A 56415-nucleotide genomic window follows, 5' to 3' on the forward strand; every position below is an offset into this window, starting at 1 on the left:
CATGCCGATCGACGCCGCGTTGTCGATGTCCGACAGCGGCTGTGAGTTGGACGGCTACGGTCCCATCCCGGCTGCGGTGGCGCGGGAGATCATGACCAACCGCGACAGCACCTGGCGCAAAGTCCTCTGCGACCCGGCTACCGGTCAGCCCATGGATCTCGGCCGAACCCGCCGACGGCCCAACGCGGCCATCCGCGAACTCGTCCGCGTGCGCGACCGGGAATGCGTCGTGCCCTGGTGCCGACGACCCGCTCGGCACTGCGACCTCAACGCGCCCGGGTGGATCACCCGCTACGACCCACACCACGGAAGCTCGTCCGTCACCACACCCAGCGGAACCACCTACACCGGCAGACGCCGACCGATACTCACCCCGACACAACCGCTCCCCGACGACCCACCGTTCTGACTTCCGACACCGTCGCCGAATACCGCCACAGGTGCACGTCGGCATGCCAGCGAACGACGTCGCACAGTCTCGCGGAGGTGACGACCGGTCAGCGGCGCACCACCGCCTCGAGGGCGTCCAGACCGGTGTCCAACTCGTCCTCGGTGATCACCAACGGCGGCGCGATGCGCAGCGTCGAACCGTGCGTCTCCTTGCACAGCACACCACGGTCGCGCAACGCCTCGGACGCCTCGCGACCCGATGGCCCATCCGGCGCGATGTCCACACCCGCCCACAGGCCGCGGCCCCGAACCTCGGTCACGCCGTGACCGACGAGGCCGGCCAAGCGGTCGTGAAGGCGCGCGCCGAGCGTCGTCGCGCGCTCGGCGAACTCGCCCGTCGCCACCAGACGCACGACCGCGCGGCCCACAGCGCAGGCCAACGGATTGCCCCCGAACGTCGAACCGTGCTCGCCCGGCTGCAACACGCCCAGCACATCACGCCTGCCGACCACCGCCGACACCGGCACGATGCCACCACCCAGAGCCTTGCCCAACGTGTACAGATCCGCCCGCACACCCTCGTGCTCCAACGCGAACACCGTCCCCGTGCGGCACAACCCCGACTGGATCTCGTCGGCGATCAACAGCGCCCCCGCCTCGTCGCACAACCTGCGAACCTCGGCCAAATACCCGGCAGGCGGCACCACGACCCCGGCCTCACCTTGTACCGGCTCCACCAGCACCGCGGCCGTGCGGTCCGTGATCGCCGCGGCCAACGCCTCCGCGTCGCCGTAGGGCACGACGTCGAACCCCGGCGTGAACGGGCCGAAATCGGCACGCGCCGACTCATCCGTCGAGAACGACACGATCGTCGTCGTCCGCCCGTGGAAATTCGACGCCGCCACGACGATGCGTGCCTCACCGTCCGGCACGCCCTTCACCCGGTGCGCCCACTTGCGCGCCACCTTGATCGCCGACTCGACGGCCTCGGCCCCCGAGTTCATCGGCAACACCATCTCCGTGCCGGTCAGATCCGCCAACTCGCGGCAGAACAACCCGAACTGGTCGTGGTGAAACGCCCGCGAGGTCAACGTGACCCGGTCCAGCTGCTCCTTCGCGGCCGCCACCAGCGCCGGATGGCGATGCCCGAAGTTCAACGCCGAATACCCCGACAGGAAGTCCAGATACCGCCTGCCCTCCACATCGGTCACCGTGGCTCCCTCGCCGCTCGCGATCACGACCGGCAGCGGGTGGTAGTTGTGCGTGCTCCACCGCTCGTCGAGGGCGATGTAGTCGGCCGTGCTCGCATCGGCTGCGCTTGAGGAGCCCGAGGAGCCCGAGGAGCCCGAGGAGTCGACAGCGTGCGTGCGGTCCGCGAAGGTCGTCATGCGTTCAGATTAGGCCGAACCGGGCGTCGAGATCAGCCGTCGGACATTGCTCAGTAGCGTCGATCGTTGCGTCGAACCGCGGGTGGGGTGGCGAAACGTTGCACATCGTCGCGTCCGCGTTGGGACGTGTCCGGTCCCGGCGGTACCGGTGACCGCGGGCGAGCAGGTCTGCCAGAGTGTGATCCCGTGACGGACGATCTTTCCTTCCTGCGCGCGCAGGCGCGGACGCAACGATTTACCCTCGGCACCCCACGCCAGTTCCAGCCGACGCCCGATGGCTCGCGGGTGCTGTTCCTCCGCTCCGAGACCGGAACCGACCGGCGCAACAGCCTGTGGCAGCTGGACGTCGTCTCGGGTGAGGAGTCGAAGCTCGTCGACGCCGCCGAACTCCTGCCCGGCGAGGAAGACCTGCCCGCCGAGGAGCGTGCCCGCCGGGAGCGCGCCCGCGAGACCTCCGGCGGCGTCGTCGGCTACGCGACCGACGCCGACTGCACGGTCGCCGCGTTCTCCCTGTCCGGCAAGCTCTACACCGCGGACCTGACCACCGGTGCGACGCGCATGCTCGTCGACGCCGCGGTCGTCGACCCGCGGCCCAACCCGCAGGGCACGCACGTCGCCTACGTCGCCGACCGGCGCCTCCGCGTCGTCGACCTCGCCACCGGTGACGACCGTGCCGTGGTGCCCGAGACCGAGGCCGAACGCGACAACCCCGACATCAGCTGGGGCCTCGCGGAGTTCATCGCCGCCGAGGAGATGCGACGGGTGCGCGGCTACTGGTGGTCGCCGGACGGGCGCAGCCTGCTGGTCGAGCGCGCCGACCGCAGCGCCGTCCCGCGCTGGAACATCGCCGACCCCGCCAACCCGGCCGCGCCCGTCAACACCGTCGCCTACCCGGCGGCGGGCACCACCAACGTCGCCGTGTCGCTCGCCCTCGTCTCGCTCGACGGTGCGCGCGTGGACGTTCCGCTCGACGGCTGGGAGTACCTCGCCGCAGTGCACTGGTCGTCCGGTGGTGCGCCACTGCTGACCCTCCAGTCGCGCGACCAGACACAGCTCGAGGTGCGCTCCCTCGACGTCACCGATGGCTCCACCGCTCGCGTGCACGCCGAGACCGATCCGCACTGGGTCGAACTCGTGCCCGGCGTGCCCGCGTGGACCACGGACGGGCGCCTCGTACGGGTCGGCGTCGCCGACGATGCCTACCGGCTGTACGTCGACGGCGCCGCCGTCACCGGACCGGAGCTGCAGGTGCGATCGGTCATCCACGTCGGCGACGAGGTGCTGTTCAGCGCCTCCGCCGACGACCCCACCCAGATCCACGTCTACCGCACCGAGGGAACCGACGTCCGCAGGCTGTCCGAGGCCGACGGTGTCCACAACGGAGCGGGAACCGCGGAGACCACCGTGCTGTCGTCGTGGAGTCCCGACTACTCCGGGATCCGCGTGTCGGTGCTGTCGGCGGGCCGCCGCGTGGCCGAGATCCGGTCGGTCGCGGTCGACCCCGGCGTGGAACCCCACGTCCACTGGCTCGAACTGGGCGAACGCCGGCTCCGCGCCGCACTGGTGCTGCCCACGGGACACCGGCCCGGCAGCGGCAGGCTGCCGGTGCTGCTCGACCCCTACGGCGGGCCGCACGCGCAGCGGGTGCTGCGCAGCCGCAACGCGATGCTGACCCCGCAATGGCTCGCCGATCAGGGATTCGCCGTCCTCGTCGCCGACGGGCGCGGATCGCCGGGCCGCGGGCCCGCGTGGGAACGGGCCATGGCCGGAGACCTCGGCGACGTCGCCCTCACCGATCAGGTCGACGCCCTCCACGCCGCCGCCGAACGGTTCCCCGACCTCGACCTGGGCCGCGTCGCCATCCGCGGCTGGTCGTTCGGCGGTTACCTCGCCGCCGCGGCCGTGCTGCGCCGCCCCGACGTGTTCGGCGCGGCGGTCGCAGGCGCACCCGTGACCGACTGGAGCCTCTACGACACGCACTACACCGAGCGCTACCTCGGCCACCCCGACGACCGGCCCGAGGTCTACGAGCGCAACTCGCTGATCACCGACGCGCCGGCGCTCGAGCGTGCACTGCTGATCGTGCACGGACTCGCCGACGACAACGTCTTCGTCGCCCACGCGCTGCGGCTGTCCTCCGAGCTGCTGGCCGCGGGCCGGGCGCACACGTTCCTGCCGCTGGCGGGTGCGACGCACATGACCCCGCAGGCCGAGGAGGTCGCCGAGAACCTGATGCGGACGCAGGTGCGGTGGATCAAACAACAACTGGGGGTGGAGACCGCATGACGCAGGCGACACGCTGGGGGCTGACGGTACCGCTGTCCGAGCTCTCCTTGCCCGACCACCGTGAGCTCGTCCGCAGGCTGCCGGATCTGGGCTACACCGACCTCTGGTCGGCCGAAGCCAACGGCGCCGACGCGTTCACACCGTTGACGCTGGCCTCGCAGTGGGCACCCGAGCTGCGCCTGGGCACGGCGATCGCGCCGGTCTACACCCGCGGGCCCGGCCTGCTCGCGATGAGCGCGGCCGCGCTCGCCGAGTGCGCGCCGGACCGCTTCGTCCTCGGCGTGGGCACCTCGTCGCAGACGATCGTGGAGGACTGGAACGCCACCCCGTTCACCGAGCCGTACGCGCGCACGCGCGACACGGTGCGGTTCCTGCGCGCCGCGCTGGCGGGGGAGAAGGTCACCGAGCGGTATCCGACGTTCGCGGTGCGGGGGTTCCGCCTGGGACGTCCGCCCCGCACGGCGCCGCCACTGATGGTCGCGGCGCTGCGGCCCGGCATGCTGCGCCTGGCCGGACGGGAAGCCGACGGTGCCATCACCAACTGGCTCGCCGCCTCCGACGTGCCTGCCGTCCGCGGCGAACTCGGGTCCGAGGCCGAACTCGTCGCCCGCATCTTCGTGTGTCCCACACCCGATGCCGACACCGCGCGCGCACTGGCCCGCAGGCACATCGCCGGCTACCTCACCGTGCCGGTCTACCGCGCGTTCCACGAATGGCTCGGCCGCGGTGAACGACTCGCGCCGATGCAGGAGGCGTGGGCGGCAGGCGACCGGAAGCGGGCCCTGGAACTGATCCCGGACGACGTCGTCGACGAACTCGTCGTGCACGGTGAGCCCGCGGCGTGCCGCGAGCACATCCGGGCCTACGTCGAGGCCGGGGTGAGCACGCCGGTGCTCATGCCGCTCACCACGGGTGGCGACCCCGCCGCGCTCGTGGACGCACTCGCCCCCGAATAGGCCGGGGTGACGCCGGGAGGGGCAGCCGCGCCGGTCACCCCCACAGCGCGGTACCGGTGAGCAGACCGGCGATCGCGGCGGCGAACCCGGCCACGATCGTCACCACGACGTTCGCCACCGCGTGGCCGTGCCTGCGCTGTTCCAGCAGTCGCACCGTGTCGTAACCGAACGTCGAGAACGTGGTCAGCGAGCCGCAGAGCCCCACCCCGGCCAGCGCGAACACGGCCCCACCCGCCCCGCCGCGTGCCAGCACCCACGCCGTGACGAGACCGAGCAACGCGGAACCGAGCACGTTCACCGTGAACGTGCCCCACGGGAACGCCGAGGTGCGTCCACGGTGGACTCGCAGGTCGATGAGATAGCGCAGCACGGCGCCGCCCGCGCCGCCCAGCATGACCATCGCCGTCGTCAACATCACGCCGCCCCCTGCCTTCGGCCCGCGGCAAACCGCACCGCGGCGATGCCCGCCACGACGGCCAGCAGCGACGCCAGAACCGACCCGGCGGCGTAGGCGAAGCCCGCGACGAGCCTGCCGTCGGAGACGGTCGACAGCGCGTCGAGCACGTAGGTCGAGAAGGTGGTGAACCCGCCGAGTACGCCGACGCCCAGGAACGGGCGCAGGAGCCGGGGCGGATCGGGCCTGCGGGTCAGCACGGCCATGAGTGCGCCGAGGGCGAGGCATCCGGCGACGTTGCCGATCAGCGTGGCCACACCGGCGGGGGAGGGCAGCAGCGTGCCGAGTCCGTACCGCGCCAGACTGCCGAGTGCCCCGCCCGCCGCGACGGCGGCAAGGACGTCCCAGCGGTGCGTGTCGGTCACGTGCTCATCATCGCCGATCGCCTGCGACGTACCCGGACAGCCCCGATGCGGACCGCAGCCGGTGACGACTGAGCGGCGTCAGGCGGACCGTGCCTGGGCCGCGCGTGCCGTCGCGGGCGGGCCCTGGGGCGCCGGGCTCGCCTCACCCGTGGACTGCGGGGGCTGGGGCGGCCTGCCCCCGCTTCCGGTGATCTGCCGGGGCGTCGCGGTGGCGGTGGTCCTGGCGTTGCCGTGACCGTTGGCCGTCGCCTGACCGGTCGCTGCCTGCTCGGACGCCGGACGGCCGGGGGAGATCTGGTCGGACACCGAGGGGACAGACGGGGTCGAGGGGACCGAGGCGGTGGAGGCACCCGAAGGACCCGGGGGAGCCGAGGAGGCAGGGGAGACGGAGGAAGCGGGGGAGGCGGAGCCGTTGCGCTGCGCCGGTCGCTGCCGCGTGCCGGTTCGTGGCGCTGACGTCCGGGCGAGCTCCCGGTCAGCTGCGGTCCGGTCGGCTGCGGTGTGGTTGGCTGCGGTGTGGTCGGCGGACTCGCCCGCGGCGGGCTCGGGGGCGGGTGCGGCGTGGATGCTGCGGGTCTCGGCGTCGGGAACGGCGGCTTCGTGGAGCTCGGTCTCGCCGGACGTGGCGAGGCTGTTGCTGACGGTGCGCTGGAACTGGCGGTGCACGTTGGCCAGCTCGTGGCGCAGGGCGTGCACGCTCTGGGTGACGGGGTCCTGGTCGGACAGCGTGCCGGTCTCGGTCGAACGCATCAGGACGTCGATGTGGCCGTGGAGTCGCTGGTGCACGTAGCCGAACGCGATGAGCTGGTGCTGCACCTCGAGGCTCGGGGACGTACGGGAGAGCGCCTTGATCATCGTGTCCTGCCAGCGCTGACAGGACTGGCGGTAGTGCCGGTACGCGGACTGGCGGTAGTGCGGTGCCACCTGGGTGTCGAGCGCGACGCGGACGAGCTCGGTGCTGGTGTCGACCAGTTCGCGGGCGGCCATGGTGAGGGCGTAGGCCCACTCCCACTGTTCGGCCTGGGCGCTGGCTCGGTTCTCCTGTTGGGCCTGTTCGAGCTGCGTGCTGGCGAGTTTGACCTGTTCCCACGCCCAGCGGGCCTGGTCGCGGGCGCTCTCGTCCGATTCGGCCGCCTGTCCCGCGTGGTTCTGCGTCGCCGCGGACAGGTCGCGGACCGTGGCCGCGAGTCTGCGCATCTGCTGTGCCTGCCGCCTGGCCACCACGAGTTGCCAGGCGGCGAGGGACACGGCGACGAGCGCCACTGCTGCCAGGCCCACCGCGACCCAGATGGCCACCTCAGCTGTCCGCATGGGTGCTGAGGTTCTCACATTCCGTTTTGGTGAACATGAGAGGTGAGGTATGCCTCACCGGTTAGGATGCGCCGTCTCACGGAGAGTGTGTCCCTGGTGTCGGTTCGCGCCCGCGAATCGGACGAATCCCGCGCGAGCCCGACGTCTCCTCCCGTTCGCGCTCGCCCCGCCGGCCGGGTCGCGGTGGCCGGTGTGACCCGTTCGGCTGTGGCTCACCGCACCCTGCACGCGTGGCGAGCGTGCACGCGCGTCGAGATCGCGAATGATGGAAGCCGACAGGCGCCGAGAGGCCTCGGGCGGCATGCAGCGGAGGAGCAGCGGGATGACCGCGGACACGGACACGCTGGACGACCTGTTCGACGCACACGATCTGCCGGGGCTGGAACGGTGGGTCGCCGACCATCCGCCGCACGAGGTCGCCGACGAGCTCGCGCGCGCCGACGGGGTCAGGGCGGTGCTGCTGTTCCGGCTGCTCGACAAGGACCGCGCGTTGACGGTGTTCGAGGAGCTCGACCCGCCCGACCAGCACAAGGTGCTCTCCGAGCTGCGCGGGGAGGCGTTCCAGGACGTCGTCGAGGAGATGGACCCCGACGACCGCGCCCGGCTCCTCGGTGAGGCGCCCGCGAAGTTCGCGCGTCAGGTCCTCGCGGGGCTCAGCCCGCGGAAGCGCTCCATGACGGCCGCTCTGCTCGGCTATCCGGACGGCTCCGTCGGGCGGTACATGAGCCCGGAGACCGTGGCGCTGCGGCAGCGGCGCACGGCGGGTGAGGCGCTCGAGGTGGTCCGCGAACGGGGCGCCGACGCCGAGACCGTCTACACCCTGCCGGTCACCGACGACCAGCGGCGGTTCGTGGGCGTCGTGTCGTTGCGCGACGTCGTGCTGAGCGATCCCCAGCGGCCCGTCACCGAACTGCTCAAAGAGGACTACCCGGTGGTCGAGGCCACCGACCAGGCCGAGGACGCGGCCCGCCTCATGCAGGAGGCGAACGTGCTGGCGCTGCCGGTGGTCGACAGCGAGAACCGGGTGCTCGGCCTGCTCACCATCGACGACGCGCTCGAGGTGATCGAGGCGGCCGACACCGAGGACATCGCCAGGCAGGCCGCCGCCGCGCCGTGGAGTGGTCACTACATGTCGGCCAGCGTCGTGCAGTTGGCCCGGTCCCGCGTGGTGTGGTTGCTGTTGCTCATCGTGGCGGCGACGTTCACGGTCAACGTGCTGCAGTTCTTCGAGGACTCGCTCACGGCGGTCACGGCGCTGGCACTGTTCATCCCGTTGCTGACCGGCGCGGGCGGCAACGCCGGGTCGCAGGCGGCCACGGCGACCGTGCGCGCGCTCGCCGTGGGCGAGGTGCGCACGCGCGACCTGTTCCGCGTGGCGTGGCGGGAAAGCCGCGTCGGCCTGTTGCTCGGGGCGGCGCTCGGCGCGGTCGGCCTGCTGATCGGCAGCCTGCTGGTCGACGTACCGGTGGCCACGACCGTCGCGCTGTCACTGATCGTCATCTGCAGCTGGGCCGCCACGGTCGGCGCGACCATGCCGTTGCTGGCCAAGCGGCTCGGCATCGACCCGGCCGTGATCTCCGCTCCGCTCGTGACGACCCTGGTCGACGCCACCGGGCTGCTCATCTACTTCCTCATCGCCCACGCGGTGCTCGGCGTCTGAGTGCGCTGACGGCTCGGGCAGTGGGTCGTCGCCGCGGTGCCGTCTGTGTCGGCCGGCCGCCGCGACCACCCACCGGGCGCACACCGCGGCCCAGAGCGCCGCGGCCACGAGGTAACCCCAGTGGCCCTGGATGAGGTAGAGCCCGAGCATGCCGAGCGTGGCCACGCCGCTGAGCGCCGCGGTCGTCGCGGCCCGTTGAGACACGTGCATGCGGCCGAGGCTCGCACGGGCGTGTGGTCATCAGGTGGTGGGCGTGGTGGGGCCTCCGCGGCGCACGTTGCGGCGCAGCTGCATGATCCGCACCGTGCCGGGAACGGCGATGAGAACGGCGCCCGCCGCGACGCCCAGCAGGATCGCCACGGCCAGCGGCATGTGACCGTCGAAACCGAGCAGGTTGATCTGCACGCGTTGCAGGTTCTGGAGGATGAACACCAGCAGCAGCACCAGGACGATCGCCGCGACGATCAGCCCGACCCAGAGGCCGCCCGAGCGGGTGCGGTTGACCGAGGTGGTCGTGTCGCCGGAGTGGTCACCTGCCGACGATCGTGAGTGTGTCATCGTCTCCTCCCGTCTGGCCGAGGCGTTCCGTCTGGCCGAGGCGTTGTGCGAACGCGTCACCACCGTCTTCCCCGGAATGCCGTTCGTTACTCGGGCGTTCCGGCTCGCTAGGGTCCATTCGTGCGAAACGGTGACCTCGCGATCGTCGTGGACGATCTCAGCGGCCCGGCCGTCGTGGCGTTCCTCGACGACCACGTGCGGCAGATGCGGGCGATCTCCCCGGAGGGCAGCTCCCACGCACTGGACCTCGACGGGCTGCGTCCGCCGGACGTGACCGTCTGGTCGGTCCTGGACGGCGACGACGTCGTCGGCTGCGGTGCGCTGAAGGTCCTCGGTGGCGGCGAGGGGGAACTGAAGTCGATGAGGACCGCGCCGGAGCGGGCACGCAGCGGCATCGCGTCGGCGTTGCTGCGGCACATCCTCGCCGACGCCGCCGCGCGCGGGCTCACGCGCGTGAGCCTGGAGACCGGTTCGACGGAGTTCTTCCTCCCCGCGCGCAGGTTGTACGAGCGGTTCGGGTTCACCTACTGCGACCCGTTCGCCGACTACGTCCCGGATCCGCACAGCGTGTTCATGACCCGAAAGGTCTGATCGACCGGCGGACGGGTCCGGTCGAGGGTAGCTTGCGGGGCATGCATGCGATGACACGGGACGAGTGGTGGCGGTTCGCGAGCGAGGGGACCCGCACGGGCAAGGTCGGCGTGGTGCGCGCCGACGGCTCGCCGCACGTCACCCCGATCTGGTTCGTGCTCAACGAGGGCGAGGCCGGCGACGAGATCGTGTTCAACACCGGTGCCGACACGGTGAAGGGCCGCGCGCTGCGCCGTGACCCGCGACTGTCGATCACGGTCGACGACCAGGCGCCGCCGTTCTCGTACGTGCACTTCACCGCCGAGGCGACGCTGTCCGACGACGTCGACGAGATGCTGCCGTGGTCGACCAGGATCGGCGGCCGGTACATGGGGGAGGAGAACGCGGAGGCCTTCGGCAAACGCAACGCGGTCCCCGGCGAACTCCTCGTCCGGGCACGCATCACGAAGGTCGTCGCCCACGCCGACCTCGCCGACTGACGCCGGTTCGCCGGAAGGGCAGCGAGGTCACCGCGGCCCGGCGGCCCGCCCCACGTCGTGCCACTGCACATTCGCCTGCGCGGAGGGCACGAGCAGGACGGCCGGATCGGTGGTGAACGGGGCGTCGACGAGGTCGGTGTCCGTGCGGCGGGCCCACGGACACTCCCAGGTCAACGCGACGTCGAGATCGCGCGATCTGACCGGACCTTCGAGCGTGCTGAGCCGCGCACTGCGGAGCGTGACCTCGGAATCGGGCTGGAGCGGCTCGCCGAGGAAGGGAATTCATGACAGACATCGAGATCGCCGTACTTTCGGGGGACGGGATCGGACCGGAGACGGTCGAGGCCACGCTCACCGTCACCCGCGAGGTTCTCGCGCGTGCCGGCGTGGCCATGCAGGAGCGATGGTCGGCGATCGGTCTCGCGGCCCTCGAGCAGGTGGGCACGACGTTTCCGGAGGAGGCGCTGGAGACGGCCCGCAAGGCGGACGGGACTCTCCTCGGCGCGGTGTCGCATTTGGACTATCCGTCGCCCGAATCGGGTGGGGTCAACCCGTCGGGCACGTTGCGCCGCGAGCTCGATCTGTACGCCAACGTGCGGCCCGCTCGCACCTACCCGGGGCTCGCGACGAAGATCGGCGAGGAGTTCGACCTCGTGATCGTGCGGGAGAACACCGAGGGTTTCTACGCCGATCGCACGATGCATGTCGGCACCGGAGAGGTGATGCCGACCCCGGATCTGGCGCTGGCACACCGGAAGGTGACCAGGGAAGGGTCGATGCGGATCGCGCGTGAGGCCTTCCGGATCGCGGCCACGCGGCGCAGGAAGGTGACCGCCGTGCACAAGAGCAACGTGCTGCGCGTGAGTGACGGCCTGTTCCTCGAGTGCGTGCGCCAGGTCGCACGGGAACATCCCGACGTCGAGTACGAGGAAGAACTGATCGACGCGATGACGGCTCTGCTGATTCGGCGCCCGGCGGACTACGACGTCATCGTCACCACGAACATGTTCGGCGACATCCTGTCCGACGAGGCGACCGAACTGTCGGGTTCCCTGGGGCTGGCCGCCTCGCTCAACAGCGGGTATCAGCATGCCATGGCTCAGGCCCAGCACGGCTCGGCGCCGTCGCTCGCCGGAAGGGATGTCGCGAATCCCTCGTCCCTCATCGGTTCGATGGGCATGCTGTTGTCCTGGTTGGGTGAAAAACGCGGGGACGACCGCCTGGTCGCGGCGAGTAGGTCCATCGAGGTCGCGCTCCGGGACACGGTCGCTGATCCGTCGACTCGGACGGCCGACCTCGGCGGAGAGCTCGGCGGGCGTGCCTTCACCAGGGCGGTACTGGCGAACCTGGCCTGATCGAACCGTCGACGGCGTGCCGGACGCGGGTCCCAAAGTGGTCCCGAGCTCAGGGCGGTGTAGAGCATGGCCGTGATCACCGGCCGGACATGCGAAAAGCCCCTGATCTCGGAAAAATCCGAGATCAGGGGCTTTGTTCTGGCCGTCGGGCTGACAGGATTTGAACCTGCGACCCCTTGACCCCCAGTCAAGTGCGCTACCAAACTGCGCCACAGCCCGGCCATCGCCTCGCTTCGAGGTGATGGCAGTACTCTACCGCGCCCGCGATCGCCCGCTCACAGCGGGTTCGCCATCCGGGTTGACCTGGGATTTCGCGGGTCGATGTCGATCATCGGCCGCGGTCGGCTGGGCGGCGGTTCCTTCATGCTCGGCGTTTCCGATCTTGTCGTGCGGGTAGCCGACGGCGTGTCAGACCTTCGCGCACTCGACGAAGGGAGTGTTGAGACATGCCGTCCGACGCGTTCGTGACCGTGCTCGTGCTCGGAGCCCTGATGATCGCCGTCGACGGGCAGATTCTGTACCGCAGCGGCAAGCGGTATCTGGCGAACGCCGACACCGGCGCCGCCGAGACAGGCGGTTCCGAGGTGGGCTCCCAGGTGCGGCTCGTGACGGTGCTGTTCCACCTGGCGATGCTGGGCGCACTGGCGTTGCTGGCCGTGCTCGACCTGAGCTTCGGCGGCGGAGCGATTCGCCCGATCGTCGGCAACCTCGGCGTGCTGCTGCTGTTGCTGGCCGTGGCCCACGCCGTGACGATGACCGCGTTCGGCACCTTCGCCGAACCGCAGACGGTGGTCGAGGCCGCACCACGGCGCGGGGCCTCGCCGCAGCACACCGCATCGCGCCAGTCCGGTCCGGTGGTGGCCCCGGTTCCGGGGCAACGCGGCCGTGATCCCCAGATGAGTCCGTCGATCGAGGAACACTCGGCCTGACACGGGCCCCGGAGCTTGGATCCCAATCGATCGGGGCTCCGCGTTCCTCGGACTTCTCCGACGCGTGGCGACACGTGACGACCCGTGACGACCCGTGACGACGCCGGGGTCGGCTCGTTCGGCGAGGACCTGCTCGCCGAACCCGCCGGCCCCGGCGTCGGTGTGTTCGGGTGCTGTTCCCGCGCGACGCGTACAACACCGATTCTTTCCTTTCTGAAGGGAATTGCGGAAACGGCAAAGATATGTGATCAGGCCCCGAGTCGCGTTGACATTCGAGCGCGGTGGTTGCTCCCATGGGATCGCACCGCCCGGCGGGGACCGGAGAACGGCCGGTCCGAAGAATTCCGTGTTCCGGACAGGCGGGTGGCGAATCGACAGATGGGGAGAATTCGTGGCCAGGATCCTCGCGCTCGCCGGAAGCCCGTCGGCGACCTCGCGTACGGAGGCTGTGGTCGAGCACGTCGCGGCCCGGTTGTGCGGATACGGACACCGGGTCGCGGTGCAAGCCATACGCGTTCTCCCTCCGGGAGCGCTCGTGTCGGCCGATGCGGCCCATCCCGACATCTGCGCGGTCGCCGACACGTTGGCCGGGGCCGACGGGGTCGTCGTCGCCTCTCCCGTCTACAAGGCCGCCTACAGCGGTCTGCTCAAGACGTTCCTCGACCTGTTGCCCCAGTACGCACTCGCAGGAAAGACGGTGCTGCCGCTGGCCACCGGCGGCACGCCGGCCCACGTACTGGCGATCGACTACGCCTTCCGGCCCATGCTGCACGCGCTCGGTGCCGACCACGTCATGCGGGGACATTTCCTGCTCGACCGCTCGATCGCCGTCGACGAGCACGGAGTGGTGATCGAGGAGGACACCCGGGGTGCGTTGTTGTCCAAGGTGGACGACTTCTCCGAATCGCTCCTGTCATCCGATCGGCTCACCGTCGCGTCATGATTCTCCGGACGCTCTGAATCGCCGGTTCCCGAAATGAAATCGTTCCGGGAGATCGCCGCATTCGATGAATGGGAAATCATCGGCAGCCGCGGCGGTTCGGCTGCGTTGTCGCGCCGTTCACCCGATTCCGCCGCAGTCACGAAAGGACCCACGATGTCCCTGCGATTCCATTGGTTCCTGCCCACCTACGGCGACAGCCGGAACCTCGTCGGCGGCGGCCACGGCGTCGCCACGGCGGCGACGGGGGAGAACCGCGCCGCGACCCTCGAATACCTGGGGCAGATCGTCCGTGGCGCCGAACAGCTCGGCTTCGACGGCGCCCTCACCCCGACCGGGGCCTGGTGCGAGGACGCGTGGCTCACGACGGCCATGCTCGCCTCGGTCTCGCGACGACTGCGGTTCCTCGTGGCGTTCCGTCCCGGACTGCTGTCGCCGACCCTGGCGGCACAGATGGCCGCGACGTTCCAGCGGCACTCCGGACAGCGCCTCCTGCTGAACGTGGTGACCGGTGGGGAAAGCGCCGAACAACGGGCCTACGGCGACTTCCTGGACAAGGACGGCCGCTACGCGCGCACCGGCGAGTTCCTCGACGTCGTCCGGCGGCTGTGGCACGGCGAGACGGTCAGCCACGTCGGCCCTCACGTCACCGTCGAAGGGGCGCGCCTGTCCCGTGTTCCGGACCCGATCCCACCGATCTACTTCGGAGGGTCCTCGCCTGCGGCAGGGACGGTGGCGGCCGAGCATGCCGACGTGTATCTGACCTGGGGTGAACCGCCGCACGCGGTCGCGGAGAAGATCGCCTGGATCCGCGGACTGGCGGCCGACCGCGGCCGCGACATCCGCTTCGGCATCCGGCTGCACGTGATCACCCGCGACACGGCCGACCAGGCCTGGGCGGAGGCGGCCCGCCTGCTGGACGCGCTCGACCCGGCGCTGATCCAACAGGTGCAACGCGGACTGGCCCGCAGCGAGTCCACCGGGCAGCGGCGCATGCTCGACCTGCACGGCGGCACGCGCGAGGACCTGGAGATCTCCCCGAACCTGTGGGCAGGCGTCGGTCTCGTACGGGGTGGTGCGGGCACCGCCCTCGTCGGCAGTCACGCCGAGGTGACCGACCGGATCGAGGAGTACCACGCGCTCGGCATCGACGAGTTCGTCCTGTCCGGACACCCGCACCTGGAGGAGGCGTACTGGGTCGGGGAAGGGGTGCTCCCCGAACTGCGCCGTCGCGGACTGTGGTCGCACCCGGACGGAGACCAGGACCTCGTGCAGCCGTCCGAGATCCCGTTCGCCGCCGCGGCGCGATGACCCCTGCCGTGTCCGGTCAGGCCGCCGGGACCGCGCACGGGGACCGCGGGCATCGGACCGTCCTGGTCTCCAGTCTGCTCGGCACGACGATCGAGTGGTACGACTTCTTCCTCTACAGCACCGCGGCGAGCATCGTGTTCGGCGAGCTGTTCTTCCCCGCCGGCGACGGTGTCGTCGGGACGCTCGCCTCGTTCGCGACGTTCTTCGTCGGATTCCTGGCCAGACCGATCGGGGCGGTGCTGTTCGGGCACATCGGCGACCGGCTCGGCCGCAAACGCACGCTCGTGACGACGATGGTGCTGATGGGAGCGGCCACGGCGCTGGTCGGCGCGCTGCCCACGTACGAGCAGGCCGGGGTGCTCGCCCCGGTTCTGCTGGTGCTGCTCAGGGTGCTGCAGGGCCTGGCCATCGGGGGCGAGTGGGCGGGTGCGGTCCTGCTGGCCGTCGAGTACGCGCCGCCGGGCCGGCGCGGCCGGTACGGCAGTTGGCCGCAGGCCGGGCTCGGCATCGGCCTGGCGATGGGCACGGGCGTGTTCGCGTTGCTGGGTCAGGTGCTCGACGACCGGCACTTCACGGCCCACGGCTGGCGGCTCGCGTTCGGACTGAGCATCGTGTTGGTCCTCATCGGACTGTTGGTGCGGTTGAAGGTCGAGGAGACGCCCGCGTTCGCCCGGCTGGAACGGCCGTCGCGGCTGCCACTGGCCGAACTGCTCCGGCACCGGCCGAGCAGGCGGCACCTGGCGTTGGGGATGCTGGCGCGCTGGGGCGACGGCGTCGCGTTCAACACCTGGGCCGTGTTCGCCATCAGCTACTGCACGGGGCTCGGCATGTCGCGGACCTCGGTGCTGCTGGGGGTGACCGCAGCGGCGTTGGTCCTCGCGGTGCTGATCCCGTTCGTGGGGCGCGGGGTCGACCGGATCGGGCCCCGGCGCACCTACCTCGGCGGCATGGTGCTGTTCGGGATGTCGGTCGTGCCGGCGTTCCTCGGCTTCCAGACCCGCGATCCCTGGGTCGTGGGTGGCGTGCTCGTGGTGGCGCTCGGGATCGTCTACGCGATCAGCTACGCACCCGAGGGCACATTGTTCGCCCAGCTGTTCCCGACCGGAACGCGCTACACCGGGATGTCGGTCGTCTACCAGTTCTCCGGCATCTACGCCTCGGGGCTCACGCCGATGCTGATCACGGCGTTGTTCGCGCTCGGCGGCGGTTCGCTGTGGTGGGTGTGTGCCTATCTGGTGTTCACGGCCGTGGTCAGCACGGTGGCCACCGCGGCCATCCGCACCGGTGACCTGTACCTGGAACCCGAGTCCGCCACCGACACACGCGGGAGGCCCGTGGCGGTGTGACCGGCGTCAGCGGATCGCGCGTTCCAGCTCGTCGACCACGTCGTCGAGCGGTGCCGCCTCACCCCGTGCGCGGGCGAGGACCAACGCACCCTCCACAGCGGACAGGATCAGGACGGCGCACGAGTGGGCGCGGTCGGTGGGCAGGCCGTCGGCGCGGAGCGAGGCGGCGAGCAGCGTCGTCCAGTCGTCGAACGTCGCCCGCGCCCGCGCGCGGGCGCCCGGATCCGTGCCGAGTGCGGCCGCGGCGATCGGACACCCGAGCAGGTCCCCGGACTCGGCGAGATCGCGTCGCCACACGTCGACGAGCGCGCGCAGGGCCGACAAGGTGTCTCCTGCGTCGAGAATGCGGGCGATGCGGCCGGTGATGGACTCGCCCGCTGCGCGGGTCGCCTCGTCGAGCAGCTGCGTCCTGCCGGCGGGGAAGTGGTGGTAGATCGACCCGCGCGGAGCGCCGCTGTGGGCCAGCACGTCCGCAAACGACGTGCCCGCGACGCCCTGCCGGCGGATGAGCTCGACGGCGCTGCGGATCATCGCCGCCCGCGGTTCCGGTGTGCGTCGCATGACGCTCGTCTCCCTGATCTCGTCGCCCCACCTGCCGACTATGTAGGTTGTCATAGAACGGCGACACGGAGGAACCGGTATGAGCGAGCCCGGCACACGCGGCGGTGCACAGGTGCATCCGTTCGACGACGCGATCGCGCTGGCCCCGCGCGGCGGGGGCACGTACACGGGCGCGACGAGCCCGGCCTACGCGAACATGGTCGGACCGTACGGCGGCATCACGGCGGCCACCCTGCTCGAGGGGGTCGAACGGCACCCCGAGCGGATCGGCACGCCCGTGTCGCTGACCGTCAACTACGCGGGCCCGGTCGGCGACGGGGAGTTCACCGTGACCGCACGGCCCGCCCGCACGAACCGCTCGACCCAGCACTGGTCGGTGGAGCTCACCCAGGACGGCGTGGTGGTCACGACCGCGACGGCGGTGTACGCGCGGCGCCGCGACACGTGGGAGTCCACCGAGGCCGCCATGCCCGACGTCCCGCCGCCCGGGGACGTGCTCGTGTCCGCCATGCCGGATTACGTGCAGTGGGCCAAGAACTACGAGATGCGCTACCTGGAAGGCCCGGTGCCCAGTCTGGAAGGAGCCGGCGAGTCGGCCGATTCCACGACGACGCTGTGGGTGCGGGACGCGCCCGCGCGCCCGCTCGACTTCCCCGGCCTGACGTCGCTGTGCGACGTGTTCTACCCGCGGGTGTTCCTCCGCCGCGGTCAGGCGATGCCCGCCGGGACGATCTCGCTCACCGTCTATTTCCACGCCGATGCCGACGCGCTCGCCGCGCAGGGCGATCGGCCCGTGCTGGCCCGTGCGCGGGCGAACCGGTTCGGGCGCGGCTACTTCGACCAGTCGGCGTTCCTGTGGGGCACCGACGGAGCGTTGCTCGCCACGACGCACCAGCTCGTCTACTTCAAGGGCTGACGAGTTCCGGGGCCGTCGCCGCGGAGTGGCTCCGCGGGGACGGCCCCGGAACGTCGAACGATCAGAACCCGGTCGTCACGGGATGACCAGCGCCTCGCCCGTGGAGGCCGTGGAGGCCGTGGAGCCCGGGGAGGCCGCGGCTGCCTCGCGGTTCGCCGAGGCCAGCCGCCACGCGGTGTGGCGCAGCGGCACCTCGTCGGCGATCCACTCACCGAGCAGCATCGCCACCCGCGACTGCATCTCGGTGCGCAGCCGGTGGAACGACGTCGCCGGGTCGGCGTCGACCTGACCGAGCAGCAGCCACCACGCCCACGCGGCCGCGCCCGCGTTGGCCACGAAGTCGGGGATGACGGGGATCCGCCGCGCGGCCAGCATGGCCTCCGCCTCAGGGGTCGTGGCGGAGTTCGCCGCCTCGACCACGAGCTTCGCGGTGACGTCGGCGGCGTTGTCCGGCGTCACGGCGTAGGAGATCGCCGCGGGTACGAGGATGTCGGCCTCGACCGACAGCACGGCGTCCCTGGCCAGCTGCTGCACACCCTCCGGCAGGCGCGAACGGTCGATCTCGCCGTAGGCGTCCCGCAACTCCAGCAGTTCGGGGACGTCGAAACCCTCGGGCCGGTACAGCGTGCCCGCGGCGTCGGCGACCGCCACGACCCGCATTCCCGCCTCGTGCAGGTAGAACGCGGCGCCGCCGCCCATCGTGCCGATGCCCTGGATCGCGACGGTGGTCGTCGTCTCGTCCCACCCCCATGCGCCGGCCGCGCCGAGGCACGCCTGCGCGACGCCGTATCCGCCGATCACGTCGCCGAGCAGCAGGCCGCCGGGCACCGGGGCGCTCAGACCCGCCTGCACGCGGCGCAGGGTGCGGTCCGGATGCGGAGCCCTGCTGATGGCGGCGTGGTACGACTGGCCGAGCCCGAGCCGGTCGAAGACCTCGTCGATGAGGTGCTGCGGCACACCCAGGTCCTCGGCGGTCACCCAGTGGGCGTCCAGCCACGGGCGCATGGCCTGGCAGAACCGCTCGAGCACGTCGATGGCCCGCGGGTCCTTCGGGTCGAAGTCGATGCCGCCCTTGGCCCCGCCGACGGGCAGGTCGAACGTGGCGGTCTTCGCGGCCATGCCCCGCGCGAGGTCCTCGACCTCCTGCATGGTGCACCCCGCGCGCATCCGGGTTCCGCCGGTGGCCAGGCCCGACACGAGCGTGTGCACGACCAGATATCCCTTGGCGCCGGTGACCGCGTCGGTCCAGACGAGCCGCAGCATCGGCTCACTGGTTCGGATGTCCGTGCCGCCCGCCGTGTGCGTCGCCGGCGCGGTGCCGGCCACGGCCGCCGCGCCGTGTCCGCCGGGTACCGGACGGTTCTCCATCGTGGTCACCTGAATCCCACCTCCACCTTCGGATTCGCGTGCGTCTGGTCTGCCGGAGCCCGTGTCGTCCGCGTCGGTTCCGCCTGCTCCGGACACGGGCACACCACGGCCGGCGCGGCGGCGTGAACCGCCGTCGAGGGCGTGGGGAGTGTGCGGTGCCTGAGCTGGGAAATCGCCTGCGTCCGGCCGTTGCTGCCGTTACCTACAGCCTGGGGCCGCTCCCGGCAGCGCGTCCAGTTAAAGATCACGCACGAAACCGTTCACGCTTCCTGCACAGGCGCCCGTTCCCGGTGATCGCCCGTCCGGGCAGCCGTCGTCGGCCTAGGGTGACGGACATGGAGTTGTCGTTGCACCGGCTGCGCATGCTGCGCGAACTTCACCGACGTGGCACCGTCACCGCCGCGGCGAACGCTCTGCACTACTCGGCCTCGGCCGTCTCGCAACAACTGGCCCAGCTCGAACGCGACGTCGGCGTGCAGTTGTTCGAGCGGCTGGGACGGCGGGTGCAGCTGACCGAACTGGGCACGCTGCTGGCCGAACACGCCGAGGAGATCCTCGAGTCGGTGGGCCGTGCGACGCACGCGCTCGAGAACGCCCAGGACGGGCTGTCCGCGCGGCTGACGGCGGGCGTGTGGGCGTCGGTCGCCTCGGGTCTGCTGCCCGCGGCGCTGACGGCGCTGGCCGCGGACCATCCCGGGATCGAGGTGCGCACGCGGGAGCTCGCCCCGGAGGAGACGGCGGGCGCGGTGCGGGACGGCACGCTCGACTTCTCGTTCGTCATCGACTACTCGGACTATCCGATGCCGTGGGATCCCGCCCTGGCGCGCGAGGTGGTGGCGGTGGAGCGGCTGCACGCCGCGGTGCCCACCGGCGTGTTGCCGGATCCGGCGGTCTCGTTGAACGAGCTCGCCGAGCATCCGTGGGTGCTGGCCGGGCCGCGGTCACATTTCGGTCGAGCCGTGCGGATCGCCTGCCAGCAACAGGGATTCGAACCGAAGATCGCCCACGAGGTGGAGGAACAGGCGACGGCGTTGGCGATGGTCGGGTCCGGGCTGGGCGTGACGCTCGTGTCGGACCTCGGCCTGTCGCTGCTCCCGCCCGGCGTGGACATCGTCGCGCTCACCGAACCGGTGATGCGGCGCGTGTCGATCGCCTACCGGGCCAAGGGCACGCCACGGCCGTCGGTACGCCTGGTGATCGAGGCCGTGCGCGCGGCCGCGGCGGAGAAGGGGCTGGGCGCGAGCTCGACCCTGCCCTGAACCCGCCCGCGGCCGGTCGGTCCGGGGCCCGTCAGCGCCTCGTCAACGTCTCGTCAGCGCCTCGTCAGCGGTCGTCGGCGGGCATGACGATCCACAGCGCGAGATACGCCAGGAACTGGGGTCCGGGCAGGATGCAGGAGGCGATCGCGGCGATCCGCATCGTCCTGGGTTTCCAGCCGACCCGGCGGGCGAGGCCCGCACAGACGCCGCCGAGCACGCGGTTGTCGCGCGACCGGGTGAGCTTGGTGCTCGAGGTGGAGGTGTTCATGTCCCCACGGTGCGCCTCCAGCGAGGCCCGGCGCATCCGGGATGTCCCCGACCCCGACCCGGAGATCGTCGCCGCCCCGCGAAGGTGGCGCGGTGGGGCTACGGTCGATCCATGGCGCCTGTGGACCACCTGCCCACCTACACGATCCGCCAGTTGGCCGCGTTCGTCGCGGTCGCGGAGAGGGGAACGATCAGCGGGGCCGCCGAGGGGATGCACCTGTCGCAGTCGGCGCTCGCCGCGGCCGTGACCGACCTGGAGAAGGCGCTTAAGGTGCAGCTCACGGTGCGCCGGCGGGCGAGGGGCGTGCAGCTGACCGACGCCGGGGAGCGGGTGCTCGACCGTGCGCGCGACCTGCTGCGCAGGGCGGGCGCCCTGCAGACCGAAGCGGCCGAGGTGGCCGAGGGTGTCGACGGTGTCGGGGCGGACGGCGATGAGGAACGCCGGCGCCGCTGGCTCGTGCTGACGGCCGGGATCGACGGCGTCGGCGACACGGAGACCGCCGACGGCGCCAGGGCGTTCCTGACGAGACTGGCGATGTTGCTGTCCGAATCCGTCAGTGCCACCGAGTTCGACCGGTGCGTCGATACGGCGCTCGGCGACGTGCAGTCGGTGGCGGGTCAGCCCTCCAACGTCCGGTCGAGGTGATAGCGCACCACCGCACGTGCCTCGTCGGCCGTGCGCTGGCCCGCAAGGACGCCGGTGCCCAATCCGTGGACCAGGTTCAGCAGGCGTGCGGCCTCGAGGTCGGGGTCGGCGCCCGCGGGCAGCGGTGCGGCGGCGAGTGCGGCACCGAGCAGCCGCTCCAGTTCGCGCGGGCCGTCGGTGAGCGGGGCGCGCGGCAGGGTGTGGTCGGTCTCGGCGAGTGCCGCGTAGGACATCCACAGTCGGTGGAACGTGGCGCTCTCCTCGTCGGAGGGCAGCGCCTCGTCCAGGAACGTCTCGAGATACCCGCGGACGTCGGCAGGGGTGGAACCGGTGTCGGGACGCCGGTTCAAGCGCTGCCGCCATCGCGCGTGGCCGCGACGTTCCAGCTCGGCGATCGCCGCGTGCATGAGCTGGGCCTTGCTGTGGAAGTAGTACTGCACGAGGCGCAGTGACACGTCGGCCTCCACGGCCACGGCCCTCATCGACACGGCGTGCAGTCCTTCGCGCTGCGCGAGCCGGAGGAGCGCGTCCACGATGTGCGTGCGGCGCTGGGCGTGGTCGACGGTTCTCGGCACGGGTGTCCTCGGTTCGCGATCGACGGGTGTGCTGACGGCGGTTTATGATACAGGCGTATCATGACGGTGAGGTGGGAACCATGACCGAACGCAAGCCGCCCGGTGTCGACTTCGAATCCTGGGTCGAGAAGCAGATCCGCGAGGCGCAGGAGCGCGGCGACTTCGACGACCTGCCCGGCGCGGGCGCCCCGCTGTCGGGCCTGGACCGGGACTGGCTGAGCACCTACATCGAACGGGAAGGTCTGTCGCTGGAGGCCGCGCTGCCCGAACCGCTCCGGCTGCGCAAGGAGATCGAACGGTTGCCCGGGCTGGTGGCCGGCCTGCGCGACGAGGACCAGGTGCGCCAGTTGGCACGGGAACTCAACCAGCGCATCGCGGCGTGGATCCGTTCGGGGGAGGGGCCTCGCGTGCGCGTGGCACCCGTCGACGTCGACGAGTTGGTGGCGCAGTGGCGCGAGCGTGCGCACCCCGCGACACCGTCTCCGTCGTCTCCGTCGTCGCCGCCGTCTGATCCGGGGGTGTCCGCCGCGCCCGCGCAGGACCGGGACCCGACGGTGCAGGACGTGCGGCCGCAGGCCGCCCGGCGGCGATGGTGGTCGTTGCGCCGGCCGCGCCGGTGACGAACCGGCCGGATCGCCCGCCCATGGGGCCGCCGTGTCCGCCGAGGGCGGAACCCGTTCGCCCCGGGCGAAGTACCGTCGACGGCCACTGTGGACCGACCTAGCGTCGCGGGCATGACCACATCGGAGACGACCCCACCGGACGGCTCACCCGACGGCCGGTCCACGCTGCAGGACACCTTGTCCGCACGCCTGCTCGACGAGCGCGTCATCGTGCTCGGGCAGGAGGTGGACGACGCCGTCGCCAACCGGCTGAGCGGTCAGCTCCTGCTGCTCGCCGCCGACGACCCGGGGCGCGACATCGCGCTCTACATCAACTCGCCGGGGGGATCGGTGACGGCCGGGCTGTCGGTGCTCGACACGATGCGGCTCATCGACTGCGACGTCGTCACCGTCGGCATGGGACTCGCCGCCTCCATGGGGCAACTCCTGCTGACCGCGGGTGCGCCCGGCAAGCGGTACGTCCTGCCGCACTGTGCCGTGCTGATGCACCAGCCCTCATCCGGCGTCGGCGGTACGGCGTCGGACATCGCGCGGTCCGCCGAGACGTTGCGGCGCAGCAAACAGGAGATCGCCGAGCTGATCGCCGAACGCGCCGGGCAGCCGGTCGAGCGGATCATCGCCGACAGTGACCGTGACCGGTGGTTCGACGCCGAGGAGGCCTGCGACTACGGGTTGGCCGATCACGTCGTGCGCGGTGCGGCGCCGGTGGTGTGAGCAGTGGTGTGAATGGTGGGGTGAACGGTGGGGTGACGCTGCCGGAGCCGGGGCACCGGTCCGCTGCCGCACGGAGCAGCTCGGACGGCGGTGGGGCGGGCGGTCGCGTGGACGGCCATGTAGTTCACGTATTTACCAGTCCGGTCCGGGCGGTAGGGTGGCCGCATGACCGCGGGTGATCAGGACGGGCTCGACTTCTGGTCCTTCGTCGAGCTCGCCAACCGCAGACTCTCCGGCGAGTACGGCTTCACGCACCAGCTCGCGACCGAACTGCTGTTGACGCTGAACCGCGCCTCCAACATCGTCACCTACGACCTCGAGGCGTCGGTGCACCGGCCGCGCGGGCTGTCCTGGTCGGGGTTCCGGCTGCTGTTCGTCACGTGGCTGGCCGGACCGCTCGAGGCGAAGAAGGCCGCCGAACTGACCGGCATGAGCCGTGCCGCGGTGTCGAACCTCGCCAAGACCCTCGTCGGGGACGGCCTGCTCGCACGCACCCAGGGCGAACACGACGGCCGGTCGGTCATGCTGTCGCTGACCGATCACGGGCACGCCGAGATGGTCGAGGTCTTCCGGGAACACAACGAGCGCGAGGCCGAGTGGGCGGACGTCCTGTCCGAGCAGGAACAGCGCATTCTGATCATGTTGCTCGACAAGCTCGTGACCAATCGCGACCAGTTCGACGTCCGCGGCCGCAACTGAGCGACCACGGTGCGCTCGCCGGTCCGGGCACTCGCCCAACTCCCTGCCGAACTCCCACCCGTTTCCTTGCCAGTAGTAAACACGTTAACTAGCCTCCCGGGTAGGCGACCGACGGCAAGGAGGCAGTCATGGCGTACTACCGCCAGGTCGGCAGCGTGCCCCCCAAACGGCACACCCAGCATCGACGTCCGGACGGTGGCCTCTACTACGAGGAGTTGATGGGGGAGGAGGGCTTCGTCTCCGACTCGTCGCTGCTCTACCACCGCACGATCCCCTCGGCGATCGTCGACTCGCGCATCTGGGACCTGCCCGATCTGACGACGACGCCGAATCACCCCCTCAAGCCGCGCCACCTGCGACTGCACGAGCTGTTCCCGCCCGACACGTGGGGTGACACCGACGTGGTGACCGGCCGCCGCCTCGTCCTCGGCAACGCCGACGTTCGCCTGTCGTACGCGGTGTCGACGAAGGAGTCCCCGCTGTACCGCAACGCCACCGGCGACGAGATGGTGTACGTGGAATCCGGAGCGGCGACCGTCGAGACGGTGTTCGGCGCGCTCGAGGCACGCGGCGGGGACTACGTCTTCGTGCCGATGTCGACCACGCACCGCTGGGTGCCCCACGGGGACGAGCCGCTGCGGGTCTACGCGATCGAGGCGAACAGCCACATCGCGCCGCCGAAGCGGTACCTGTCCCGGTACGGGCAGTTCCTGGAGAACTCGCCGTACTGCGAACGCGACCTCCGCGGCCCGTCCGCGCCGCTGACCCGCGAGGGCACCGACGTGGAGGTGTACGTCAAACACCGGGCCGGCGGTGTGATCGCCGGGACCGTGCTCGGGTACCCGCAGCACCCGTTCGACGTGGTCGGCTGGGACGGTTGTCTGTACCCGTACACGTTCAGCGTGCACGACTTCGAACCGATCACCGGACGCGTGCACCAGCCGCCGCCCGTGCACCAGGCCTTCGAGGGACACAACTTCGTCATCTGCAACTTCGTGCCGCGGAAGGTGGACTACCACCCGCAGGCCGTGCCCGTGCCGTACTACCACTCCAATGTGGACTCCGACGAGATCATGTTCTACTGCGGAGGCGACTACGAGGCCCGCAAGGGGTCGGGCATCGGGCAGGGCTCGATCTCGTGGCATCCGGGCGGACACTCGCACGGTCCGCAGCCGGGCGCCGTCGAGAAGAGCCTGGGAGCGCAGTTCTTCGACGAGCTGGCCGTCATGGTCGACACCTTCCGCCCGCTGGAACTCGGCGAGGGTGCGCGCGCCTGCGAGGACCCCGGTTACGCGTGGACGTGGTCCGGGCGCGGGCCTGCCCGGTGAGTGCGCGGGCCGTGCCCGCGTTCACCGTGGGCCTGTCTGCGGCGCGGGCGCGTGCCGCGGGTGCCGTGGGGAAGGAGTGACCGCATGACCACCATCACCGTGCCGGACGGCTCGCCGTTCGGGCTCGACAACCTTCCGTACGGCGTGTTCTCGACGCCCGCCGGCGGCCGCCGCGTCGGCGTGCGCGTCGGCGAGTCCGTGGTGGACCTGGCGCAGACGCTGGGCTACGACGTGTTCGCCCGGCCCTCGCTCAACCCGTTCATGGCGCAGGGCAGGGCGCGGTGGGACGAGGTGCGCGGGCGCGTGGCCGAGCTCGTCGCCGGTGACGTGCCGGCGAGCGCGGTGCATGCGCTCCCGTCGGTGACCCTGCACCGGCCGTTCGAGGTCGCCGACTACGTCGACTTCTACGCCTCCGAACACCACGCCTCCAACGTCGGACGCATCCTGCGGCCGGACGCCGAACCGTTGTTGCCGAACTGGAAGCACCTGCCCGTCGGCTACCACGGGCGCTCGAGCACGGTGGTCGTCTCCGGCACCGAGATCACCCGTCCCTGCGGCCAGCGCAGGAGCGACGACGGCCCGGTCTTCGGCCCGTCGACGCGACTGGACATCGAGGCCGAGTTGGGATTCGTCGTCGGCACGGGCTCACCGATGGGCTCGCGCGTGTCCACCGACGAGTTCGCCGAGCACGTCTTCGGCGCGGTGCTGGTCAACGACTGGTCGGCCCGCGACATCCAGGCGTGGGAGTACCAGCCGCTCGGCCCGAACCTGGGCAAGAGCTTCGCCACGTCCGTCTCCGCCTGGGTGGTGCCGCTGCAGGCGCTCGAGGCCGCGCGCGTGCCGGGGCCGGTGCAGGACCCCGAGGTGCTGCCGTACCTGAAGGAGACCCAGGACTGGGGCCTGGACATCGACCTCGAGATCCGGTGGAACGGGCACGTCGTGTCGCGTCCGGGCTACCGGCAGATGTACTGGTCGCCTGCGCAGATGCTGGCGCACATGACCGTCAACGGCGCCGCGGCCAGCACCGGCGATCTCTACGCCTCGGGCACCGTCTCCGGGCCCGGTCCCGACGAGCGCGGTGCCCTCATCGAGGTGACCTGGGGCGGGCGGCATCCCGTCGACGTCGGCGGCCGCCCGAGCACGTTCCTGGAGGACGGGGACGAGGTCGTCATCGGCGCGACGGCCCCCGGCGCCTCCGGTGGACGCATCGGCTTCGGCGAGGTCGCCGGCCGCATCGCACCGGCCGTCGAACCGGGACCCTGAGCCCAGCACGCGAACGCAGCACCGGAACGCAGCACCGGAACGCAGCACCGGAACGCAGCACCGGAACGCAGCACCGGAACGCAGCACCGGAACCCGGGCCCGCGGCCGGTCACACCGTGAATGCCGTCCCCACCGCCGGGAACGGACCCCAACCTCAATCCGAGCCGACGCGCAACTCGGCGGGCCCGTCGCGCCACCACCCCATCGCGCCTCTCGTGGGCCGCGATGTTGACGGCGTGTGTCCGCGTGGACCAGGGGATCGCCGAGTTGGCAGTGATAGATATCACACCCTGTGCGGCGGTGTTGCAGGAGGTGACGTCCGCCGTGTGGGCCCTGGTGGGTGCCGTTGTGGGTGCGGCCGTCGGCCGCGGTGCAGAAGTGTGCTCTGACCTGCAATTTCTCCCGCCCGACCGGGTGTCCGCGGGGCCGCGTGGACGTCCGCATCCGAGCCGGATGGGCGAATTCTGCGTCACAGTGCAAGGATGTGGTGGAAACCACCCGAATGCGGGTTGGCATGATGGTGCGCCGGTCAGGGAAGAGAGTGAGGTTCGCCGTGACGCAGTCGCCGGCAGCACCGCCGCAGGTGTCGGCAACGGCATCAGCAGCACCGGGCAAACCCCGGTTCCGCCCCGAGCTTCAGGGCCTGCGCGCCCTCGCGTGTCTGCTGGTGGTCGTCTACCACGTGTGGCTGGACAGAGTGTCCGGTGGCGTGGACGTGTTCTTCTTCGTCACCGGCTTCCTCATCACGGGCCAGCTCTACCGGGCGAGCGCCCGGGGGCGGATCAAGTTCCGTCCCACGTGGGGCCGGATCATCAAACGGCTCCTTCCCGCGATGGCGACGGTGCTGGTGGGCGTGGTCATCGCCTCCTACTTCCTGCTGTCGGAGGGCCGCTGGGAGCAGACGATCGGCGAGGTCGTGGCCTCGGCGCTGTTCTTCGAGAACTGGCAGCTGGCCGCCCAGCAGGCCGACTACTTCGCCCAGAACGACCAGGCCAGCGTGCTGCAGCACTTCTGGTCGCTGTCCATCCAGGGCCAGTTCTATCTGGTGTGGCCGCTGGTGATCGGCGCCTTCGTGTTCGTGGCCAAGCGGTTCCGGTGGGACCTGCGGCGTTCGCTGCTGGTCCTCCTGTCGGTGCTGTTCGTGGCCTCCCTGGCGTACTCGGTCTACCTGACGGCGGCCGACCAGCAGTTCGCCTACTTCATGTCGCTGACCCGGGTGTGGGAGTTCGCGCTCGGTGGTCTGGTCGGCCTGGCGATCGACGCGATCGTCGCGCCGCGTGGCCTGCGGATCGTGCTCGGCTGGCTCGGCGTCGCCGGTCTCGTGTCGTGTGGTCTGGTGTTGCAGGTCGGCACGATGTTCCCCGGCTACGTGGCCCTGTGGCCCGTGCTCTCCGCGGCGTTCGTGCTCGTGGCCGGGCAGACGGGCACCGTGTTCGGCGCCGACCGGTTCCTGTCCTCGCGCCCGCTGAAGTATCTGGGCGACATCAGCTTCTCGCTGTACCTGTGGCACTGGCCGGTGCTGCTGTTCTACTTGATGGCGCGCGACCAGGCCACGGTCGGCTGGCGAGGCGGTGCGGCCATCATCGCCGCCTCGCTCGTGCTGGCGATGCTCACGTACCACCTGGTCGAGGAGCCGGTGCGGCGCGCGAAGGTCGACGTGCGCAGTGACTGGGGCTCCTACCGCATCGGCGCGGCGACGCTGGCCGTGGTGCTCGCGGTGGCCGGTGCCTGGCAGCTGACGGCGGTCCAGAAGGCCAACTTCGTCCCCAAGGAGGACGACCCGAGGCATCCCGGTGCCGCGGTGCTCGAGCCGGGCGGACCGCAGGCCGCGGCCGACGCCGACCCGATCCCGCCGTACGCCGCGTTGCCGAAGCAGTTCGACAACTTCACCGAGCAGGAGTGCCGCAAGTCGGACAAGAACGAGATCGTCGTCATCTGCACCGACGGGGTCACCGACAACCCGTCGCGGCGCATCGTCGTCGCGGGCGACTCGCACTCCCAGCAGTTCAACGCGGCGCTGCGCCCCGCGGCGAAGAAGGCCGGATGGCAGATCATCTCGATGGGCCGCGGCGGATGCCCGCTGACGACCGACTCGCCCAACAACCCCGAGTGCACGGCGTGGAACGAGACCGTCATGCAGGAGATCCTCGAGATCAAGCCGGACGCGGTCTTCACGATCGGCTCGCGTGACGCGCACCCGCAGCGGCAGGAGATCACGCCCGAGGGCTACGTCGAACAGTGGCGCACGTTGAGCGAGGCCGGGATCCCGGTGATCGCCGCCAGGGACAACCCGCGCTACGGCCGCTCGCTCGCGGACTGCGCCGAGAAGCACGGTGTGGACGACCCGTCGTGCTCGGTGCCGCGGGACAAGGTCTACGGCCCCGTCCCGCCGTACGAGCAGGTCGAGGACATGCCGCAGGGCGTGCACTTCCTCGACTTCAGCGACTACTTCTGCGAGCCCGACGTGTGCCCGCCGATGATCGGCAACATCCTCGTGTACATGGACAACAACCACATCACGAAGACGTACATGAAGACGTTGGCGCCGATGGTGCAGCGGGAGCTGTCGGCGATCCTCGACGGGGTCTGACGGCCCGGAGGCGGCGGTCCCGCGGGGCATCGCCGCCAGGCCCGGACGAGAAGGCGGGGCCGGTCGCAGCCGAGCGACCGGCCCCGCTCCGTCTTCGCAGGACGTGTTCGCAGGACGTTTTCGTAGGACAGGCGGCGGGCCTACTCGCCCTTGCGGGTCTTCGCGCGCTGGTAGAAGTACGCCGCCCAGAAGCCGACCGCCGCCAGCACCATGATCACGGCGAAGATCCACATGCCGAGGTTCGTGTCGGGCTCGGTGAACATGAGCACGACGAAGGCGACCGACAGCACGGTCAGCGCGACCATGCCGCGGACGACGTTGCGGGGGATCTCGATGTCGGCCATGTCCGACATCCTGTCAAGCGGCGGCCGTCCACGCGGCGCCGGGCCGGGACCGTTTCGGGCGGTTCACACGCCCCAGTCGGCGGCCACGGCCGCGTTGTCGCCTCCCGGCGTGCGCGGAGCCGACGGCGTGTCCGGCACCGTGCGGGAGAACCGCGGAGCGGGGCCGGGCTGGACGACCCCGTCGATCTCGAGGAACGTCTGCCTGGCCGCGACGTGCGGGTGGTCGGCGACCTCGTCCCACGTCAGCACCGGCGTGACGCAGGCGTCCCTGTCCTCGAACACGGCGGCCCACTCGTCCCGGGTGCGGCCGGCGAACAGCTGGGTGAACCGCGCGCGCAGCACCGGCCATCCGGACCGGTCGTTCTGGTCGGGCAGGTCCTCACCGGAGAGGCCGAGCCCCTCCAGCAGCTGGGCGTAGAACTGCGGTTCGAGCGCTCCGACCGCCACGTAGCGGCCGTCGGAGCAGACGTAGGTGTCGTAGAACGGTGCGCCGGAGTCGAGGAGATTGCCCGCGCGCTCCGACGACCACGAGCCGATCCCGCGCAGCGCCCACATCATCTGGGCCAGCACGCTCGCACCGTCCACCATCGCGGCGTCGACGACCTGCCCCGCGCCGGAACGCTCGCGCTCCCACAGCGCCGACAGCACGCCGGTGAGCAGGAACATCGAGCCGCCGCCGTAGTCGCCGACCAGGTTGAGCGGCGGCGCGGGAGGGGTGTCGGCCCTGCCCATGGCGTGGAGCGTGCCGGTGAGCCCGATGTAGTTGATGTCGTGGCCCGCGCGTGCGGCCAGCGGGCCGTCCTGGCCCCAGCCGGTCATGCGGCCGTAGACGAGGCGGGGATTGACGTTCTCGCAGTCGGCCGGGCCCACGCCCAGCCGTTCGGCGACTCCGGGCCGGAACCCTTCGAGGACCACGTCGGCCTTGGCGGCCAGGTCGAGGACGAACCGCGTGCCCTCCTCCGATTTGAGGTCGGCCGAGACGGACCGCTTGCCGCGCATCAGGTGGTCGGTCTTGCCGTTCTGGATGTCCAGTGCACCCGACGGGCGTTCGACCCGCACCACGTCGGCGCCGAGGTCGGCCAGGATCATGCCCGCGTGCGGCACCGGGCCGATGGCGGGCAGTTCCACGACTTTCAGGCCGCTGAGTGGTCCAGGCACGTGTCGGTCACCTCGATGTCCGTCGGTCGGTAGCGAGTCGATTGCGGTTGTCGGTGCGGGAGCGGCTGTGGGGGAACGTTGTCCGTTGGGGGTGTCGGTGCGGGTGTCGGTGCGGGAGTGTCGGTGCGGCTGCCACGCTAGCGCGGCGCAGGCCGCTGCGGGACGCGGACAGGCCTGCCGTGTCGACGATCGAGGGTGTGGCGTCCGTGCGGGGGAGATGTAGGTCACGGACGGGTCGGCGGATCGGGCGTTACGCTGCGCGGTAAGCGGGCGCTTGCCTCGGTCGGTGTCCTCCGGTGACCGGTCGGATCGCACGTCGGTCGGATCACGCGGCGGCGCGGTGCCGGGTGGCGCGGCGCGTCGGCCACACCCGTCCTGGGAAAGGAAACGCCATGGTGCGCACGCGATTCTGCGACGTGTTCGGTGTCGAGCACCCCATCGTGCAGGGCGGCATGCAGTGGGTCGGCAGGGCGGAACTCGTCGCGGCGGTCGCCAACGCCGGCGCACTCGGTTTCCTCACCGCGCTGACCCAGCCCACCCCGGAGGACCTCGCCAAGGAGATCGCGCGGTGCCGGGAGATGACCGACAAACCGTTCGGTGTGAACCTCACGATCCTGCCGTCGATCAACCCGCCACCGTACGCGGAGTACCGGGACGTGATCGTCGAGTCCGGCGTCCCGGTGGTGGAGACCGCCGGGTTCAACCCGGCCGAACACCTGCCGACGTTCCAGGGCGGCGGGGTCAAGGTGTTGCACAAGTGCACGAGCGTCCGGCACGCGGTGAAGGCGCAGGAGCTGGGCGTCGACGGCATCTCGATCGACGGCTTCGAGTGCGCGGGGCATCCCGGTGAGGACGACATCCCGGGCCTGGTGCTGATCCCGGCCGCGGCGGAGAGGATCGACATCCCGATGATCGCCTCGGGCGGCTTCGGCGACGCCCGCGGTCTCGTGGCGGCGCTCGCTCTCGGCGCCGACGGCATCAACATGGGCACGCGGTTCGTCGCCACCCAGGAGGCGCCCGTGCACGAGAACGTCAAGCGGCGCATGGTCGAGGCGACCGAGCGGGACACCGAGCTGATCTTCCGGCCACTGCGCAACACCGCGCGCGTCGCGAGCAACACGGTCAGCCGTGAGGTCGTGTCCATTCTGGACGGAGGCGGCGGGTTCGAGGACGTCCGGGACCTCGTGGCGGGTAACCGTGGCCGCACGAAGGTGCTCGAGGAAGGCGACATCGACGGCGGCATCTGGTCGGCGGGCATGGTGCAGGGCCTCATCCACGACGTTCCGACCGTCGCCGAGCTCGTCCGGCGCATCGCCGACGAGGCCGACGAACTGATCCGCGCCAGGCTGGCCGGTCTGGTGAACTGAGCCCGCCACGGCTTCCGCCCCGGACACCGGACGCGGGATCGCCCGGGGCTCCCCACTCGAAGGCGTCTGACACGAAGGAGTGTGCACACATGGACATCGCAGGCTCGGTCGCACTGGTGACCGGTGGCGCGTCGGGTCTCGGCCTGGCCACCGTGCGCGAACTGCACGGCCAGGGCGCGAAGGTCGTCATCCTCGACCTGCCGTCGTCGGACGGTGCGGCGGTGGCCGACGAACTCGGTGACCGCGCCGTGTTCGCGCCTGGCGATGTGACCAGCGAGGAGGACGTCACCGCGGCCCTGGACGCGGCCGGCCGACTCGGCCCGTTGCGCATCACGGTCAACTGTGCGGGCATCGGCAACGCGATCAAGACGGTGTCGAAGAAGGGCGCGTTCCCGCTCGCCGACTTCACCAAGGTGCTGAACGTCAACCTGATCGGCACGTTCAACGTCATCCGCCTCGCCGCTGAGCGCATGCAGCAGGCCGAGGAGGTCGGCGAGGAGCGCGGCGTCATCATCAACACCGCATCGGTGGCCGCGTTCGACGGTCAGATCGGCCAGGCCGCCTACTCGGCGTCGAAGGGCGGCATCGTCGGCATGACACTGCCCATCGCCCGCGACCTGGCCAGCCTGAAGATCCGCGTGGTCACGATCGCCCCCGGCCTGTTCCAGACGCCGCTGTTCGCCGGCCTTCCGGAGGACGCCGTCGCCTCACTGGGCGCGCAGGTGCCGCACCCGTCGCGGCTCGGTGACCCGAGCGAGTACGGCTCGTTGGCCCGGCACATCGTGGAGAACCCGATGCTCAACGGCGAGACGATCCGCCTCGACGGCGCGATCCGCATGGCGCCGCGCTGAGCCGCGTCCACCACGGCGTCGAGGCGGATCACAGGCCCCCGCGGGTCACCAGCTGGCGCGCGATGACGCCCTTCTGGATCTCGTTGGTGCCCTCGCCGACGATCATCAGCGGGGCGTCGCGGAAATAGCGTTCGACATCGAACTCGGTGGAGTAGCCGTACCCGCCGTGCACCCGAACGGCGGCGAGCGCGACCTCCATGGCCGTCTCCGAGCAGAACAGCTTGGCCATGCCGGCCTCCATGTCCGAGCGTTGCCCGGAGTCGTAGCGGCGGGCGGCGTGCAGCAGCAGCTGCCGTGCGGCGGTGAGTTTCGTGCCCATGTCGGCCAGGTGGTTGCCCACGGACTGGTGTTTCCAGATCGGCACGCCGAACGACTCGCGCTCCTGGGCGTACCGCAGTGCGTCGTCGAACGCGGCGCGGGCCACGCCGGTCGCGCGGGCAGCCACCTGGATACGGCCGATCTCCAGTCCACGCATCATCTGGCTGAAACCCCGGCCCTCGACCCCGCCGAGGAGCGCGTCGGCGGGCACCCGGCAGTCGTCGAACGACAGCTCGCAGCTCTCGACGCCCTTGTAGCCGAGCTTCGGCAGGTCCCGCGAGACCGTGAAGCCGGGGCCCTTCTCCACGAGCAGCACGCTGATGCCCCGGTGCGGCGGGTCGGCGGCGGGGTCGGTCTTGCACAGCACGGCCACCAGTCCGGCCCGGCGGGCGTTGGTGATCCAGGTCTTCGATCCGTTGAGGACGTAGCCGCCGGGCGCGCCGCCGCGGCTCTCACCGCCGTCACCGCTGTCACCGCTGCCGCGCACGGGGGTGGCGACCGTGCGCAGGTTCTGCAGGTCCGACCCGCCGCCCGGCTCGGTCAGCGCCATCGTGGCGCGTAGTTGCCCGGTGGCCAGGCGCGGCAGGTACCGCTGTTTCTGCTCGTCGGTGCCGTAGTCGGTGATGAGCTTGGCCACGACGGTGTGCCCGCCCATGGCCCCGGCCAGACTCATCCAGCCCCGCGCGAGTTCCTCGGTCACGAGGGCGTAGCACGGGGTGGAGACCCGGACCTCGCCGTAGGGCTCGGGGATCGCCAGTCCGAAGATGCCGAGCCGTTTCATCTCCTCGATGAGCGTCTCGGGGTAGGTGTTCTCGTGCTCGAGATCGCGCGCCACGGGCCGAACGTCCCGGTCCACGAAATCACGCACGGTGTCCACAATGGCCTGTTCCTCGGGGTCGAGCACCGTGTCGGTCATGCTCATCGCTCCTGGGTGCGGATCGTGGGGACGGGGGTCAGTGGGCGAAGTGGACGTCGGCGACCGCATGCCGCTCGTCGGCGGCGCTCGCCACGGTCATCGCAGCCGTGTCGGCGGTGTCCGTTGCCGGGCCTCCGCGGACGACGACGGGCATGCCGCTGAACACCGGGCGCCGGAGCCGGAAGGTGACTCCGGTGACCGGTCGGGGGTCGGCGCGGCGGGCGGTCTCGGTCATGAACAGCACGAGCAGTGGTCCGTGCACGACGAGGTCGGGATAGCCCTCCACGTCGCGCGCATAGGCCTGGTCGTAGTGGATCCGGTGGGAGTTGGCGGTCAACGCGCTGAACCGGAACAACGTGACCGGAGAGGTGTCGGGCACGAGCCGCCACGCCGGGTCGGTCCCGGGCTCGTCGGACAGGGATTCGTCGGACGGGGGTTCGGTGGGTACGGGGGCGTGTCGGCGGGTCTGTGCGGAGGTGGTGTCGTCGCCGGACCGGTAGACGTAGTCGATGTCCTCGACGACGCGGTCGATGCCGTGCTGGCTCCAGGTGCTGCGGACGGTCACGAACGCGAGCTCACCGCTGGTACCCGTCTTGACCGTGCAGTCGGTGACCTCGGAGGTGCGCCGCACCGGGGCGCCGATCTCCAGGGCGCCGTCGAAACGCACGCGCCCTCCGGCGAACATGCGCCTGCGGTCGGGGATGGGCGGCAGGAACCGGCCGTGTGCGGGGTGGCCGTCGGGGCCGAGTTCGCCGCGCGCGGGCCATTCGAGCAGCTGCAGCCAGTGCCAGAGTGGGGGAAGTCGGTCGGTGTCGGAGGGCGTGGTGGGTGGCAGGTCGAGTACGGCCGCCAGGGCTGCGACGGGTTCGGCGGCGATCACCCCCGTGTCCTGCACGGGGTCGGGGGTCCAGCCGTCGAGGTGATCCTGCAGTGCCACGTTCGGTTCCTCGCTCGCGGTCTCGGGTGGTGCTGCTCGCCGCCGCAGGGGACCGGCGCGGACGAAGCCACGCTGATCTCCGGTGATCGATGGCCGGGCAGGATCCCATAATGCATGTATTCTATAGAATCCGGCAAGCAGGTTCGCGTTGCCGTTGTCGCTCTTCGCCGTTTCGCGCTGTCTTGCCCGTTCGTGTTGTCTTCGCCGTACGCGATGCGGGCGTCCGCCCGCGCGTGGTCCGCCGAACGGTGGACCACCGATTCCGTCCGGCTCGCCGATCGGGTACCGAGGATCGGTATGGGTTCACGCGACAGCCGTGCTCCCACGGTGCACGACGACAACGTCCCACGGGGCACGACGACAACACGGTCCCGGACTCCCGGTGGAATCGAGGTGGTGCGCGACGAACGGGCGTCGCCGCGGACACGTCCGTGGTGCGAGCCCACGTGACCGGCGGCCGCAGCGCGCAGGCGGTGACCCCCTGAGCCAACCCCTGAACCGAACTCCCCGAACCAACTCCCTGAACCGAGCACGACCCGACGACGTGTCTGCTCCCGGAGACGGCCACCGTGCCGCGTCCGGGTGCGGGAAACCCGCATGACAGTGGAGGACAGCGATGGCGACCGACGCCGACAAGATCAAGGTGACGATTCTGCCGACCGGCACGATGCACGCAGACCTGACGTGGCTGCTCATCGATCCGCAGCGAATGGCGACGCGCAGCAACCCCGGCAGGCAGAAGGACTGGGTGCCCGTACCGACGCACGTGGTCTACATCGAACACCCCGACGGTACGAAGCTGCTGTGGGACGCCGGTGTCCCGCGGGACTGGGAACAACGGTGGGGTCCGACCGGCCTGGACCAGTACTTCCCGGTGGACGAGGTGACCGACGACATGTGGCTGGATTCGCGGCTCGAACAGCTCGACCTCGAACCGGGCGACATCGACTACCTGCTGCTGTCGCACCTGCACATGGACCACGCCGCGAACGCCAAGATGTGGCAGGACACCGGGACGCGGATCGTGGTCGACCAGGCCGAGAAGGACGGTGCGCTGAGCTTCGACGGCTACAACAAGGGCGCGCACATCAAGTCCGACTACGACGGACTCGAGCTGGACACGATCGCCGAGGACACCGAGCTGCTGCCGGGCATCACGCTGCTGCGCACGCCGGGGCACACCTGGGGCACGCTGTCGCTGAAGGTCGATCTGGCCGACAGCGGTCCCATGCTGTTCACCTCGGACTCGCTGTATCTGCGGGAGAGCTACGGGCCGCCGCCCATCGCCGCGGGCATCGTCTACGACACCGTCGCCTGGTTCGCGTCGGTCGAGAAGATCCGCGCGATCGAGGAGCAGACCGGCGCCACGATCGTGTTCGGCCACGCCGCCGACCAGATGGCCGAGCTCAGGACCGGGCCCGGCAACTACTACACGTGACCCGCGCGGAGAACGGGAAAAGGAGGCGATGATGCCCCTGTTCGACTACCGATGCGGATGTGGCGCGCGGTTCGAACGACTCCAGCCGAGCTGGCGTTCGGCCGACCCGGACTGTCCCGCATGCGGGGACACCGTGCACCGGCTGCCCGGCTCGGTGGCGCTCACCGGGTCGGCGCGACCACCGGCGGGCCCCGACGAGGCGCCCACGTCGTGGGAGGGCACCGGGCGCGGCGATCGCGAGTACGTCGCCGCGTGGCGGCGGACGTTGGAGAACCGGCAACGCCTGGCGGAGAAGTACCCGGAGCTGTCGACGAAACGGGACGCCATCGCGGCGCACGAGGGCCGGTTCGAACGGGCGCCGCTGACGTACCGCGAACTCGCCGGCCGTGCGGCCACGTCCGGGGACGCGACGCGAGGGGCGGCCGAGGCGGCACGCGCACGCCGGCCCGGAGCGGCGAACGCCGGGACGTCCGGTGGCGATGCCTAGAATCGCCGGGTGAGCGAGAACGCGGGTCAGGCGCCGCGCCGGCGCGCGGGCGCGGCGCGGGGTGGACCGTTCGGCGAGAAGCAACAGCTCAGCGAACGGGTCGCCGCCTACGTTCGCGAAGGCATCATGGTCGGCGAGTTCCCTCCGGGGGAGTTCGTGCGCACCGAGCATCTGGCCGCACAGCTCGGCGTGAGCCAGACCCCGGTGCGTGAGGCGCTGATGATCCTGCACAGCGAAGGCTCCGTGCGGTGGGAGCCGCGGCGCGGATACCGCGTCGTGGCCCTCACCGCGCGCGACGTGCGCGACCTGTTCCACGTCCAGGCCTACATCGCAGGCGAACTGGCCGCGCGCGCGGCCACGCACCTCGACGGCGCCGAGATCGCGCGGCTGGAGGCGGTGCAGTCCGAGCTCGTCGAGGCCGAAGGAGCCGGAGACACCGAACTCGTCGACCGGCTGAACCACGAGATCCACCGCACCGTCAACAAGGCCTCCGGGTCCATGCGGATGGCATCGCTGCTGAACCTCACGGTCAACTACGTGCCGCTGCGCTTCTTCGGCACCATCGAAGGGTGGCCGTCGGCGTCGGTGCACGACCACGGGGCCGTGCTGTCCGCATTCGCCGCCCGGGACGCCGACGCGGCGCGCGCGGCGATGGTGGCGCACATCGAGCACATCGGCGAACTGCTCGTCGCCCACCTGGCCAAACACGGCATCGTGTCCTGAGCCCGGGTCGCCGCGTGGCGTGCCGGGGGGTCCCGGTCCGCCGGGCGAATCCACCGTGAACCCGCGCGCGTCCCCGATGAACATCCCGTTGCGGTTGCGGATCGGCCCGGGCGCGGTGTCGCCGATTTTGGTGGGTTCCTACAAACGGCCCCGGCGCGACGTGGCGGGTGCGATCATTCCGATGTCCCCCGTCCTCCGGGGAAGGTGGGGTGTGCGGGCGGACGTGTGCCGCGAACCCGGCGCGTCCGCTCTCGTCACCGCGATTACCCGACGCGAGAAGCAGGTTGTGAGGTTTGCCGAGCTTGTTCACCCGCATCGCCATCGTCAACCGGGGTGAGGCCGCGATGCGGCTGATCCGCGCCGTTCGCGAGCTCAACGCCGAGGACGGCGGAGGCCGCGAGACGATCGCCTTCCACACCGACGTGGACCGCAGCGCCACGTTCGTGCGCGAGGCCGACCGCGCCTATCGCCTCGGTGCCGCGGCCGACCGTCCCTATCTGGACCTGGAGGTTCTCGAGCGGGCGCTGGTCGAGTCCGGCGCGGACGCCGCGTGGGTCGGTTGGGGATTCGTCGCGGAGGATCCGGCGTTCGCGGAGCTGTGCGACCGGCTCGGCGTGGCGTTCGTCGGCCCGTCGGCCGAGGCGATGCGCAAACTCGGCGACAAGATCGGCGCGAAGCTCATCGCCGAGGAGGTCGGCGTTCCCGTCGCCCCCTGGAGCCGTGGCTCGGTCGACAGTCTCGACGGCGCGCTCGAGGCCGCCGAGAACATCGGCTACCCGTTGATGCTCAAGGCGACCGCAGGTGGCGGGGGACGCGGCATCCGGGTGGTCCGGACCTCCGACGAGTTGGCGGATGCCTACGAACGGACCAGCTCGGAGGCCGAGCGCGCGTTCGGCAGCGGCGTGGTGTTCCTGGAGCGGCTCGTCACGGGTGCGCGGCACGTCGAGGTGCAGGTCATCGCCGACGGACAGGGCACCGCGTGGGCGCTCGGCGTCCGGGACTGTTCCGTCCAGCGGCGCAACCAGAAGGTCATCGAGGAGTCCTCGTCGGTGCGGCTCGACGCCGAGCAGGTGGCCGAGCTCAAGGCGTCGGCGGAACGTCTGGCCTCGGCCGTGGGCTACCGCGGCGCCGCGACGGTCGAGTTCCTCTACCACCCCGGCGAGCGGCTGCTGGCGTTCCTCGAGGTCAACACCCGGCTGCAGGTCGAACACCCGATCACCGAGGCCACGACCGCGTTCGACCTCGTCAAGGCGCAGCTGCACGTCGCAGAGGGCGGCGCGCTGACCGGTGAGCGGCCCGAGGAGTCCGGTCACGCCGTGGAGGCCAGGCTCAACGCCGAGGACCCCGACCGCGACTTCGCTCCCGCACCGGGACGCATCGCGTTGCTGAGCCTCCCGAGCGGACCCGGCGTGCGGGTCGACACGGGGGTGGGCACGGGCGACGAGATTCCCGCCGACTTCGACTCCATGATCGCGAAGATCATCGCCTACGGGCGCACGCGGGACGAGGCTCTCGCCCGCCTGCGCCGCGCGGTGCGCGACACGACCGTGCTGATCGAGGGCGGCGCGACCAACAAGAGCTTCCTGCTCGACCTGCTCGACGCACCCGAGGTGATCGACGGCACCGCCGACACCGGCTGGATCGACCGGGTCCGCGCCGAGGGCAGGCTCGCCTCGCACCGGCACGCGGGCATCGCGCTGGCCGCGGCGGCCATCGAGGCCTACGAGGAAGGGGAACAGGCCGAGCAGCAGCGGCTTCTGACGACCGCCCACGGCGGGCGGCCGCAGGTGCGCCTGCAGGGCGCCGACATCTCGGCGCAGGTCGACCTGAAGCTGCGCGGTGCCGGCTACCGCGTGGCGGTGTCCCGCACCGGACCGGGACGGTTCCGCATCGCCATCGACGGCGCGGGCACGGCGCCGCCGTTCGATGCCGAGCTCGACCGGTTCGACGAGAGCAGCGGCCAGCTCACCGTGCACGGGCGGCGGTACCGCCTCGTGACCGGAACCCACGGCCCGGTGCACCTGGTCGAGGTCGACGGTGTGACGCACCGCGTGAGCAGGGACGAGGGTGGCGTCGTGCGCTCGCCCGCGCCCGCACTCGTCGTGGCCACGCCGCTCGAGATCGGCGACGAGGTCGAATCCGGCGCGCCGGTGCTGGTGCTCGAGAGCATGAAGATGGAGACCGTGCTGCGAGCCCCGTTCCGGGGAAGGCTCGTGGCCAGGCCGGTCGCCGTCGGCAGCCAGGTGGAGGCAGGCGCGCCCCTGCTGCGTCTCGAACCGATCGGCGATGACGCGGACGCCGCGGGAGGCTCCGAATCCGGCCCCGCGGTCGACCTCGAACTGCCGTCGCCCCCGCCCGAACAGCCCGCCGCCGAACGCGTCGCCTGCGGTCTGGACCAGTTGCGCTGGCGGCTGCTCGGTTTCGACGTCGGGCCGGAGGGCGAAGGACGGACGACGTCGGCCTATCTGAAGGCACGCGACCAGCTCGTGGCCGACGGCCACCGTCCGCTGGAGGCCGAGGTCAATCTCGTGCGGGTGTTCGCCGACCTGTGCGAGCTGACCCGCAACCGGCCCGGCGAGGCCGACGGCGACGAGACCGGCGGCACGGCGGTGCACAGCGCGCGGGAGTACTTCCACACCTACCTGCAGAGCCTCGACACCGAACGGGCCGGGCTGTCGGAGGGATTCCTCGAGCGGCTCCGGCGCGTACTGGGCCACTACGGCATCACCGACCTCGACCGGACTCCGCAGCTCGAGCAGGCGGTGTTCCGGATCTTCGTGGCCCAGCAGCGACTCGCGGCCGACGCGAGCGTCGTGACGACCGTGCTGCAGCAGTGGCTCACCGAGCCCGCACCGCCGACGTCGGTCCAGCTCACCGTCGGCGAGGCGCTGGAACACCTGGTCATGGCCACCCAGCTGCGTTTCCCTGTCGTCACCGATCTGGCGCGCACGCTCGTATTCCGCTGGTTCGGGCAGCCGATGTTCCGCAGGAACCGCGCCGAGAGCTACACCGCGGTACGCAAGCATCTGCGCTATCTCGACGAGCACCCGGACGCGCAGGACCGCGAGGAGCGGATCGCGGCGATGGTGGCCACACCCGAGCCGCTCGTGCGGGTGCTGGCACAGCGGATCGGCAGGCCGGGCGCCGACCATCGGCCGATGCTCGAGGTGCTCGCCAAGCGGTACTACCACCCGCGGCGGCTGCACGGCTTCCGCAGCGAGCGGCGCGACGGATTCGACTGCGCCACGGCCGAGTACGTTCCGGACGGCGGGACCTACCGGCTGGTCAGTACCGCCTCCGACATCGCGCGGCTCGGTGACGCGCTCGGCGCGCTGACCGCCGTGGCCGGCGACGAGGCCGCGGCCGACCTCGTCGCCGACGTCTACGTGACGTGGCCGGACCAGCCCGCCGACGCCGATGCCATGGCCGAACGGCTGGGACAGCTGTTGCGCAGCTCGCCGTTGCCGGAGCGCACGGTGCGGGTGACCGCGAGCGTCGCCGGCCGCAGCGGCTCGGCGATGCACCACCACTTCACGTTCACCGCGGACGGGGGAGCCCTCACCGAGGACCGCCTGATCCGGGGACTGCACCCGATGATCGCGCAGCGGCTGCAGCTCGCGCGGTGGCGCAACTTCGACCTCACGCGGCTTCCCTCCGCCGACGAGGAGGTCTACCTCTACCGCTGCGTGGCCACCGAGAACACCGCCGACGAGCGGCTGCTGGCCATGGCGCAGGTGCGTGACCTGACGCCGTTGAAGGACGACGAGACCGGCCGCATCCTGGCGCTGCCGGACGTCGAGAACACTCTCGAGGCGTGTGTCGCGGCCATCCGCGCCGAGCAGGCGCGCAGGCCCGTGAAGAAGCGCCTCGACACCAACCGCATCCTGCTGTACGTGTGGCCGCCGAACCGGTTGACCGTCGACGAGTTGCAGTCGATCGCCCGCCGCGTGCTGCCGACCACGTTCGGGGCCGGTCTGGAGGAGGTCCTGCTCGTCGGGCGCAGGCCGGACGAGGAGACCGGCGAGCTCACCGACATCGCGGTGCGCATCTCGGCCGACGTCGGCTCCGGCGTGCGGGTCTCGGTGACGGCGCCGCCGTCGGAGGAGATCCGCCCGCTCGACGACTACGGGCAGAAGGTGCTGCGCGCCCGCAGGCGCGGGGCGGCCTACCCGTACGAGCTGACCGGCATGCTCGCCGGCGGCGAGGGCAGTTTCACCGAGTACGACCTCGACGCCGACGGCGTGTTGGTCCCCGTCGACCGCCCCCGGGGCGGCAACACCGCGGGCATCGTGGTGGGCGTGGTGACCACGCCGACGGTGCGTTACCCCGAGGGCGTCACGCGGGTCGTGCTCCTCGGCGATCCCACGAAATCGTTGGGCTCACTGTCCGAACCGGAGTGTGCACGGGTGATCGCCGCACTGGATCTGGCCGAGCGGATGGACGTGCCCGTCGAGTGGTTCGCGCTGTCCGCGGGCGCACGGATCGCCATGGACTCGGGCACCGAGAACATGGACTGGGTCGCCGCGGCACTCAAGCGCATCGTCGAGTTCACGCAGTCCGGCCGTGAGATCAACATCGTGGTCGCGGGCATCACCGTCGGCGCCCAGCCGTACTGGAACGCCGAGGCCACGATGCTCATGCACACCAAGGGAATCCTGGTGATGACACCGGATTCGGCGATGGTGCTGACCGGCAAGCAGTCGCTGGACTTCTCCGGCGGCGTTTCGGCCGAGGACAACTTCGGCATCGGCGGGTACGACCGCGTGATGGGGCCGAACGGACAGGCGCAGTACTGGGCCGCCGACCTCGCCGGTGCCAGGGACGTGCTCATGGCGCACTACGACCACACCTACGTGGTGCCGGGCGAGTCGGGCCCGCGGGTGGTCGACACCGCCGACCCCGTCGACCGGGACGTCACCGGGTTCCCGCACCACGTCGCCGGCAGCGAGTTCACCACCGTGGGCGAGATCTTCTCGGCCGAGGCCAACCCCGACCGGAAGAAGCCGTTCGACATCCGCACCGTGATGCGCGCACTGTCCGATCAGGACCACCCGGTGCTCGAACGCTGGGCGGGGATGGCCGACGCGGAGACCGCGGTCGTGCAGGACGTGCATCTCGGCGGCAGGCCGGTGTGCCTGCTGGGGATCGAGTCGCGGCCGGTGCCGCGGCGCGGGTTCCCCCCGACCGACGGTCCCGACACCTACACGGCGGGAACGTTGTTCCCGCGGTCGTCGAAGAAGGCGGCCAGGGCCATCAACGCCACGAGTGGCAACCGCCCGCTCGTCGTGCTGGCCAATCTGTCCGGGTTCGACGGTTCGCCCGAGTCGATGCGCAAGCTCCAGCTGGAGTACGGCGCCGAGATCGGCCGCGCGATCGTCAACTTCGACGGACCGATCGTGTTCTGCGTGATCTCGCGCTACCACGGCGGCGCGTTCGTGGTGTTCTCGAAGGCGTTGAACCCGAACATGACGGTGCTGGCCGTCGAGGGGTCGTACGCGTCGGTGCTCGGCGGAGCCCCGGCCGCGGCGGTGGTGTTCTCCGGTGACGTCAACGCCCGGACCGCCGCCGACCCGCGGGTGCAGGAGGCGCAGCGGCGGGTGGACGAGGCCGACGGGGCCGAGCGTGCGGCCTCGAGTGCCGCGTTGGCCGACGTCCGGGCGGAGGTGCGCTCGGAGAAGCTCGGCGAGGTGGCCGCGGAGTTCGACGGCATCCACAGCATTCAGCGCGCGGTGCAGGTCGGCTCGGTCGACGCGGTGATCAGCCCGGAGCAGCTTCGGCCCGCGATCATCGAGGCGATCGAGCGGACGCTCGCCTGACGAACCGTATGCGAAGGGCCCGGGGACCCCGGCAGCAACCGGGTCCCCGGGCCCTTCGGCGTCGACGGTGGGCGGCTCAGGCGTGCTGTGCCGGCTCGGCCTCGTGCTCGCCGTCGGTCTCGCCTGCCAGCCGGTTGATGCGGCGTTCCTCGCGGATCGAGCGCACCGCGGCGGTGAGGGCGACGGCCCACAGCACGACCACCGCGGCCAGCACGGCGACGATCAGGCCGGACGAGGCGTCGAAGGACGACAGCAGCGTTCGGGTGTTGGTGAACACGATCAGCCCGCCCGCGGCGGCACCGAGGAGCCGCGGTGGCAGCTTCCGCACGAGCCACGCGGCGAAGGGCGCGGCGATGATCCCGCCGATCATCAGCCCCGCGACGACCGTGTAGTTCATCCCGTCCTCGTGGGACAGGGCCACGAGGAAGCCCGCGCTGGCGGCCAGGGCCACGATGAACTCCGAGGTGTCGACCGAGCCGACGACCTTGCGCGGTTCGAGCCGGCCCGACGACAGCAGGGTCGTGGTGGCCACGGGACCCCAGCCGCCACCGCCGCTGGCGTCGACGAAACCGGCGACCACCCCCAGGGGTGCCAGGAACCGAGCGCCGGGTCGCTTGGCCGTGATGAGGCTGCCGAGGGTGAGGAACGCGAAGCGGATCAGCACGTACAGCCCGAGCAGCAGCAGGATGGTGGAGATCCACACCTCGGCCGACGAGGTCGCCAGCGACGTGAGGACGTAGGCCCCGAGGACGGCGCCGACCGCGCCGGGCAACGCGAGGGTGCCGACGACGCGCCAGTCGACGTTGCGCATCTTCCAGTGGGACAGACCGGACGCCAGGGACGTGCCCACCTCGGCGAGGTGCACCGCCGCGGACGCCACCGCGGGTGCGGTGCCCGCAGCCAGGAGCGTCGTCGTCGCGGTGACGCCGAAGGCCATACCGAGCGATCCGTCGACCATTTGGGCCAGGAATCCGGCCAGACCGAACAACAGAAGTGTTTGCATGCCGACCTCGGTCAATCAAGGGGTCAATCAGGGGTCAATCAAAGGGTCAATCAGGGTGTTCGAAGGGTCGAAGACTCCAGGCGGAGAATGACGATTCCCGGAAATGTGCGGTTTCGGGTGTGGCCGCCGCGAGATCAGCGAGAAAACACGCGCCGGTCACGGCCCTCGATCGTGACACAGTATTCCGCCGCCGGTCCACCGGGACTCGCATTCCGGGATCGTGGCCGAACACACATTCTTGCTAACTAGGTGAAAAGAAGATTTTTAACGACGAGAAAAGAAACCCCTGCCTGTTCCGGGCCGTGGGAAGTCGGGTGAGATGGTCGGCGGCGTCGTAGTGTTCCGGGCGAGACGAAAGTGAGGCATGCGAGTGGGTAGGCAGCTACCGGCGTCGGTCCGGGACGTCCCGGGTGCGGGCGGAGTCAGGGAGTCGAACGCCGCGGCGGTGCTCGCCGCGGCACGGACCGACGGTCCGCTGTCGCGAGCGGAGATCGCGCGGCTGACGGGGCTGAGCATGCCGACGGTGAGCAGGCAGGTCGCCACCCTCACCGACCTCGACCTCCTGCGTGAGGCCCCGGAGAACGCCACCGGGGGAGGGATCGGCAGGCCCACGGTGCCGGTGCGGCTCAACGACGACGTCATCGCCGCCTGCGGTGTGCACATCGGGATCGTGACCACCACCTACGGACTGACCAACCTGTCCGGCGAGCTGCTCGGCAGCGAACGGATCCCCACGCCGAAAGGCTCGGCCGAGGACGTGCTGCGCGCGATCGGCGACGAGGTGAGCACGTTTCTCGCCGAGTGGCCGCAGCGCCGCATCATCGGCGTCGGGCTGGCCATCGGTGGTCAGGTGGAGGCCGAGCACGGGTTGCTCGAGCACGGACCGCTGGGATGGCACGGTGTGCCGGCCAAGGCGCTGCTCGAGGAGGTGACCGGTCTGCCGGTGCACCTGGACGGGCACGTGCCCGCCATGGCGACCGCCGAGCTGCTGTTCGGCGTGTCCGGGCGGGCGTCGAGCTCGCTGTACTTCTACGCCCGCGAGATGGTGGGTGTCGCGATCGCGGTCGACGGTGTCCTGCACCGCGGGCCCGGGCAGTCGGGCAGCATCGCGCACCTGCCGATCGGCAGCGACGTGGTCTGCGACTGCGGCCGCACCGGCTGCCTCGAGGCGACCGTCGCCGAGCGGGCCGTCGTCGAACGTGCCAGGAAGGCCGGAGTCACCGGCGGCACCGAGCTGCGCGACCTCGTGGAGGCCGCCGAGTCCGACCCCGCGGCCGCGGAGATCCTCGCCGAGCGGGCGAGAGCGCTCGGGCGCGCGATCGCGATGACCCGCGATCTGGTGAATCCCGAACTGGTCGTGCTGGGTGGCCAGGCGATCACCGAAGCGCCCGAATATCTCGACACGGTGCTCGACGAATTCGCCGCCAACACCGTTCTGCCAGGAAAAGATCTGGTCGTGATGACGCAATTCGGGCGAAACGTTCAGGCCATGGCCGCGTGCACGGGGCTGCTCACCCAGTTGTACGACCACCCGTTGTCGATGTTGGGCGCCGACTCGCTGCGCGACTGACCGGAGCCCGTTTCTCGGCGGCGCTGACCGGCGCTGATCGGCGCTGTCCACTGCGGACCGGCCGGGAGGCGCTGCGCGCCGCGGTGATCTGTCCGCACGCGCTTCGGATCGCGGGACGGCCGCCGCGCATCGACAATCGAGCGGGACCGGCAGTCGATGCGTGGAAGGGAAGTGCGACATGGCCAGAGCCTCGGTCGCCGATCAGTTCATCGAGGTACTGGTACAGGCCGGAGTGTCTCGCATCTACGGGGTGGTCGGGGACAGCCTGAACCCGATCGTCGACGCGGTGCGCCGCACGGCCGGGATCGAATGGGTGCACGTGCGCAACGAGGAGGCCGGGGCGTTCGCCGCGGCGGCCGAGGCGCAGCTGACGGGGAAGCTCGCCGTGTGCGCCGGCAGCTGCGGGCCCGGCAACACGCACCTGGTGCAGGGCCTCTACGACGCCCACCGCAGCGGCGCACCCGTGCTGGCGCTCGCCTCGCACATCCCGTCGAGCCAGATCGGCACGGGCTTCTTCCAGGAGACCCATCCCGAACGGCTCTTCGTCGACTGCAGTGGGTACTGCGAGACGATCAGTACGCCGGAACAGGTGCCGCGCGTACCCCGCATCGCGATCCAGCACGCTCTCGCAGGCGGCGGGGTGTCGGTGCTGGTGATGCCGGGCGACGTCGCACACCACGACGCCGCGGGACCCACGGGGCGGAGCACGTTCATCACCGAACGCGCGGTGGCCGTGCCTCCCCGCGGGCAGGTCGAGGCTCTGGCCGAGGCCCTGAACCGAGCGCGGACCGTGACGCTGTTCTGCGGGGCAGGTGTCGCGGGCGCCCACCGCGAGGTGATGGAACTCGCCGAGCGGGTGCACGCACCGGTCGGGCATTCGTTGCGTGGCAAGGAATGGGTGCAGTACGACAACCCCTACGACGTCGGCATGAGCGGACTGCTCGGCTACGGGGCGTGCTATCGCGCGACGCAGGACGCCGACCTGCTGGTGCTGCTGGGCACCGACTTCCCCTACGACGGGTTCCTGCCGCTGGAACGCACCGTGCAGGTGGACCACGACGCCGGCAGGCTCGGCAGGCGCACGCCGCTCGAGCTCGGCGTGCACGGCGACGTCGGGGAGACGCTGCGGGCCGTGCTGCCGCTCGTGGAACAGAAGACCGACCGCCGCTTCCTCGACGACATGCTGCGCGAACACTGCCGCTCACTGGAGACGGTGGTCGACGCCTACACCAAGGACGTCGGGGACCGCACGCCGATCCACCCGGAGTACGTCGCCGACGTGCTGGACGACCTGGCCGCCGACGACGCCGTGTTCACCGTCGACACCGGGATGTGCAACGTGTGGGCGGCGCGCTATCTCACCCCCAACGGGCGCAGGCGGGTCATCGGGTCGTTCCTGCACGGCACGATGGCCAACGCGCTGCCGCACGCGGTCGGGGCGCAGCTGGCGTATCCGGACCGGCAGGTCGTGTCGATGTCCGGCGACGGCGGTCTGGCCATGCTCCTCGGGGAACTGCTCACCGTCCGGCTGCACGACCTGCCGGTGAAGATCGTGCTGTTCAACAACGCCTCGCTCGGCATGGTGAAACTGGAGATGCTGGTCGAAGGCCTGCCCGACCACGAGACCGACCACGCAGGCGTGGACTACGCCGCGATCGCCGAGGGCGCGGGCATTCCGGCCGTCCGGGTCACCGATCCCGGTCAGGTGCGCACCGCGCTGGCCGACGCCCTCGCGGCGCCGGGTCCGGCACTCGTCGACGTGGTCACCGACCCGAACGCGCTGTCGATGCCCCCGCACATTACCGCGCAGCAGATGAAGGGTTTCGCGCTGGCGGCGAGCAAGGTCGTGCTGGGCGGCGGCGTCGGCAAGATGGTCGAGCTGGCCCGGTCGAACCTGCGCAACATCCCGCGTCCCTAGTTCCTGGTTCGGACCGCGAGCCCGGCGGTGCACCCCGCCGCCGGGCTCGGGCGGCGGGTGCAGGCTGATTGCGGACCGGTCCTGTCCGCAATCAGCCGTAGCGTCCCTCGCAGAGCACCGGATGCGAAGGGACACCCGCGATGACGAACAGCAACCCGACGAAGACCAACCCGACGAACACAGCAGCGACGACAGCAGTGATGACACCGCCGGCAGCATCGCCGTCCCGGCGGGAACGCGACGACCTGGCGGGACTGCTCGAGCGGCAGCGCTCGTTCCTGCGCTACACCACGGCCGGCCTCGACGACGACCGGGCGACGCGGCGCACCACCGTGAGCGAACTGACGCTCGCCGGACTCGTCAAGCACGTCGCCGCCACCGAACGCGCGTGGATCGCCTTCGCCGGCGGCGACACCGCGGCCGTGTCGCCCGAGGGCGCCGAGCGCTGGGCCGACGAGTTCCGCATGCTGCCCGGCGAAACACTCGCCGGGCTGCTCGAGGCCTACGCCGACACGGCGCGCGCCACCGAGCGTTTCCTTGCCACCGCCGAGCTGGACGCGACCCACCCGTTGCCCGAGGCGCCGTGGTTCGAACCGGGTTCCCGGTGGTCGGTGCGGCAGGTCCTGCTGCACATCGCGGTCGAGACCGCCCAGCACGCGGGGCACGCCGACATCATCCGCGAGTCGCTCGACGGTCAGCGCACGATGGGCTGACCGGCCTGCGGGTACGGCGGCCTCAGGCGGGCTGGCGATGCAGCAGGGCGACGACCTCCTCGTCGGTCACCGGCCGGAAGTCGCGGTACCAGTTGCCCACCGCGCGCATCCACACCCGCGGATTGGGGCACACCGTGTGGTCGGTCGAGGAGGCCAGTTCCTCCAGCACGTCGGCGGGAGCCACGGGCACCGCCAACGTCAGCCACCGCGCGCCGCGCGTGGCGACCGAACGCAGCGCCGCGCGCGTCGTCGCACCCGTGGCCACCCCGTCGTCGACGACGACCACGGAGCGGTCACGCAGTGTCGCGGGCGGGCGGTTCCGGCGGAGCAGTGCCGCCGTCCGTTCGAGTTCCGGGAACGCGCGGGCGGCCGCCTCGTCGACGTCGGCGGGACCCAGCCGGCGTTGGCGCATCACGTCGGGGTTGGTGACGACGGTCCCGCCCTCGGCGATCGCGCCGAGGGCCAGCTCCGGATCGCGGGGCACACCGAGTTTGCGCACCGGGATGATGTCCAGGTCGCCGCCGATGGTGTCGGCGACCTCGCGTGCGACGACCACGCCACCGCGCGGAAGGCCGAGCACCAGCGGCCGCTGACCGTCGAGGTAGCGGAGGCGGGCGGCCAGCTCGCGGCCGGCGTCGCGGCGATCGGCGAACTCCATCGCAGGCTCCGTGCATGGGGGTGACTGCACCGTCCAGGATGCGCGCGCCGGCGCCGGGTGTAAACCGTGGTGTCAGGCGGAGGGGTAGCGCTCCTCGTGCACGACGGCATCGAGCGGCAGCCGCTCCCGCCAGCCGTGGCGTTCCAGGTCGGGGGTCTGCTCGAGGTGGGTCACGGGGCCGAGGCACAGCCAGGCGACCGGCCGCACGCGCTCGGGAATCCCCAGCAGCTCCCTCAGCACCGGCTCGCGGTAGAAGCTCACCCAGCCGACGCCGAGGCCCTCGGCGGTCGCCGCGAGCCACAGGTTCTGGATGGCGAGGCAGACCGAGTACAGGCCCGCGTCGGCGATCGCGTGCCGTCCGAGCACGGCGGGGGAGCCGCGGTCGGGGTCGTAGGTGACCACGACCGACAGCGTCGATTCGAGGATGCCCTCGACCTTGATCCGGGAGAACGTCTCCGCGCGCTCGCCGGACAGACTGCCTGCGAACGTGTCCCGCTCGGCGACGACGTGGTCGCGGAACGCCGTGCGGGTCGCGCGGTCGCGGACGAGGACGAAGTCCCACGGCTGGCTCAGCCCGACGCTCGGGGCTGCGTGCGCGGCCCCCAGCACGCGGCGCAGCACCTGCTCGTCGACCGGTTCGCCGGTGAACTGGCCGCGGACGTCCCTGCGCCGCCCGCACAGTGCGTAGAAGTCCTCGGCCAGCGTTCGCGGGCTCACCATTCGCGGTTCTTCAGCCCGACGAGCACCCGGTCGGCGAGTGCGGGGTCGACCGAGGGCGGCGCCTCGGGCGAGGCCGCCGCGGCCTCCGGCGGCAGGTTCCGCCGCTCCCCGCGGTGCGGGAGGCGGACCTGGGTCGCCGACATCCCGGGCGGCAGCGGCACCTCGCACCACACCAGCTTGCCGCGGCCCTGCACCGGCATCGCACCCGTACGCCTGCCCTCGATGACCGGCGCGTCGTCGTGGGCGTGGGCGAGCTGGTCGTCCTCGACCTCGATGACGAGACAGTCGCCCTTGAGCCGCAGCCGCACGCTGACGAACCCGGTCCTGCCGTCGGCGTGATCGAGCACGTTCTGCACGAGGGTCCGCACAGCCTCGCTCGTGGTCTCGCGCAGCATCGGCAGTTGCCACTCGCTCAGCGAGAACTCGACGAACATCGCCGCGCAGTTCAGGGCGCTGGGCACGGCGACGAGCCGGATGTCGTCGACCTGTGCGGTGTGGGTGCTCACTCGTGATCCTTCCGCGCCGCGTGCCTCTGGGTCCTCACCGGCCGACCGCCGCCGGCACGGCGGGGTCCGCATCTTGCCAAAGCGCCGGGCTCGGCCGGAGTGCGGCCCGAGCCCGTGGGCCGGGTCGCATGTGCGCGGGTGCCGATCACGGCGTGGTGGCGGCCCCCGACTGCGCGCCTGTGCCCTGCCTCGGACGAGCAACACTCTAGGTGTGATCTGTGCGGCAGTACATGGGTCACGCACCGTGATCCATGTCCCACGGACGGGTGTACGCGGCGCTTTTCGTCGCACGTGAGAGTAGGCGATCACGCGGCGCGTCGAACCGGGGACTGCTTGTGGACATCGCGAGGGCCTTCTGCTTGCATAGGCGTCCGTTGGTCGGGGGAGATACGGCCGAATCCGAGGCCCGTACGCGACTCAAGAAAGTGTGGACACCAATGGCGAGGCGGGCGAAAGCGCGGGAGATCCTGGAGCGCTCTCGTGTGTTACTTGACCGCTCCCGGGTGGCGGCGGCACAGCTGCTGGACCCCCCGCGGTACGACGGGGAGGGCACCGACGGGACGGCGATCGCCGCGTATGCGCAGCCCCTTCCTGCGCACGGCGGCGAACAGCAGCAGGCGCTGGTCGACATGTGCGCGAACCTCGCGCTGCGTGATCTGAACCTGGTCGACACGCTGCTGTCGGAACTGGAGAAGATGGAGACGGGCGAGGAGGACGAGGAGCGGCTCGAGCAGCTCTACCGCCTCGACCACCTGGCGACGCGGCTGCGCCGCAACGCCGAGAACCTGCGCGTGCTCGCGGGCAGGGACGCCGGTGGGCCCGGCAGCGACGCATCGTCCCTTGTGGACATCGTGCGCGGTGCGATGTCGTCGATCGACCAGTACGCGCGCGTGACGATCGGGCGCGTGGTGTCGCTCGGTGTCGTCGGCTTCGCGGCCGAGGACATCAGCCGGTTGCTGGCGGAGCTGCTCGACAACGCGGCGAACCAGTCGCCGCCGAACGCGCCCGTGCGGGTCAGCGCACACCTGACCGAGACCGGCAGCGTGCTGATGCGTATCGAGGACGAGGGCATCGGCCTGCCGGAGGAACGGCTCGACGAGCTCAACCGCAGGCTCTCGCCGTCGACCAGCGACGAGGTCATTCTCGACGACGCGGCCGTGCGGAGCATGGGCCTGACCGTCGTGCGGCGGCTGGCCGACCGGCACAAGCTGACCGTGTCGCTGGCCAACCGGCTTCCGAGCGGTACCACCGCGACGGTGCTGCTGCCGTCGGGTCTGGTGACCGAGGTGCCGGACGCCATGTGGTCCGGCAACGAGACGGTGTTCTACTCGCAGGGGCCCGGCCTGGTCGAGCCGGCCCCGGAATCGCCGGCATCGCCCGCGGCGCCGTCGTCGTCGGTGGGGCGTTCGTCGGGTGCGATCTCGGGCGAGCTCCCGCGGCGCGTGCCGCAGCAGAGCGGCGCCGCGGCCACCCCGCCTCCGCCGCCGGCCCCCACGGCCGAGGAACCGCCGTCGCCGCGTCCGCGCCCCCGTCCCTCGTCGAACGCCGTCGGCGGCACGACCGCGAGCGGTCTGCCGCGGCGGGTGTCGCAGAGCCTGAAGGACACCACGGCGGCGGGAGCCGGCTCGGGTGCCTCGGTGCCGCACGAGCCGGCGCCCGAGGACCCGATGGAGGACCCGGTCTCGCTCGAGGAGAGCCACGACCAGCTGCTGGCCGACCTCGACGCGTTCTCCGACGGCGAGCAGCTCGCCTCCGAGGGCGCCGAGTCCGACGACCAGCCGTCGTCGCAGGCCAAGCACCGGCTCGACGACTCCGGTCGTCCCGACACTGGTGAGGCCGCCGAGTGAACCCACAGACCAGCGCAGGCAAACACAACTTCTCGTGGTTGATCAACGACTTCGTCCACAAGGTGCACGGGGTCACGCACGCGTTGATCATGTCCTCCGACGGGTTTCCACTGACGTCCTCGGACCAGGTCACGACTGAGGAATCGGAGCAGCTCGCGGCGATCGCCAGCGGGATGCTCAGCCTCGCGCGCAACAGCGCGACGCTGTTCAACAAGGGCGGTTGTGAGCAGATCATCATCCGGCTCACCCACGGCTACTTCCTGTTCATGGGCATCGGTAACGGCGCCGGACTCGCCGTGCTGACCGGGCCCGAATGCGACATGAAGGTGGTGGCGTACGAGATGACGCAGTTCGTCCGGAACGCCGGCCACGCCCTGACTCCGGAAATCCGTGCCGACATGCGACGCGTGCTGACCGCCCGCAGGGCGCAGGCGTGACGACCCCACTGGTGAGGAAGTGACCACCGTGTCCACAGAAAACGGGGCCGGTCAGCCGAATCGGATGCGCAGCAAGCGAATCCGTCCCTACGCGCTCACCGGCGGCCGCACCAAACCGCGTTACGACCTTCTCGTCGAAACGCTGATTTCGGTGCCGCGATATGACCCGAGCCTGGCCGACTCCCTGATGCCGGAGTCGCGTCAGCTGTACGAGCGTGCGCGCACGCGCGTGTCGATCGCCGAGTTGTCGGTGTCGCTCGCGCTGCCGCTGGGTGTGATCCGAGTGCTGGTCAGCGACCTGGCCGCACAGGGCGCGATCTACATCCACCCGACGGCGTACGCGTACGCGCACGATCGGAACGTACTCGAGAGGATCCTCGATGGACTCAAGCGGCTACCGGTCTGACGGCGCCACGGCGACCGGCGGGAACGGCGCCGTGGAGACGGCCGACCCGGATCAGCTGACGGTTTCGGCGAAGATCGTGGTGGCCGGCGGTTTCGGCGTCGGCAAGACCACGTTCGTCGGATCCGTGTCGGAAGTACCGCCGATCAACAGTGAAGCCTGGATGACCGAGGCGGGCACCGGCATCGACGAGGCACCCGACGGTGCGCAGAAGTCGACCACGACCGTCGCCATGGACTTCGGCAAGATCACGTTGCACTCGGATCTGCTGCTGTACCTGTTCGGCACCCCCGGGCAGGCGCGGTTCTGGTTCCTGTGGGACGACCTGTCCCGCGGCGCGCTGGGCGCCGTGGTCCTGGTCGACACCCGCCGGATCGACCAGTCCTTCGCGGCGATCAACTATTTCGAGAACGACTCGGAGCTGCCGTTCATCGTCGCCGTCAACCGGTTCAACGGCGAGATGCACCACGACCTGGACGAGGTCAGGGACGCGTTGGCGCTCGACGAGTCGATTCCGTTGGTCACCGTCGATGCGCGGGATCCGAAATCCACGGCCGAGACGCTGCGTGAACTCGTGAGTTACACGCTCGCGTTGGCCGAACTGTCTGACCCCGGGAGGGCACGAACTCATGCGTAAGATTCTGGTCGTCGGAGCCGGCCAGTCGGGCCTGCAGCTCGCACTGTCGCTGCAGAACCACGGTTACGACGTCACGGTGATGTCGGCCCGTACGGCCGACGAGATCCGCGGCGGCCGGGTCATGTCGACCCAGTGCATGTTCAACGACGCGTTGCAGACCGAGCGCAACGAGGGCCTCAATCTCTGGGAGTCCGAGTGCGTGACGGCCGACGGCCTGGGGGTGTCGGTCGCCGGCGAGGATTCCAGCAGGGTGCTCAACTGGATCGGCTGGCTCGACCACTACGGACAGTCGGTCGATCAGCGCGTGAAGATGGCAGGCTGGCTGGAGCTGTTCGAACAGCGCGGCGGCAAGCTCGTCATCCACGGCGTGACCACGGCGGACCTGAACTCGCTGTCCACGATGTACGACCTGACGGTCGTCGCAGCGGGCAAGGGTGAACTGGTGCAGCTGTTCGACCGCGACAACGAGCGGTCGGTGTGGACGAAGCCGCAGCGCGCACTGTCGGTCGTCTACGCCCACGGGGTGGAGGCCAGGCCGGAGCACCCGAACAACCGGGCAGTGCGGTTCAACCTGATCCCCGGTGTGGGCGAGTTGTTCATGATCCCGGGGCTCACGCTGAGCGGGAACTGCGAGATCCTGTTCTTCGAGGGCATCCCCGGCGGCCCGCTCGACTGCTTCAGCGACCGCCCGTCGCCGCAGGAACACCTCGACCGCACGCTGGCGCTGATGAAGAAGTACCTGCCGTGGGAGTACGACCGCGCGCGCAACGCCGAGCTCACCGACGACCGGGCGACCCTGGCAGGCGGTTACACGCCGGTCGTGCGCAAGCCGGTGGGTGAGCTGCCCTCGGGCGGCAAGGTGCTCGGCATGGCCGACGTCGTGGTGGCCAACGACCCGATCACGGGCCAGGGGTCGAACAACGCGGCCAAGTGTGCGGACTCGTACCTGCACTCGATCCTGGAGCGCGGCGACCAGCCGTTCGACGCCCAGTGGATGAGCGACACGTTCGAACGGTACTGGGACTACGCCCAGCACGTGACGAACTGGACGAACGCGCTCCTGACCCCGCCGCCCCCGCACGTCATGGACATCCTGGGTGCGGCGCAGGAGAACCCGGTCGTGGCGAAGCGGTTCGCCAACGGCTTCTCCGACCCGTCCGACTACCAGCACTGGTTCATGGACCCGCAGAAGACGGCCGACTACCTCGCCAGCGTGTCGTAGTCCAGGAGTCCCGGCCGGCGGTTCGCCATCGCACCCGGTCCGGACAGGCCCCCACCGAAGGCGGGCCGGCACCACACGTGCCGGCCCGCCTTCGGCGTCCGTACCCCCGACTCCTTCGGGTGGGCCCGCCTGCGCGCGGATTGAATAGCGCGGCGCTCCGGCGGGAACATGAGCGGGGAGCGCGAACCATTCCGGGCGAGCGAGGGGATACGCAGTGGCGGAGTACGCGACATCGAACGGACGTCTCGTGCGGGCGTGGCGCAGGATCCGGCCGGGGCGTAATCCGCTGGCCAGGCGCGGCGATCGGTGGGACGGCCGGCTGCTGGTGGGCCTCGTGCTGATCGCGGTGTGCGCCGTTCCGCTGGCGGTGTCGTGGGCGGGGTCGGCCTACGCGACGCGGCTCGAGGTCGTCGAACGGGACGCGGCCACCACGCACGCGGCGACGGCGACGTTGACCGAGAACGCGCCGGTGGGAGCGTCCGGCGACATTTCCCACGGGGTGCGCGCCGACGCGCGGTGGAAGGCTCCCGACGGCACCGAGCGCACCGGCGCGGTACCGGCCTACCGCGGGGCGACCGCCGGGACCGAGGTGACAGTGTGGGTCGACGACACGGGGGCGGTGACCTCACCGCCGTTGACCCGCACCGGCGCAGCCGTCGACGCCGCGACCCTCGGCGTCACGTCGTGGCTGGCGGTGCTGGCGTTCGGTGGCGCGGGATACGGACTGTTCCGCATACTGCTCGCCCGCGCGCGGGACGCCGCGTGGGACCGCGAGTGGGAACGGTTCAACGCCGACCACCCGCGTGATCGCAACGAGCACTGAGCGTCGCCGCGCGGCGGACTCCGGTCCGGTGGCCGCGGCGGGCCAGGGAGGTGGACCCCATGGCGGTGTCGAAGCCGGCGAAACAGCTGATCGCCGCCGTCGCGGTGTTCCTGGCCGCCGCCGTCGCCGTGACGGTGCTGCTCGTGTCGGGGGACGGGCAGGAGCAGCAGGCGGCACCGGACCGTCCCGGCGGGCCCCCCGAGCGTCGTCCCGTGGTCGTGGTCAAGATCGACAACGTCGACCAGGCCCGCCCCCAGACGGGCCTGTCGGCGGCCGACGTGGTGTACGTCGAACCCGTCGAAGGGGGACTGACGCGGCTCGCGGCTGTGTACGCCAGCACGCTCCCGGACGCCGTCGGCCCCGTGCGCAGCGCACGCGAGACCGACATTCGCCTCATCGCGCAGTACGGCAGGCCCGTGCTCGCCTACTCGGGCGGCGCCCCGGAGATCGAACCGCTGCTGCGGGACGCGCCGAT

The 56415-nt window shown here is 70.9% G+C and carries 53 protein-coding genes, 1 tRNA gene and 1 pseudogene (1 of these 55 only partly in view); 36 read left to right on the forward strand and 19 right to left on the reverse strand.

All coding sequences use genetic code 11. The features are described from left to right. Positions 1-409, forward strand: a pseudogene (locus IF64_RS0114065) (hypothetical protein); the annotation flags it as partial. Between the two features lie 88 nt (positions 410-497). Here the strand turns inward: IF64_RS0114065 and rocD are convergent. After that, complete coding sequence (rocD, locus tag IF64_RS0114070) at positions 498-1778, reverse strand: ornithine--oxo-acid transaminase (protein ID WP_084705863.1); 1281 nt, start codon at positions 1776-1778, stop codon at positions 498-500. 186 nt (positions 1779-1964) lie between these two features. On the opposite strand from rocD, the gene IF64_RS0114075 reads away from it, so the two are divergent. Next, complete coding sequence (locus tag IF64_RS0114075) at positions 1965-4064, forward strand: S9 family peptidase (protein ID WP_030532556.1); 2100 nt, start codon at positions 1965-1967, stop codon at positions 4062-4064. After that, positions 4061-5020 carry an LLM class F420-dependent oxidoreductase gene (locus tag IF64_RS0114080; RefSeq protein ID WP_030532557.1) on the forward strand — a complete coding sequence of 320 codons (960 nt, stop codon included), beginning with the start codon at positions 4061-4063 and terminating at the stop codon, positions 5018-5020. The genes IF64_RS0114075 and IF64_RS0114080 overlap by 4 nt, the downstream gene beginning before the upstream one ends. A gap of 34 nt (positions 5021-5054) precedes the next feature. On the opposite strand, the gene crcB is transcribed toward IF64_RS0114080, so the two are convergent. The 3 genes from crcB to IF64_RS27680 form a co-directional block, all read right to left on the reverse strand. Further along, positions 5055-5435 carry a fluoride efflux transporter CrcB gene (crcB, locus tag IF64_RS0114085; protein WP_342779964.1) on the reverse strand — a complete coding sequence of 127 codons (381 nt, stop codon included), beginning with the start codon at positions 5433-5435 and terminating at the stop codon, positions 5055-5057. Next, on the reverse strand, positions 5435-5839 hold the full coding sequence (locus tag IF64_RS0114090) for a fluoride efflux transporter FluC (RefSeq protein WP_030532559.1): 405 nt from the start codon (positions 5837-5839) through the stop codon (positions 5435-5437). The genes crcB and IF64_RS0114090 overlap by 1 nt, the downstream gene beginning before the upstream one ends. A gap of 78 nt (positions 5840-5917) precedes the next feature. After that, positions 5918-7150, reverse strand: a complete 1233-nt coding sequence (locus tag IF64_RS27680; protein ID WP_211252582.1) for an atrophin-1 family protein — start codon at positions 7148-7150, stop codon at positions 5918-5920. A 322-nt stretch (positions 7151-7472) separates the two neighbouring features. Here IF64_RS27680 and mgtE point away from each other — a divergent pair, with 322 nt between their 5' ends. Continuing rightward, complete coding sequence (gene mgtE, locus IF64_RS0114100) at positions 7473-8810, forward strand: magnesium transporter (RefSeq protein ID WP_030532561.1); 1338 nt, start codon at positions 7473-7475, stop codon at positions 8808-8810. A gap of 240 nt (positions 8811-9050) precedes the next feature. Here the strand turns inward: mgtE and IF64_RS0114105 are convergent, their stop codons facing one another. Continuing rightward, entirely contained in the window at positions 9051-9368 is a 318-nt protein-coding gene (locus tag IF64_RS0114105; protein WP_051757876.1) for a LapA family protein, read from the reverse strand. A gap of 120 nt (positions 9369-9488) precedes the next feature. Between IF64_RS0114105 and IF64_RS0114110 the strand changes: the two genes are divergently transcribed. Together IF64_RS0114110 and IF64_RS0114115 are read left to right on the forward strand one after the other, a co-directional pair. Further along, positions 9489-9959, forward strand: a complete 471-nt coding sequence (locus IF64_RS0114110; RefSeq protein ID WP_036876652.1) for a GNAT family N-acetyltransferase — start codon at positions 9489-9491, stop codon at positions 9957-9959. Positions 9960-10000: 41 nt separating this feature from the next. Continuing rightward, the gene (locus IF64_RS0114115; RefSeq protein ID WP_030532564.1) at positions 10001-10438 is read left to right on the forward strand and encodes a PPOX class F420-dependent oxidoreductase; all 438 of its coding nucleotides are present in this window, start codon (positions 10001-10003) and stop codon (positions 10436-10438) included. A 27-nt stretch (positions 10439-10465) separates the two neighbouring features. Here the strand turns inward: IF64_RS0114115 and IF64_RS27495 are convergent, their stop codons facing one another. Continuing rightward, entirely contained in the window at positions 10466-10612 is a 147-nt protein-coding gene (locus IF64_RS27495; RefSeq protein ID WP_169741950.1) for a hypothetical protein, read from the reverse strand. A gap of 110 nt (positions 10613-10722) precedes the next feature. Here IF64_RS27495 and IF64_RS0114125 point away from each other — a divergent pair, with 110 nt between their 5' ends. Further along, a complete protein-coding gene (locus tag IF64_RS0114125; RefSeq protein WP_030532565.1) occupies positions 10723-11793 on the forward strand; it encodes an isocitrate/isopropylmalate dehydrogenase family protein in 1071 nt (356 codons plus the stop codon). A 145-nt stretch (positions 11794-11938) separates the two neighbouring features. Here IF64_RS0114125 and IF64_RS0114130 read toward each other — a convergent pair. Further along, positions 11939-12012: transfer RNA gene (locus tag IF64_RS0114130), tRNA-Pro, on the reverse strand. 227 nt (positions 12013-12239) lie between these two features. On the opposite strand from IF64_RS0114130, the gene IF64_RS0114135 reads away from it, so the two are divergent. The 4 genes from IF64_RS0114135 to IF64_RS0114150 all read left to right on the forward strand — a co-directional run bounded on the left by IF64_RS0114135 (position 12240) and on the right by IF64_RS0114150 (position 16319). After that, positions 12240-12722 (forward strand): hypothetical protein, encoded by a 483-nt coding sequence (locus IF64_RS0114135; RefSeq protein WP_030532566.1) that lies wholly within the window; start codon positions 12240-12242, stop codon positions 12720-12722. 391 nt (positions 12723-13113) lie between these two features. Further along, positions 13114-13665: an NADPH-dependent FMN reductase gene (ssuE, locus tag IF64_RS0114140; RefSeq protein ID WP_030532567.1), complete on the forward strand. Its 552-nt coding sequence runs from the start codon at positions 13114-13116 to the stop codon at positions 13663-13665. Between the two features lie 153 nt (positions 13666-13818). Next, positions 13819-14973, forward strand: a complete 1155-nt coding sequence (locus IF64_RS0114145) for an LLM class flavin-dependent oxidoreductase (protein WP_030532568.1) — start codon at positions 13819-13821, stop codon at positions 14971-14973. An 8-nt stretch (positions 14974-14981) separates the two neighbouring features. Then, the gene (locus IF64_RS0114150; RefSeq protein ID WP_246134701.1) at positions 14982-16319 is read left to right on the forward strand and encodes an MFS transporter; all 1338 of its coding nucleotides are present in this window, start codon (positions 14982-14984) and stop codon (positions 16317-16319) included. 6 nt (positions 16320-16325) lie between these two features. Here IF64_RS0114150 and IF64_RS0114155 read toward each other — a convergent pair whose 3' ends face one another. Continuing rightward, entirely contained in the window at positions 16326-16880 is a 555-nt protein-coding gene (locus tag IF64_RS0114155; protein WP_030532570.1) for a TetR/AcrR family transcriptional regulator, read from the reverse strand. 79 nt (positions 16881-16959) lie between these two features. Between IF64_RS0114155 and IF64_RS0114160 the strand changes: the two genes are divergently transcribed. Then, positions 16960-17796 (forward strand): acyl-CoA thioesterase, encoded by an 837-nt coding sequence (locus tag IF64_RS0114160; RefSeq protein WP_030532571.1) that lies wholly within the window; start codon positions 16960-16962, stop codon positions 17794-17796. A gap of 75 nt (positions 17797-17871) precedes the next feature. On the opposite strand, the gene IF64_RS0114165 is transcribed toward IF64_RS0114160, so the two are convergent. After that, positions 17872-19059 (reverse strand): Glu/Leu/Phe/Val family dehydrogenase, encoded by a 1188-nt coding sequence (locus tag IF64_RS0114165; RefSeq protein WP_030532572.1) that lies wholly within the window; start codon positions 19057-19059, stop codon positions 17872-17874. 440 nt (positions 19060-19499) lie between these two features. On the opposite strand from IF64_RS0114165, the gene IF64_RS0114170 reads away from it, so the two are divergent. Beyond that, positions 19500-20423 (forward strand): LysR family transcriptional regulator, encoded by a 924-nt coding sequence (locus IF64_RS0114170; protein WP_030532573.1) that lies wholly within the window; start codon positions 19500-19502, stop codon positions 20421-20423. 64 nt (positions 20424-20487) lie between these two features. On the opposite strand, the gene IF64_RS0114175 is transcribed toward IF64_RS0114170, so the two are convergent. Beyond that, entirely contained in the window at positions 20488-20691 is a 204-nt protein-coding gene (locus IF64_RS0114175) for a PspC domain-containing protein (protein WP_030532574.1), read from the reverse strand. A gap of 111 nt (positions 20692-20802) precedes the next feature. Between IF64_RS0114175 and IF64_RS0114180 the strand changes: the two genes are divergently transcribed. Beyond that, the gene (locus IF64_RS0114180; protein WP_048808335.1) at positions 20803-21336 is read left to right on the forward strand and encodes a LysR family transcriptional regulator; all 534 of its coding nucleotides are present in this window, start codon (positions 20803-20805) and stop codon (positions 21334-21336) included. Here IF64_RS0114180 and IF64_RS0114185 read toward each other — a convergent pair. After that, positions 21309-21911: a TetR/AcrR family transcriptional regulator gene (locus IF64_RS0114185; protein ID WP_030532576.1), complete on the reverse strand. Its 603-nt coding sequence runs from the start codon at positions 21909-21911 to the stop codon at positions 21309-21311. The two genes, IF64_RS0114180 and IF64_RS0114185, sit on opposite strands and share 28 nt — an antisense overlap. An 80-nt stretch (positions 21912-21991) precedes the next feature. Between IF64_RS0114185 and IF64_RS0114190 the strand changes: the two genes are divergently transcribed. From IF64_RS0114190 to IF64_RS0114215, 6 genes are all read left to right on the forward strand, one after another. Continuing rightward, positions 21992-22531, forward strand: coding sequence for a DnaJ family domain-containing protein (locus tag IF64_RS0114190; RefSeq protein WP_145600347.1), 540 nt, complete (start codon positions 21992-21994; stop codon positions 22529-22531). A gap of 114 nt (positions 22532-22645) precedes the next feature. Further along, entirely contained in the window at positions 22646-23248 is a 603-nt protein-coding gene (locus IF64_RS0114195) for a ClpP family protease (protein WP_048808337.1), read from the forward strand. A 165-nt stretch (positions 23249-23413) separates the two neighbouring features. Next, a complete protein-coding gene (locus tag IF64_RS0114200; protein ID WP_030532579.1) occupies positions 23414-23947 on the forward strand; it encodes a MarR family winged helix-turn-helix transcriptional regulator in 534 nt (177 codons plus the stop codon). 128 nt (positions 23948-24075) lie between these two features. Further along, a complete protein-coding gene (locus IF64_RS0114205; protein WP_030532580.1) occupies positions 24076-25275 on the forward strand; it encodes a homogentisate 1,2-dioxygenase in 1200 nt (399 codons plus the stop codon). Between the two features lie 84 nt (positions 25276-25359). Then, on the forward strand, positions 25360-26538 hold the full coding sequence (gene fahA, locus IF64_RS0114210) for a fumarylacetoacetase (protein ID WP_030532581.1): 1179 nt from the start codon (positions 25360-25362) through the stop codon (positions 26536-26538). Between the two features lie 553 nt (positions 26539-27091). Then, entirely contained in the window at positions 27092-29128 is a 2037-nt protein-coding gene (locus IF64_RS0114215; protein ID WP_246134702.1) for an acyltransferase family protein, read from the forward strand. A gap of 140 nt (positions 29129-29268) precedes the next feature. Here the strand turns inward: IF64_RS0114215 and IF64_RS0114220 are convergent, their stop codons facing one another. Both IF64_RS0114220 and IF64_RS0114225 read right to left on the reverse strand, forming a co-directional pair. Next, complete coding sequence (locus tag IF64_RS0114220; RefSeq protein WP_030532583.1) at positions 29269-29472, reverse strand: hypothetical protein; 204 nt, start codon at positions 29470-29472, stop codon at positions 29269-29271. 63 nt (positions 29473-29535) lie between these two features. Further along, entirely contained in the window at positions 29536-30630 is a 1095-nt protein-coding gene (locus tag IF64_RS0114225; protein WP_030532584.1) for a CaiB/BaiF CoA transferase family protein, read from the reverse strand. Between the two features lie 392 nt (positions 30631-31022). Here IF64_RS0114225 and IF64_RS0114230 point away from each other — a divergent pair, with 392 nt between their 5' ends. Both IF64_RS0114230 and IF64_RS0114235 read left to right on the forward strand, forming a co-directional pair. Beyond that, on the forward strand, positions 31023-31997 hold the full coding sequence (locus IF64_RS0114230) for an NAD(P)H-dependent flavin oxidoreductase (RefSeq protein WP_030532585.1): 975 nt from the start codon (positions 31023-31025) through the stop codon (positions 31995-31997). 89 nt (positions 31998-32086) lie between these two features. Next, entirely contained in the window at positions 32087-32848 is a 762-nt protein-coding gene (locus tag IF64_RS0114235) for a 3-hydroxyacyl-CoA dehydrogenase (protein ID WP_030532586.1), read from the forward strand. A 28-nt stretch (positions 32849-32876) separates the two neighbouring features. On the opposite strand, the gene IF64_RS0114240 is transcribed toward IF64_RS0114235, so the two are convergent. Both IF64_RS0114240 and IF64_RS0114245 read right to left on the reverse strand, forming a co-directional pair. Beyond that, positions 32877-34088, reverse strand: coding sequence for an acyl-CoA dehydrogenase family protein (locus IF64_RS0114240; protein ID WP_425468429.1), 1212 nt, complete (start codon positions 34086-34088; stop codon positions 32877-32879). Positions 34089-34119: 31 nt separating this feature from the next. Then, a complete protein-coding gene (locus tag IF64_RS0114245) occupies positions 34120-35019 on the reverse strand; it encodes an HTD2 family dehydratase (protein ID WP_030532588.1) in 900 nt (299 codons plus the stop codon). A gap of 616 nt (positions 35020-35635) precedes the next feature. Here IF64_RS0114245 and IF64_RS0114255 point away from each other — a divergent pair. The 4 genes from IF64_RS0114255 (at position 35636) to IF64_RS0114270 (ending at position 43483) form a co-directional block, all read left to right on the forward strand. After that, complete coding sequence (locus IF64_RS0114255; protein WP_030532590.1) at positions 35636-36457, forward strand: N-acyl homoserine lactonase family protein; 822 nt, start codon at positions 35636-35638, stop codon at positions 36455-36457. A 28-nt stretch (positions 36458-36485) separates the two neighbouring features. After that, the gene (locus IF64_RS25465; protein ID WP_246134703.1) at positions 36486-36944 is read left to right on the forward strand and encodes an FmdB family zinc ribbon protein; all 459 of its coding nucleotides are present in this window, start codon (positions 36486-36488) and stop codon (positions 36942-36944) included. A gap of 9 nt (positions 36945-36953) precedes the next feature. After that, a complete protein-coding gene (locus tag IF64_RS0114265) occupies positions 36954-37667 on the forward strand; it encodes a GntR family transcriptional regulator (protein ID WP_051757857.1) in 714 nt (237 codons plus the stop codon). A gap of 302 nt (positions 37668-37969) precedes the next feature. Further along, entirely contained in the window at positions 37970-43483 is a 5514-nt protein-coding gene (locus tag IF64_RS0114270) for an ATP-binding protein (protein WP_030532593.1), read from the forward strand. Between the two features lie 76 nt (positions 43484-43559). Here IF64_RS0114270 and IF64_RS0114275 read toward each other — a convergent pair whose 3' ends face one another. Further along, entirely contained in the window at positions 43560-44486 is a 927-nt protein-coding gene (locus IF64_RS0114275; protein ID WP_030532594.1) for a sulfite exporter TauE/SafE family protein, read from the reverse strand. 364 nt (positions 44487-44850) lie between these two features. Between IF64_RS0114275 and IF64_RS0114280 the strand changes: the two genes are divergently transcribed. From IF64_RS0114280 to IF64_RS0114295, 3 genes are all read left to right on the forward strand, one after another. Further along, positions 44851-46056, forward strand: a complete 1206-nt coding sequence (locus IF64_RS0114280; protein ID WP_051757858.1) for an ROK family transcriptional regulator — start codon at positions 44851-44853, stop codon at positions 46054-46056. A gap of 178 nt (positions 46057-46234) precedes the next feature. Then, positions 46235-47974 carry a pyruvate dehydrogenase gene (locus IF64_RS0114285; protein WP_030532596.1) on the forward strand — a complete coding sequence of 580 codons (1740 nt, stop codon included), beginning with the start codon at positions 46235-46237 and terminating at the stop codon, positions 47972-47974. Between the two features lie 200 nt (positions 47975-48174). Beyond that, positions 48175-48687, forward strand: coding sequence for a DinB family protein (locus IF64_RS0114295; RefSeq protein ID WP_030532597.1), 513 nt, complete (start codon positions 48175-48177; stop codon positions 48685-48687). A gap of 22 nt (positions 48688-48709) precedes the next feature. On the opposite strand, the gene IF64_RS0114300 is transcribed toward IF64_RS0114295, so the two are convergent. The 3 genes from IF64_RS0114300 to IF64_RS0114310 form a co-directional block, all read right to left on the reverse strand. Beyond that, positions 48710-49345, reverse strand: a complete 636-nt coding sequence (locus tag IF64_RS0114300) for a phosphoribosyltransferase (protein WP_030532598.1) — start codon at positions 49343-49345, stop codon at positions 48710-48712. Positions 49346-49417: 72 nt separating this feature from the next. Further along, complete coding sequence (gene bluB / locus IF64_RS0114305; protein ID WP_030532599.1) at positions 49418-50065, reverse strand: 5,6-dimethylbenzimidazole synthase; 648 nt, start codon at positions 50063-50065, stop codon at positions 49418-49420. Continuing rightward, on the reverse strand, positions 50059-50571 hold the full coding sequence (locus tag IF64_RS0114310) for an ATP-binding protein (protein WP_030532600.1): 513 nt from the start codon (positions 50569-50571) through the stop codon (positions 50059-50061). Before IF64_RS0114310 ends, bluB begins: the two co-directional genes overlap by 7 nt. A 482-nt stretch (positions 50572-51053) precedes the next feature. Between IF64_RS0114310 and IF64_RS0114315 the strand changes: the two genes are divergently transcribed. The 7 genes from IF64_RS0114315 to IF64_RS0114345 all read left to right on the forward strand — a co-directional run. Next, entirely contained in the window at positions 51054-52418 is a 1365-nt protein-coding gene (locus IF64_RS0114315) for a sensor histidine kinase (protein ID WP_342779913.1), read from the forward strand. Next, positions 52415-52855: a roadblock/LC7 domain-containing protein gene (locus IF64_RS0114320; protein WP_030532602.1), complete on the forward strand. Its 441-nt coding sequence runs from the start codon at positions 52415-52417 to the stop codon at positions 52853-52855. The genes IF64_RS0114315 and IF64_RS0114320 overlap by 4 nt, the downstream gene beginning before the upstream one ends. Positions 52856-52919: 64 nt before the next feature. Beyond that, positions 52920-53261 (forward strand): DUF742 domain-containing protein, encoded by a 342-nt coding sequence (locus IF64_RS0114325; RefSeq protein WP_036876657.1) that lies wholly within the window; start codon positions 52920-52922, stop codon positions 53259-53261. Beyond that, positions 53236-53895: a GTP-binding protein gene (locus IF64_RS0114330; protein WP_030532604.1), complete on the forward strand. Its 660-nt coding sequence runs from the start codon at positions 53236-53238 to the stop codon at positions 53893-53895. The genes IF64_RS0114325 and IF64_RS0114330 overlap by 26 nt, the downstream gene beginning before the upstream one ends. Continuing rightward, positions 53888-55117 carry a styrene monooxygenase/indole monooxygenase family protein gene (locus tag IF64_RS0114335; protein ID WP_030532605.1) on the forward strand — a complete coding sequence of 410 codons (1230 nt, stop codon included), beginning with the start codon at positions 53888-53890 and terminating at the stop codon, positions 55115-55117. The genes IF64_RS0114330 and IF64_RS0114335 overlap by 8 nt, the downstream gene beginning before the upstream one ends. A 214-nt stretch (positions 55118-55331) precedes the next feature. Next, positions 55332-55940, forward strand: coding sequence for an Rv1733c family protein (locus tag IF64_RS0114340; RefSeq protein WP_036876660.1), 609 nt, complete (start codon positions 55332-55334; stop codon positions 55938-55940). A gap of 59 nt (positions 55941-55999) precedes the next feature. Beyond that, positions 56000-56415, forward strand: the start of a protein-coding gene (locus IF64_RS0114345) for a DUF3048 domain-containing protein (RefSeq protein ID WP_030532607.1). 544 nt of this gene lie beyond the right edge of the window; the window shows 416 of its 960 coding nt (coding positions 1-416); it begins with the start codon at positions 56000-56002; the stop codon falls past the right edge of the window.

The sequence above is a fragment of the Prauserella rugosa genome, from assembly GCF_000719975.1.
GTDB lineage: Bacteria > Actinomycetota > Actinomycetes > Mycobacteriales > Pseudonocardiaceae > Prauserella > Prauserella rugosa.

What these genes read in the sequence shown, in the direction of transcription:
- rocD (WP_084705863.1), bottom strand. Translation starts at nt 1,778, where the DNA reads ATGACGACCTTCGCGGACCGCACGCACGCTGTCGACTCCTCGGGCTCC.
- IF64_RS0114080 (WP_030532557.1), top strand. Translation starts at nt 4,061, where the DNA reads ATGACGCAGGCGACACGCTGGGGGCTGACGGTACCGCTGTCCGAGCTC.
- crcB (WP_342779964.1), bottom strand. Translation starts at nt 5,435, where the DNA reads ATGTTGACGACGGCGATGGTCATGCTGGGCGGCGCGGGCGGCGCCGTG.
- IF64_RS27680 (WP_211252582.1), bottom strand. Translation starts at nt 7,150, where the DNA reads ATGCGGACAGCTGAGGTGGCCATCTGGGTCGCGGTGGGCCTGGCAGCA.
- mgtE (WP_030532561.1), top strand. Translation starts at nt 7,473, where the DNA reads ATGACCGCGGACACGGACACGCTGGACGACCTGTTCGACGCACACGAT.
- IF64_RS0114105 (WP_051757876.1), bottom strand. Translation starts at nt 9,368, where the DNA reads ATGACACACTCACGATCGTCGGCAGGTGACCACTCCGGCGACACGACC.
- IF64_RS0114115 (WP_030532564.1), top strand. Translation starts at nt 10,001, where the DNA reads ATGCATGCGATGACACGGGACGAGTGGTGGCGGTTCGCGAGCGAGGGG.
- IF64_RS0114125 (WP_030532565.1), top strand. Translation starts at nt 10,723, where the DNA reads ATGACAGACATCGAGATCGCCGTACTTTCGGGGGACGGGATCGGACCG.
- IF64_RS0114135 (WP_030532566.1), top strand. Translation starts at nt 12,240, where the DNA reads ATGCCGTCCGACGCGTTCGTGACCGTGCTCGTGCTCGGAGCCCTGATG.
- IF64_RS0114145 (WP_030532568.1), top strand. Translation starts at nt 13,819, where the DNA reads ATGTCCCTGCGATTCCATTGGTTCCTGCCCACCTACGGCGACAGCCGG.
- IF64_RS0114155 (WP_030532570.1), bottom strand. Translation starts at nt 16,880, where the DNA reads ATGCGACGCACACCGGAACCGCGGGCGGCGATGATCCGCAGCGCCGTC.
- IF64_RS0114160 (WP_030532571.1), top strand. Translation starts at nt 16,960, where the DNA reads ATGAGCGAGCCCGGCACACGCGGCGGTGCACAGGTGCATCCGTTCGAC.
- IF64_RS0114165 (WP_030532572.1), bottom strand. Translation starts at nt 19,059, where the DNA reads ATGCTGCGGCTCGTCTGGACCGACGCGGTCACCGGCGCCAAGGGATAT.
- IF64_RS0114170 (WP_030532573.1), top strand. Translation starts at nt 19,500, where the DNA reads ATGGAGTTGTCGTTGCACCGGCTGCGCATGCTGCGCGAACTTCACCGA.
- IF64_RS0114175 (WP_030532574.1), bottom strand. Translation starts at nt 20,691, where the DNA reads ATGAACACCTCCACCTCGAGCACCAAGCTCACCCGGTCGCGCGACAAC.
- IF64_RS0114180 (WP_048808335.1), top strand. Translation starts at nt 20,803, where the DNA reads ATGGCGCCTGTGGACCACCTGCCCACCTACACGATCCGCCAGTTGGCC.
- IF64_RS0114190 (WP_145600347.1), top strand. Translation starts at nt 21,992, where the DNA reads ATGACCGAACGCAAGCCGCCCGGTGTCGACTTCGAATCCTGGGTCGAG.
- IF64_RS0114195 (WP_048808337.1), top strand. Translation starts at nt 22,646, where the DNA reads ATGACCACATCGGAGACGACCCCACCGGACGGCTCACCCGACGGCCGG.
- IF64_RS0114200 (WP_030532579.1), top strand. Translation starts at nt 23,414, where the DNA reads ATGACCGCGGGTGATCAGGACGGGCTCGACTTCTGGTCCTTCGTCGAG.
- IF64_RS0114205 (WP_030532580.1), top strand. Translation starts at nt 24,076, where the DNA reads ATGGCGTACTACCGCCAGGTCGGCAGCGTGCCCCCCAAACGGCACACC.
- fahA (WP_030532581.1), top strand. Translation starts at nt 25,360, where the DNA reads ATGACCACCATCACCGTGCCGGACGGCTCGCCGTTCGGGCTCGACAAC.
- IF64_RS0114220 (WP_030532583.1), bottom strand. Translation starts at nt 29,472, where the DNA reads ATGGCCGACATCGAGATCCCCCGCAACGTCGTCCGCGGCATGGTCGCG.
- IF64_RS0114230 (WP_030532585.1), top strand. Translation starts at nt 31,023, where the DNA reads ATGGTGCGCACGCGATTCTGCGACGTGTTCGGTGTCGAGCACCCCATC.
- IF64_RS0114235 (WP_030532586.1), top strand. Translation starts at nt 32,087, where the DNA reads ATGGACATCGCAGGCTCGGTCGCACTGGTGACCGGTGGCGCGTCGGGT.
- IF64_RS0114240 (WP_425468429.1), bottom strand. Translation starts at nt 34,088, where the DNA reads ATGAGCATGACCGACACGGTGCTCGACCCCGAGGAACAGGCCATTGTG.
- IF64_RS0114255 (WP_030532590.1), top strand. Translation starts at nt 35,636, where the DNA reads ATGGCGACCGACGCCGACAAGATCAAGGTGACGATTCTGCCGACCGGC.
- IF64_RS25465 (WP_246134703.1), top strand. Translation starts at nt 36,486, where the DNA reads ATGATGCCCCTGTTCGACTACCGATGCGGATGTGGCGCGCGGTTCGAA.
- IF64_RS0114275 (WP_030532594.1), bottom strand. Translation starts at nt 44,486, where the DNA reads ATGCAAACACTTCTGTTGTTCGGTCTGGCCGGATTCCTGGCCCAAATG.
- IF64_RS0114280 (WP_051757858.1), top strand. Translation starts at nt 44,851, where the DNA reads ATGCGAGTGGGTAGGCAGCTACCGGCGTCGGTCCGGGACGTCCCGGGT.
- IF64_RS0114285 (WP_030532596.1), top strand. Translation starts at nt 46,235, where the DNA reads ATGGCCAGAGCCTCGGTCGCCGATCAGTTCATCGAGGTACTGGTACAG.
- IF64_RS0114295 (WP_030532597.1), top strand. Translation starts at nt 48,175, where the DNA reads ATGACACCGCCGGCAGCATCGCCGTCCCGGCGGGAACGCGACGACCTG.
- IF64_RS0114300 (WP_030532598.1), bottom strand. Translation starts at nt 49,345, where the DNA reads ATGGAGTTCGCCGATCGCCGCGACGCCGGCCGCGAGCTGGCCGCCCGC.
- bluB (WP_030532599.1), bottom strand. Translation starts at nt 50,065, where the DNA reads ATGGTGAGCCCGCGAACGCTGGCCGAGGACTTCTACGCACTGTGCGGG.
- IF64_RS0114325 (WP_036876657.1), top strand. Translation starts at nt 52,920, where the DNA reads ATGCGCAGCAAGCGAATCCGTCCCTACGCGCTCACCGGCGGCCGCACC.
- IF64_RS0114330 (WP_030532604.1), top strand. Translation starts at nt 53,236, where the DNA reads ATGGACTCAAGCGGCTACCGGTCTGACGGCGCCACGGCGACCGGCGGG.
- IF64_RS0114335 (WP_030532605.1), top strand. Translation starts at nt 53,888, where the DNA reads ATGCGTAAGATTCTGGTCGTCGGAGCCGGCCAGTCGGGCCTGCAGCTC.